Source organism: Variovorax sp. J31P207, assembly GCF_030316965.1.
Classification (GTDB): Bacteria; Pseudomonadota; Gammaproteobacteria; order Burkholderiales; family Burkholderiaceae_C; genus Variovorax; species Variovorax ginsengisoli_B.
The window spans coordinates 837,289-891,451 of record NZ_JASZYN010000002.1 but is presented as its reverse complement, the minus strand read 5'-3'; the positions used below and the strand labels follow the sequence as shown (position 1 = coordinate 891,451).

56 protein-coding genes (2 of these 56 running past the window's edge) are annotated in these 54,163 nt (G+C 64.2%); 31 read left to right on the top strand and 25 right to left on the bottom strand.

Going from position 1 to position 54,163, the window contains the following annotated elements:
* From QTI68_RS09875 to QTI68_RS09835, 9 genes are all read left to right on the top strand, one after another.
* On the top strand, window positions 1-255 hold the end of the coding sequence (locus tag QTI68_RS09875; protein ID WP_286521250.1) for a PDR/VanB family oxidoreductase. The gene continues 702 nt to the left of window position 1, outside the view; 255 of the gene's 957 nt are visible here — the last part of the coding sequence; its start codon lies beyond the left edge, outside the window; its stop codon occupies window positions 253-255.
* Between the two features lie 13 nt (window positions 256-268).
* Complete coding sequence (locus QTI68_RS09870; protein ID WP_286521249.1) at window positions 269-694, top strand: bacteriohemerythrin; 426 nt, start codon at window positions 269-271, stop codon at window positions 692-694.
* 56 nt (window positions 695-750) lie between these two features.
* Window positions 751-1,731, top strand: coding sequence for a Bug family tripartite tricarboxylate transporter substrate binding protein (locus QTI68_RS09865; RefSeq protein WP_286521248.1), 981 nt, complete (start codon window positions 751-753; stop codon window positions 1,729-1,731).
* A gap of 89 nt (window positions 1,732-1,820) precedes the next feature.
* On the top strand, window positions 1,821-2,582 hold the full coding sequence (locus QTI68_RS09860) for an electron transfer flavoprotein subunit beta/FixA family protein (protein WP_286521569.1): 762 nt from the start codon (window positions 1,821-1,823) through the stop codon (window positions 2,580-2,582).
* A gap of 2 nt (window positions 2,583-2,584) precedes the next feature.
* A complete protein-coding gene (locus tag QTI68_RS09855) occupies window positions 2,585-3,514 on the top strand; it encodes an electron transfer flavoprotein subunit alpha/FixB family protein (RefSeq protein ID WP_286521247.1) in 930 nt (309 codons plus the stop codon).
* Between the two features lie 17 nt (window positions 3,515-3,531).
* On the top strand, window positions 3,532-4,794 hold the full coding sequence (locus tag QTI68_RS09850; RefSeq protein ID WP_286521246.1) for a CaiB/BaiF CoA transferase family protein: 1,263 nt from the start codon (window positions 3,532-3,534) through the stop codon (window positions 4,792-4,794).
* Between the two features lie 17 nt (window positions 4,795-4,811).
* On the top strand, window positions 4,812-6,005 hold the full coding sequence (locus tag QTI68_RS09845) for a thiolase family protein (RefSeq protein WP_286521245.1): 1,194 nt from the start codon (window positions 4,812-4,814) through the stop codon (window positions 6,003-6,005).
* Entirely contained in the window at window positions 6,002-6,427 is a 426-nt protein-coding gene (locus QTI68_RS09840) for a Zn-ribbon domain-containing OB-fold protein (RefSeq protein ID WP_286521244.1), read from the top strand. The genes QTI68_RS09845 and QTI68_RS09840 overlap by 4 nt, the downstream gene beginning before the upstream one ends.
* A 111-nt stretch (window positions 6,428-6,538) precedes the next feature.
* Window positions 6,539-7,699: an acyl-CoA dehydrogenase family protein gene (locus QTI68_RS09835; protein ID WP_286521243.1), complete on the top strand. Its 1,161-nt coding sequence runs from the start codon at window positions 6,539-6,541 to the stop codon at window positions 7,697-7,699.
* A 95-nt stretch (window positions 7,700-7,794) separates the two neighbouring features.
* On the opposite strand, the gene QTI68_RS09830 is transcribed toward QTI68_RS09835, so the two are convergent.
* Complete coding sequence (locus QTI68_RS09830; protein ID WP_286521242.1) at window positions 7,795-8,274, bottom strand: MaoC/PaaZ C-terminal domain-containing protein; 480 nt, start codon at window positions 8,272-8,274, stop codon at window positions 7,795-7,797.
* A gap of 2 nt (window positions 8,275-8,276) precedes the next feature.
* Window positions 8,277-8,855: a DUF2889 domain-containing protein gene (locus tag QTI68_RS09825; RefSeq protein ID WP_286521240.1), complete on the bottom strand. Its 579-nt coding sequence runs from the start codon at window positions 8,853-8,855 to the stop codon at window positions 8,277-8,279.
* A 50-nt stretch (window positions 8,856-8,905) separates the two neighbouring features.
* Here QTI68_RS09825 and QTI68_RS09820 point away from each other — a divergent pair, with 50 nt between their 5' ends.
* From QTI68_RS09820 to QTI68_RS09810, 3 genes are read left to right on the top strand one after another with little or no spacing between them, the layout of a single operon-like run.
* Entirely contained in the window at window positions 8,906-10,300 is a 1,395-nt protein-coding gene (locus QTI68_RS09820; protein ID WP_286521239.1) for a hypothetical protein, read from the top strand.
* Window positions 10,301-10,329: 29 nt separating this feature from the next.
* Entirely contained in the window at window positions 10,330-11,439 is a 1,110-nt protein-coding gene (locus QTI68_RS09815; RefSeq protein ID WP_286521238.1) for a CaiB/BaiF CoA transferase family protein, read from the top strand.
* A 52-nt stretch (window positions 11,440-11,491) separates the two neighbouring features.
* Window positions 11,492-12,178, top strand: a complete 687-nt coding sequence (locus tag QTI68_RS09810; RefSeq protein ID WP_286521237.1) for a nitroreductase — start codon at window positions 11,492-11,494, stop codon at window positions 12,176-12,178.
* A 4-nt stretch (window positions 12,179-12,182) separates the two neighbouring features.
* On the opposite strand, the gene QTI68_RS09805 is transcribed toward QTI68_RS09810, so the two are convergent.
* Together QTI68_RS09805 and QTI68_RS09800 are read right to left on the bottom strand one after the other, a co-directional pair.
* Entirely contained in the window at window positions 12,183-12,983 is an 801-nt protein-coding gene (locus tag QTI68_RS09805; protein WP_286521236.1) for a FadR/GntR family transcriptional regulator, read from the bottom strand.
* A 29-nt stretch (window positions 12,984-13,012) separates the two neighbouring features.
* On the bottom strand, window positions 13,013-13,822 hold the full coding sequence (locus QTI68_RS09800) for a FadR/GntR family transcriptional regulator (protein WP_286521235.1): 810 nt from the start codon (window positions 13,820-13,822) through the stop codon (window positions 13,013-13,015).
* A 221-nt stretch (window positions 13,823-14,043) separates the two neighbouring features.
* Between QTI68_RS09800 and QTI68_RS09795 the strand changes: the two genes are divergently transcribed.
* The 5 genes from QTI68_RS09795 (at window position 14,044) to QTI68_RS09775 (ending at window position 19,206) form a co-directional block, all read left to right on the top strand.
* The gene (locus QTI68_RS09795) at window positions 14,044-14,256 is read left to right on the top strand and encodes a hypothetical protein (RefSeq protein ID WP_286521233.1); all 213 of its coding nucleotides are present in this window, start codon (window positions 14,044-14,046) and stop codon (window positions 14,254-14,256) included.
* 350 nt (window positions 14,257-14,606) lie between these two features.
* Entirely contained in the window at window positions 14,607-15,629 is a 1,023-nt protein-coding gene (locus tag QTI68_RS09790) for a PDR/VanB family oxidoreductase (RefSeq protein ID WP_286521232.1), read from the top strand.
* Window positions 15,630-15,669: 40 nt separating this feature from the next.
* Window positions 15,670-16,935 carry a cytochrome P450 gene (locus tag QTI68_RS09785; RefSeq protein ID WP_286521230.1) on the top strand — a complete coding sequence of 422 codons (1,266 nt, stop codon included), beginning with the start codon at window positions 15,670-15,672 and terminating at the stop codon, window positions 16,933-16,935.
* A 39-nt stretch (window positions 16,936-16,974) separates the two neighbouring features.
* Window positions 16,975-18,381 (top strand): aldehyde dehydrogenase family protein, encoded by a 1,407-nt coding sequence (locus tag QTI68_RS09780; protein ID WP_286521229.1) that lies wholly within the window; start codon window positions 16,975-16,977, stop codon window positions 18,379-18,381.
* A gap of 30 nt (window positions 18,382-18,411) precedes the next feature.
* Window positions 18,412-19,206, top strand: coding sequence for an SDR family NAD(P)-dependent oxidoreductase (locus QTI68_RS09775; protein ID WP_286521227.1), 795 nt, complete (start codon window positions 18,412-18,414; stop codon window positions 19,204-19,206).
* Here the strand turns inward: QTI68_RS09775 and QTI68_RS09770 are convergent.
* The 5 genes from QTI68_RS09770 to QTI68_RS09750 are packed head-to-tail and all read right to left on the bottom strand — an operon-like array spanning window position 19,193 to window position 25,445.
* A complete protein-coding gene (locus tag QTI68_RS09770) occupies window positions 19,193-20,245 on the bottom strand; it encodes an AraC family transcriptional regulator (protein ID WP_286521225.1) in 1,053 nt (350 codons plus the stop codon). The two genes, QTI68_RS09775 and QTI68_RS09770, sit on opposite strands and share 14 nt — an antisense overlap.
* Before the next feature lies 1 nt (window position 20,246).
* The gene (locus QTI68_RS09765) at window positions 20,247-21,221 is read right to left on the bottom strand and encodes a Bug family tripartite tricarboxylate transporter substrate binding protein (protein ID WP_286521224.1); all 975 of its coding nucleotides are present in this window, start codon (window positions 21,219-21,221) and stop codon (window positions 20,247-20,249) included.
* 30 nt (window positions 21,222-21,251) lie between these two features.
* The gene (locus QTI68_RS09760; protein WP_286521223.1) at window positions 21,252-23,396 is read right to left on the bottom strand and encodes a 3-hydroxyacyl-CoA dehydrogenase NAD-binding domain-containing protein; all 2,145 of its coding nucleotides are present in this window, start codon (window positions 23,394-23,396) and stop codon (window positions 21,252-21,254) included.
* Window positions 23,397-23,403: 7 nt separating this feature from the next.
* A complete protein-coding gene (locus QTI68_RS09755) occupies window positions 23,404-24,612 on the bottom strand; it encodes an acetyl-CoA C-acetyltransferase (protein WP_286521222.1) in 1,209 nt (402 codons plus the stop codon).
* Window positions 24,609-25,445: an SDR family oxidoreductase gene (locus QTI68_RS09750; RefSeq protein WP_286521220.1), complete on the bottom strand. Its 837-nt coding sequence runs from the start codon at window positions 25,443-25,445 to the stop codon at window positions 24,609-24,611. The genes QTI68_RS09755 and QTI68_RS09750 overlap by 4 nt, the downstream gene beginning before the upstream one ends.
* Window positions 25,446-25,599: 154 nt before the next feature.
* Between QTI68_RS09750 and QTI68_RS09745 the strand changes: the two genes are divergently transcribed.
* Both QTI68_RS09745 and QTI68_RS09740 read left to right on the top strand, forming a co-directional pair.
* On the top strand, window positions 25,600-27,267 hold the full coding sequence (locus QTI68_RS09745; RefSeq protein WP_286521219.1) for a long-chain-fatty-acid--CoA ligase: 1,668 nt from the start codon (window positions 25,600-25,602) through the stop codon (window positions 27,265-27,267).
* 36 nt (window positions 27,268-27,303) lie between these two features.
* The gene (locus QTI68_RS09740) at window positions 27,304-28,461 is read left to right on the top strand and encodes an acyl-CoA dehydrogenase family protein (RefSeq protein ID WP_286521217.1); all 1,158 of its coding nucleotides are present in this window, start codon (window positions 27,304-27,306) and stop codon (window positions 28,459-28,461) included.
* A gap of 57 nt (window positions 28,462-28,518) precedes the next feature.
* Here the strand turns inward: QTI68_RS09740 and QTI68_RS09735 are convergent, their stop codons facing one another.
* The 6 genes from QTI68_RS09735 to QTI68_RS09710 all read right to left on the bottom strand — a co-directional run bounded on the left by QTI68_RS09735 (window position 28,519) and on the right by QTI68_RS09710 (window position 34,610).
* Window positions 28,519-29,487, bottom strand: coding sequence for an NAD(P)H-dependent flavin oxidoreductase (locus QTI68_RS09735; RefSeq protein ID WP_286521215.1), 969 nt, complete (start codon window positions 29,485-29,487; stop codon window positions 28,519-28,521).
* Window positions 29,488-29,497: 10 nt separating this feature from the next.
* Window positions 29,498-30,652, bottom strand: a complete 1,155-nt coding sequence (locus tag QTI68_RS09730; RefSeq protein ID WP_286521213.1) for a Bug family tripartite tricarboxylate transporter substrate binding protein — start codon at window positions 30,650-30,652, stop codon at window positions 29,498-29,500.
* Entirely contained in the window at window positions 30,564-31,442 is an 879-nt protein-coding gene (locus QTI68_RS09725) for a crotonase/enoyl-CoA hydratase family protein (protein WP_286521211.1), read from the bottom strand. The genes QTI68_RS09730 and QTI68_RS09725 overlap by 89 nt, the downstream gene beginning before the upstream one ends.
* 150 nt (window positions 31,443-31,592) lie before the next feature.
* Window positions 31,593-31,931: an NIPSNAP family protein gene (locus tag QTI68_RS09720; RefSeq protein ID WP_286521210.1), complete on the bottom strand. Its 339-nt coding sequence runs from the start codon at window positions 31,929-31,931 to the stop codon at window positions 31,593-31,595.
* Complete coding sequence (locus QTI68_RS09715) at window positions 31,928-33,631, bottom strand: FAD-dependent oxidoreductase (RefSeq protein WP_286521209.1); 1,704 nt, start codon at window positions 33,629-33,631, stop codon at window positions 31,928-31,930. The genes QTI68_RS09720 and QTI68_RS09715 overlap by 4 nt, the downstream gene beginning before the upstream one ends.
* Window positions 33,632-33,641: 10 nt before the next feature.
* Window positions 33,642-34,610, bottom strand: coding sequence for a Bug family tripartite tricarboxylate transporter substrate binding protein (locus QTI68_RS09710; RefSeq protein WP_286521207.1), 969 nt, complete (start codon window positions 34,608-34,610; stop codon window positions 33,642-33,644).
* A 245-nt stretch (window positions 34,611-34,855) separates the two neighbouring features.
* Here QTI68_RS09710 and QTI68_RS09705 point away from each other — a divergent pair, with 245 nt between their 5' ends.
* From QTI68_RS09705 to QTI68_RS09680, 6 genes are all read left to right on the top strand, one after another.
* Window positions 34,856-36,016, top strand: a complete 1,161-nt coding sequence (locus QTI68_RS09705) for an acyl-CoA dehydrogenase family protein (protein WP_286521205.1) — start codon at window positions 34,856-34,858, stop codon at window positions 36,014-36,016.
* A gap of 10 nt (window positions 36,017-36,026) precedes the next feature.
* The gene (locus tag QTI68_RS09700; protein ID WP_286521203.1) at window positions 36,027-37,172 is read left to right on the top strand and encodes an acyl-CoA dehydrogenase family protein; all 1,146 of its coding nucleotides are present in this window, start codon (window positions 36,027-36,029) and stop codon (window positions 37,170-37,172) included.
* Between the two features lie 41 nt (window positions 37,173-37,213).
* Window positions 37,214-38,743, top strand: a complete 1,530-nt coding sequence (locus QTI68_RS09695; protein ID WP_286521202.1) for an acyl-CoA synthetase — start codon at window positions 37,214-37,216, stop codon at window positions 38,741-38,743.
* Entirely contained in the window at window positions 38,743-39,768 is a 1,026-nt protein-coding gene (locus QTI68_RS09690) for a phosphotransferase family protein (protein WP_286521201.1), read from the top strand. The genes QTI68_RS09695 and QTI68_RS09690 overlap by 1 nt, the downstream gene beginning before the upstream one ends.
* A complete protein-coding gene (locus tag QTI68_RS09685; RefSeq protein WP_286521200.1) occupies window positions 39,765-40,139 on the top strand; it encodes a DUF6285 domain-containing protein in 375 nt (124 codons plus the stop codon). Before QTI68_RS09690 ends, QTI68_RS09685 begins: the two co-directional genes overlap by 4 nt.
* 132 nt (window positions 40,140-40,271) lie before the next feature.
* Complete coding sequence (locus QTI68_RS09680) at window positions 40,272-41,240, top strand: Bug family tripartite tricarboxylate transporter substrate binding protein (protein ID WP_286521199.1); 969 nt, start codon at window positions 40,272-40,274, stop codon at window positions 41,238-41,240.
* A 72-nt stretch (window positions 41,241-41,312) separates the two neighbouring features.
* On the opposite strand, the gene QTI68_RS09675 is transcribed toward QTI68_RS09680, so the two are convergent.
* From QTI68_RS09675 to QTI68_RS09660, 4 genes are read right to left on the bottom strand one after another with little or no spacing between them, the layout of a single operon-like run.
* Complete coding sequence (locus QTI68_RS09675) at window positions 41,313-42,128, bottom strand: SDR family oxidoreductase (RefSeq protein ID WP_286521198.1); 816 nt, start codon at window positions 42,126-42,128, stop codon at window positions 41,313-41,315.
* Window positions 42,125-42,922: an enoyl-CoA hydratase/isomerase family protein gene (locus QTI68_RS09670; protein WP_286521197.1), complete on the bottom strand. Its 798-nt coding sequence runs from the start codon at window positions 42,920-42,922 to the stop codon at window positions 42,125-42,127. Before QTI68_RS09670 ends, QTI68_RS09675 begins: the two co-directional genes overlap by 4 nt.
* 8 nt (window positions 42,923-42,930) lie before the next feature.
* Complete coding sequence (locus QTI68_RS09665) at window positions 42,931-43,329, bottom strand: Zn-ribbon domain-containing OB-fold protein (RefSeq protein ID WP_286521196.1); 399 nt, start codon at window positions 43,327-43,329, stop codon at window positions 42,931-42,933.
* A gap of 4 nt (window positions 43,330-43,333) precedes the next feature.
* Window positions 43,334-44,509: a thiolase family protein gene (locus QTI68_RS09660; protein WP_286521195.1), complete on the bottom strand. Its 1,176-nt coding sequence runs from the start codon at window positions 44,507-44,509 to the stop codon at window positions 43,334-43,336.
* Between the two features lie 73 nt (window positions 44,510-44,582).
* Here QTI68_RS09660 and QTI68_RS09655 point away from each other — a divergent pair, with 73 nt between their 5' ends.
* The 6 genes from QTI68_RS09655 to QTI68_RS09630 are packed head-to-tail and all read left to right on the top strand — an operon-like array spanning window position 44,583 to window position 50,166.
* Complete coding sequence (locus tag QTI68_RS09655; RefSeq protein WP_286521194.1) at window positions 44,583-45,356, top strand: SDR family NAD(P)-dependent oxidoreductase; 774 nt, start codon at window positions 44,583-44,585, stop codon at window positions 45,354-45,356.
* A gap of 5 nt (window positions 45,357-45,361) precedes the next feature.
* Window positions 45,362-46,393, top strand: coding sequence for a phosphotransferase family protein (locus tag QTI68_RS09650; protein WP_286521192.1), 1,032 nt, complete (start codon window positions 45,362-45,364; stop codon window positions 46,391-46,393).
* Between the two features lie 32 nt (window positions 46,394-46,425).
* The gene (locus QTI68_RS09645; protein ID WP_286521191.1) at window positions 46,426-47,490 is read left to right on the top strand and encodes a DUF7064 domain-containing protein; all 1,065 of its coding nucleotides are present in this window, start codon (window positions 46,426-46,428) and stop codon (window positions 47,488-47,490) included.
* Window positions 47,487-48,302, top strand: coding sequence for an enoyl-CoA hydratase/isomerase family protein (locus tag QTI68_RS09640; RefSeq protein ID WP_286521189.1), 816 nt, complete (start codon window positions 47,487-47,489; stop codon window positions 48,300-48,302). The genes QTI68_RS09645 and QTI68_RS09640 overlap by 4 nt, the downstream gene beginning before the upstream one ends.
* Window positions 48,299-49,174: a MaoC/PaaZ C-terminal domain-containing protein gene (locus QTI68_RS09635; RefSeq protein WP_286521188.1), complete on the top strand. Its 876-nt coding sequence runs from the start codon at window positions 48,299-48,301 to the stop codon at window positions 49,172-49,174. Before QTI68_RS09640 ends, QTI68_RS09635 begins: the two co-directional genes overlap by 4 nt.
* Entirely contained in the window at window positions 49,171-50,166 is a 996-nt protein-coding gene (locus tag QTI68_RS09630) for an NADPH:quinone oxidoreductase family protein (protein WP_286521187.1), read from the top strand. Before QTI68_RS09635 ends, QTI68_RS09630 begins: the two co-directional genes overlap by 4 nt.
* Here the strand turns inward: QTI68_RS09630 and QTI68_RS09625 are convergent.
* From QTI68_RS09625 to QTI68_RS09600, 6 genes are all read right to left on the bottom strand, one after another.
* A complete protein-coding gene (locus QTI68_RS09625) occupies window positions 50,163-50,405 on the bottom strand; it encodes an alpha/beta fold hydrolase (RefSeq protein WP_286521186.1) in 243 nt (80 codons plus the stop codon). The two genes, QTI68_RS09630 and QTI68_RS09625, sit on opposite strands and share 4 nt — an antisense overlap.
* 182 nt (window positions 50,406-50,587) lie before the next feature.
* The gene (locus QTI68_RS09620) at window positions 50,588-51,040 is read right to left on the bottom strand and encodes a GAF domain-containing protein (RefSeq protein ID WP_286521185.1); all 453 of its coding nucleotides are present in this window, start codon (window positions 51,038-51,040) and stop codon (window positions 50,588-50,590) included.
* A gap of 2 nt (window positions 51,041-51,042) precedes the next feature.
* Window positions 51,043-51,921, bottom strand: a complete 879-nt coding sequence (locus QTI68_RS09615; RefSeq protein WP_286521184.1) for an alpha/beta hydrolase — start codon at window positions 51,919-51,921, stop codon at window positions 51,043-51,045.
* 7 nt (window positions 51,922-51,928) lie between these two features.
* Entirely contained in the window at window positions 51,929-52,906 is a 978-nt protein-coding gene (locus QTI68_RS09610) for a Bug family tripartite tricarboxylate transporter substrate binding protein (RefSeq protein ID WP_286521183.1), read from the bottom strand.
* A gap of 5 nt (window positions 52,907-52,911) precedes the next feature.
* Window positions 52,912-53,364: a cupin domain-containing protein gene (locus QTI68_RS09605; protein ID WP_286521182.1), complete on the bottom strand. Its 453-nt coding sequence runs from the start codon at window positions 53,362-53,364 to the stop codon at window positions 52,912-52,914.
* Window positions 53,354-54,163, bottom strand: partial view of an alkaline phosphatase family protein gene (locus QTI68_RS09600; protein WP_286521181.1) — the 3' end only. 894 nt of this gene lie beyond the right edge of the window; only the last 810 of its 1,704 coding nucleotides appear in the window; its start codon lies beyond the right edge, outside the window; the stop codon is at window positions 53,354-53,356. Before QTI68_RS09600 ends, QTI68_RS09605 begins: the two co-directional genes overlap by 11 nt.

The window sequence follows — 54,163 nt, the reverse complement described above, 5'->3', positions numbered from 1 at the left end:
CTGGAGCTGGCGCGCGACGGCCGCAAGCTCCCTGTGCCCGAGGGAAAGAGCGTGCTGGACGTGCTGCTCGACGCCGGTGTGGAAGTGCCCTATTCATGCGGCCAGGGTGTGTGCGGGAGCTGCCAGACCCGCGTCCTGGCTGGCGAGCCGGATCACCGTGACTGCTTCCTGACCGAAGCCGAGCGCGCCGCCAATGATTCGATGCTGGTTTGCTGCTCGGGCGCGCGTTCACCGAGTCTCGTGCTCGATCTTTGAAGGGGGCATCGACATGCCGGTACATGGAGAGATCGTCCTGGGCTTCGACCCGATGGACGAGGTCCACGCGCACTTCGAGATTCAACTTGCAACGGCCCTCGCGTGTCCGGACGATCGTTTGCTGCAGTGCATTGGCGAATTGACGGAGCACTTGAAGCATCACTTCGCCGCGGAGGATGTGTGGATGCGCGATTCGGACTTCCCGCCGGCGCAATGCCATATCGATGAACACGCTGCGGTTCTACAGTCTGCGCAAGAGGTGCTGCCGTTGGTGGCGCAGGGCCGTCTCTCGGTCGGCCGTGCCTTCGTCCGGGAGCTGGCGAACTGGTTTCCAGCCCACGCCGATCACCTGGACTCGGCGTTGGCGGCCTGGATGTCGAAGCAGCGCTTCGGCGGCAAGCCCGTTGTGATCAAGCGCGCCGCCGCCCATCACCACTGAGCAAGAACGCCAGAGGTCTCGCGCGATCCGTTTTCAATCGACCTGGAGACACACAAATGCCTTTTTCACGCCGCTCTATCCTCACAGCCGGTGCTGCTGTCGGGTACCTGCTCTGGGCCGCCAGCCCGTCTGCTGCCCAAGACAGCTATCCCTCCAAGCCCATTCGAATCGTCGTGCCGTACGCCGCAGGCGGAAGCACGGACCAACTGGCAAGGGCGATCCAGCAGCCCATGCAAGAATTCCTGAAGCAGCCCGTCGTCATCGACAACAAGGTGGGGGCGGGCGGCGCCATCGGCACTGAGAGCGTGGTCAAGTCGGCGCCCGACGGATACACGCTGGTCTTCGGCAACTCGGGCCCAAACTCCATCCTGCCTCTGCTTCGCAAGACGCCCTACGACCCATTGAAGGATCTGCGACCGATCTCCACCGTTGCGATCACGCCGATGATCCTGGCCGTGTCTGCAGGGAGTTCTGCGAAGAACCTGAAGGAGTTCATGGCCTTGGCGAAGAAGTCCGGAACCGACTGGAACTTCGGTTCGGTCGGCAACGGCTCCTTGTCGCACCTGACAGGCGAATACTTCAACGCCCTCTCGGGCCTGAAATTGCAGCACGTTCCCTACAACGGCGGCGCCCCGATGATGACGGCGTTCGCAGGTGGACAACTGCAGGCAGCGTTCGTCACTGGCCTGGACGGTGCAGCCATGGTCGCGGCAGGCCGGGTGAAATACCTGGCGGTCGGCACGCCCAAGCGCACCGATGTCGTTCCCGGGCTACCGGCCATCGCCGAAGAAGTGCCGGGTTTTCGCAGTGTGGCGTGGTTCGGCGTGCTGGCCCCGAGTGGCGTGCCCGATGCGGTGGCGGCCAAGTTGCATGAGGCAGTTGTCTTCGCAACCTCACGACCAGAGGTTCGCAAGATGTTCTCGGACCGCATGATCGAAGCGCGCAGCAGTACGCCACAAGAGCTGGACCGCATGATCCGTGACGAAATGGCCCAGTGGGGCGAAGTCGCCAAACGCTCGAACATTCGGCTGGATTGATCCCGACAGAAACCTTCTTCGCCACGACCGTTGACCTCCAAAGCGCTGTGCCATACAATTTGGTAGAACCATTGATATTGGAGTTGCGGATGAAAGCTTTGGTCGCGGTCAAACGAGTGTTGGACGCCAACGTGAAGGCTCAGGTCAAGGCAGATGGCACGGGCATGGACATCGCCAACGTCAAGATGAGCATGAACCCCTTTGACGAGATCGCCGTCGAAGAAGCGGTGCGCCTGAAGGAAAAGGGCGTGGTCACCGAGATCATCGCCGTGTCGTGCGGCGAGGCGAAGTGCCAGGAAACGCTGCGCACCGCCATGGCCATCGGCGCCGACCGCGGCATCCTGGTGGAGAGCGCCGAGGAGCTTCAGCCCCTGGCGGTGGCCAAGCTTCTCAAGGCTTTGGTAGAGAAGGAGCAGCCCCAGTTCGTCATCCTGGGCAAGCAGGCCATCGACGGCGACAACAACCAGACCGGCCAGATGCTGGCGGCGCTTGCGGACTTGCCCCAGGCCACCTTCGCCTCCAAGGTCGAAATCTCGGGGACAGACGGAAACGAGCGTGCATTGGTGACCCGCGAGGTCGATGGCGGCCTGGAGACGGTGTCCATGGCGCTGCCCGCGATCATCACCACAGACCTGCGCCTGAACGAGCCGCGCTACGTGACGCTGCCCAACATCATGAAGGCCAAGAAGAAGCAGCTGGACACCGTGACCCCCGCCGACCTGGGTGTGGACGTTGCGCCGCGCTTGAAGACCCTGAAGGTGGCCGAGCCCCCGAAGCGCGGCGCCGGCATCAAGGTGCCGGACGTGGCCGCCCTGGTCGAGAAACTGAAGAACGAAGCGAAGGTGATCTGAACATGGCTGCTCTCGTCATTGCCGAACACGACCACGCCAGCCTGAAGGCGTCGACCCTCAACACGGTGACCGCCGCGCTGGCCTGCGGCGAAGTGCATGTACTGGTAGCGGGTGCCGATGCACAAGGGGCGGCAAAAGAGGCCGCTCAGGTGGCAGGCGTCGCCAAGGTCATCCTGGCCGACTCTGCCAGCCTGGCGGACCACCTCGCCGAGAACGTGGCGGCGCAAGTGCTGGCCATCGCCCCCAACTACAGCCACATCCTGTTCCCCGCCACTGCCAACGGCAAGAACGTCGCCCCGCGCGTGGCCGCCAGGCTGGATGTAGCCCAGATCAGCGACATCACCAAGGTGGTGTCAGCTGACACGTTCGAGCGCTCCATTTACGCGGGCAACGCGATCGCCACGGTGCAAAGCAGTGATGCCACCAAGGTGATCACGGTGCGCACCACCGGCTTCGATGCCGCGGCCAAGGAGGGCGGCAGCGCCTCGGTCGAGAACGTCTCCGGTGTGGCCGACACGGGCAAGAGCACCTTCGTGGGCCGCGAAGTCACCAAGAGCGAGCGCCCCGAGCTGACAGCCGCCAAGATCATCGTCTCGGGTGGACGCGCCCTTGGCAGCAGCGAGAAGTTTCAGGAAGTGATGGCTCCCCTGGCCGACAAGTTGGGCGCGGGCCTGGCTGCCAGCCGCGCAGCGGTGGACGCGGGCTACGCACCGAACGACTGGCAGGTGGGCCAGACGGGCAAGATCGTGGCGCCGCAGTTGTACATCGCAGCGGGCATCTCGGGCGCCATCCAGCATCTCGCGGGCATGAAGGATTCGAAGGTGATCGTGGCGATCAACAAGGATCCGGAAGCGCCCATCTTCTCGGTGGCCGACTACGGCCTCGAAGCCGACCTGTTCAGCGCGATCCCCGAGCTCGCTGCCTACCTGTAGTACCCACGCCTCAAATCATGTTCGATCAATCCAGAATCAACGAGCTGCCGCTGCAGCAAGGCCCCGCTGCTCCTGCCACCGCGGTGCTGGAGGGCGTGCGGGTCATCGACTTCACGCACTTTGTCGCGGGGCCTCTTGCCACGATGACCTTGGCGGACTTCGGTGCCGACGTCATCAAGGTGGAAGCGCCCAACAAGGGGGATGACTTCCGCTATTACCCACCATCCGATCCGGAGTTGCCCGCGCAGGGCGCTCCGTATCTCTGGACCAACAGAAACAAGCGCAGCCTGGCGCTGAACATGAAATCCCCTGAGGGCCTCGAGGTCGCCAAGGCCTTGATCGAAAGTGCGGACGTTCTGGTGGAGAACTTCTCCACTGGCGTGATGGAGCGCTTCGGGCTGGACTACGAGACTTGCCGAAAGATCAATCCCCGGCTGATCTATTGCTCGGTTTCCGCATATGGCCGCACCGGTCCCTACGCCGATCGACTCGGTTTCGATCCGATCGCGCAGGCGGAGAGCGGCTTCATCTCCATGAACGGCTATTCGGACCGACAGGGCGTCCGGACCGGCTCCGCCATCATGGACATCAGCACGGCGATGACGGCCACCAACGCCATATTGCTGGCGTTGCTGGCCCGCCAACGAGACGGCAAAGGGCAGTTCGTCGAGGTCGCGTTGTTCGATACGGCCATCCTGATGACCGGCTTCGCGGCCATGCAGCACCTCACGACCGGCCATGAACCGCAGCGAAACGGAAACACGAGCCCGGATACCTGTCCTTCCGGCGTGTTCGAGTGCGAGGACACGCCCTTCTATATCAACTGCGGTAACGACGGAATCTTCGTGCGGCTGTTCGAGCAGGTTCTCGAGCGCCCCGACATTGCCCACGATCCGGTCTTGTCCAAACGCGCGAACCGTTTGCAGAGCCGCGACATGCTCTTCGGCCTGATGCAGGACGCCTTCAGCCGTCATCCCTGGAGCTACTGGCAACCGAAGCTGCGTGCAGCGGGAGTGCCGAGCGGGCAGGTGCGCACATTGGCCGAAGCGCTGGCGTCCGACGAGGCGCGCTCTCGTGATCTGGTGACTCGCATCGAACATCCGGTCAAGGGCTGGATTCCCAACATCGCGACGCCATTGCGCCTGGCCCGGACGCCCGCCCGACCCGCACGTGCAGCTCCCGCAGTGGGGGCCGACACGCAGGAGATTCTTGCCGACGTACTGCACTTCGACGAGGCGCGCATCGATGCGTTGCGGGCGGCCGGGGCATTTGGCGGCTGACGCACAAGGGACAAGAGATGACCCGCAACGTTGCCATCATCGGCACCAGTGCCATCCCGGTGGGGCGGCACCAGACCGCAGACGACGCTGAACTTCAGGTGCTCGAGCACGAGATCATGACGCGGCTCGTGATCGAGGCCGTTCACGACGCCGGCGTGGAAAAGAAGGACATCCAGAGCCTGGTGTTCACCCTCCCGAGGCCCTACACGCGGCAGAAGTATTTCCACACCTTCCTGATGGGTCAGCTCCGCCTGGCCTGTCGCGGCAACGTGATGGAGGTGATGGGCAACGGCATGACCGCGGCGCTGGCCTTTGACCAGGCTTGCAACGACATCCTGCTGGGGCGCGCCAATGTTGCGCTTGCGCTGGGGATCAACATGGAAAGTGCGGTGTCGGCCGCCGAGCACATGATGAGCAGCATGCGCACGACGGGCGACGTGGACTTCCACACCTCCGCCGGCTTCACGCCCATCGCCTGGTATGCGATGGACGCGATGCGGTATATGCACGAGCACGGCGCCACGCGCGAGCATCTTGGATCGGTTGCGGTCAAGAACCGCTTCCACGCATCGCTCAATCCATTGGCCCAGTATCGCAAGCCTGTCACTCTGGACGAGGTCGTACGGCAGCGACCCATCGTCGAACCGCTGGGGCTGTACGACGTTCCGCCGCGGGGCGACGGCGCCGCATGTCTCGTTCTCGCCAGTGAAGACGTGGCGCGCTCGCTCGGTCGACCTTACGTCCTGGTGCGTGGACGGGGCTTCTGCCATGACGGCACTCACCAGATCAGCGATGTGCCCAACGACATGATCGCGTTCGAATCCGCCCGTCAAGCTGCGGCCACCGCGTACGAGCAGGCTGGCGTGACGGCGAAGGATATCGACCTGGCGGAACTCTATGCGCCGTGCACCATCGTCGAGGTGCTGGTCAGCGAGGCGGTGGGCCTGGTCGAGCGCGGGCACGGTGCGGCGGCTGCCTTCGACGGCGAGACGCGACTGGGCGGCCGCATACCCATTTCAACGTCCGGTGGCCTGACGTCACGAGGCCATCCTGCGTACGTGACTTCTCTTTACAACTATGTCGAGTTGGCCGAGCAGCTTCGCGGCCGCGCGGGAGACCGCCAGGTCGCCAATGCGCGCCTTGGCCTTGCGACCGGTGAACTCGGGAACTACAACGCCGCCCTGATCCATGTACTGGAGGCCAAGCGATGACGCTGGAGATACTTCGCCTGGATGCCGACCGCGCCTATCCGCCTCGCGAGTCCGAATTCACCAAGACCTTCTGGTCCGACCTGGGTCAGGGGCGCTGGAGAACGACGCGCTGCAGGGCTTGCGAGCGCCAGACCTTCCCTCCGAAGCCGGTGTGTCCTCACTGCTGGTCGGCAGAGGTCGAGTGGAGCGATCTTGGCGCCCGTGGAACGCTCTATTCCTTCACGCGCATTCATGCAGCGCCGGCGGTCTTCGCCCCGGAGGCACCCTACGCGTGCGGCATCGTCGACCTCGAAGACGGCATCCGACTCGCCTGCCGGCTGGTGGAGCGCGAAGACATGCCCTTGGCCGTGGGCCAGGCGGTCGAGGTGGTGGTCCTCCAGTATCGGGACGGACCTCTCTTTGCCGCGCGGCCTTGCGCTTGAACATGCTCACGTGCGTGCCTCTCGACGCGCATGACGCTTCAGTTTCCTGACGATCTTTCGCATGCGGGCAGGAGACCCCGCAGTCACCCAAACCCAACCAGGAGTACCAAGATGTCGTTGATCAATACCACCGGTCTGACCGAAGACCAGAACATGATGCGCGAAGGGGTGCTGGACCTTCTTTCGCGGCATTTGCCATTGGACAAGATCCGCAAGATGGACGAAGCGCGCGAGTTCCCGCTCGAAGCATATGAAGCCCTTGCCGACGCCGGCTACATCGGGTTGTTCTATCCGGAAGAACTGGGTGGTACTGGCGGCTCCTACCGCGACATCGCGGTGTTCCTGGAGACCATGGGCTACCACTACACCGGCATCGCCCAAGCCATCACGACCTCGGCCGTCTACGCGGGCATGCACATCGCCAAGTTCGGAACGCCGGAAATGAAGAAGGATCTGGTGCCACGCATCATTGCCGGGAAGGCCAAGCTGGCATTGTGCATGTCCGAACCGGGGACCGGATCGGACGTTGCAGGCCTGAAGACCTTTGCGCAGCGTGAAAGCGACGACTATGTGCTCAACGGCAACAAGGTCTGGATCACTTGCGGTCACGTCGCCGACTACTTCGTCGTCATCACGCGTACCGACCGCGACGGTGCGAGTAAGCACCAGGGCATCAGCACCTTGCTGGTGGATGCCAAGGCCCCCGGCGTCACGGTGCGCCCGCTTCAAATGTTGGGCCGCCGCACTACCCATGCCAACGAGGTCTTTTTCGATAACGTCCGCGTTCCGGCCAACAATCTGTTTGGCGGGGAGGGCAAAGCCTGGAAGAACATCATGAACTGCCTGGCGCTGGAGCGCCTCGGCCTGGCCGCGATCTCTGCAGGTCACTGCTTCAAGATCACTGAGTACGCGCGTGACTATGCCAAACAGCGCATCCAGTTCGGCAAGCCGATCTCGGACTTCCAGGTGATTCAGCACAAGCTGGCCGACATGCTCATCCTGTCGGAAACCGCGCGCCAAGTGGTCTACCGCCTGGCGGACGTTCTGGATTCAGGCAGCCCTGCAGTCACCGAAGCCTCGATCGCGAAGATCGTCGCAACCGAAAACAACTTCAAGTGCGCGGACATCGGACTGCAAATCATGGGCGGCGCGGGCTACTCCATGGAGTACGACATGCAGATGTTCTTCCGCGATTCGCGTGTGGGTCCCATCGGTGGCGGAACCAACGAGATCCAACGTAACATTTTGGCCAAGCAGATGGACTTAGTGTGACTCGAGCCGGCCGCCATCACTGGCGGCGTCGCTCGGCCACGAGCAACAACGAAAAGCGGGGCCTCGGCCCCGCTTTTCTCATTGCGGTCGCATAACTACGCTTGGGCGGGGCGGCAACGGTACATGTTGGAGATCACCATCGAATGGACGGTCTCGCCCCGCTGGTTCTTCACCAAGCGCTCGCAAGACACGATGCCCTGCTTGCCGCTGCTGGTGAGCTTCTTCTCGACCGGGGTGATGACCGCATGGATGGTGTCGCCCGACTTGACCGGGAGATGCATTCGCCACTTGTCCAGGCCGGTCATGGCGATGATGGTGCCGTCGTTGATTCCGCTGAGGCATTGCAGGCCACCGACGATGGCCAGAACCAGGGGGCCATGCGCAATGGGCTCGCCGTACGGCTGTGTCTTGCAGAACTCGTGATCGATGTGCGGCGCATTGTGATCGCCCGACAGGCAGGCAAAGTTCACTATGTCGGTCAGCGTGACTGTTCTGCGCGAGGTGACGATCGCTTTGCCGATCTCGAAGTCCTCGAAGTACATGCCACGCGGTTGGCGTTGCTCGAATTCAGACATGTTCATTCCTTGGCCGGTTTGTCGCCAGCAAGTGATAGGGGTTGATGAAATCCAGGATGGTGTTCCCGCACGACAGGTCCATCGAGGCGCCAGGCATGGCATTGGCCGAGATAGTGGGGACGCGTGCCGGCGTGCGGATCAAGCCCGCGGCGCTTGTTCTCCTGGGCATGCCAGGTGGGGATCGTTTGCAAGGCGGCGGTTGCCATGTTGACCACCAGTTCTCGCAGGTGAGTGCAGCTGCGCGTGCCTCCCAGCCGCTCGTTGACTGCGTGCCGCCAGCCCGGCCCCATCCGCGCTCCGATCATCGCCCGCAAGCTGCTTTCGATCTCTGCGCACGTGCGAAAAGGTGTTGCTTGCATGCGAGTGCTGACGCTTTGCACTTCCAGTTGATCGTCCACGGTGAGTGTGACTTCCATGTGGTGCACCGGAGAGCCCGCAGGCAGCACTTCCTTTTCTGGAACCAGCGTGTCGTAGTCACGCAAGTCGCGCAGCGTTCCTTCGATGTCCCATAGACCATCTTCGCGCCTGAATCCCCTGAACTCGACGGAGCGTGTATGCAGCAAGGTTCGGCCAACGGACATGGTCTAAATATCGGCTTGTATCAATGGTTGGGCCATTGTATAGTCTGAACATGGAAATTGGCAACCAAGCGGGGAGCAGCACCCAGCGAATCGCGGTCGGGTTCTCCCAGTTGGCGATCGTGGCGTTCACCTTGCTCGATCTCACCCTGACGGTCCCCCACCTGGTTTGGGGAATTGCCGCCGCGTCAGCCTTGTTCATCGTCCTCGAAGGGCGCGCGGTGCCCGCCGGCATTCGACGCACGGCGTTGATCCTGTTCGGGGTTTCTCTTGTCTTGCTGCCCGTTGCTCACTCACCCGTGGCGGCCATGGAGCGTGGGATTCGGGTTGGCGGACTGATCGCGTCGCTCCTTCTCTCCGTCGCGCTGCTGTCGAAAGCCGCGCAACGGGTGCAGCGGTTTCGAAATGTCATCATGGCGCTGCTGAGCGTCCCTGCTCCACAGCGTTTCGCTACCGTCACGGTCGCCACGCAGTTCTTTGGCGGAATGTTGGGATTTGCGGGCGTCGCGATGATGATGGAGAGCGCGGCGGACCTGCCAATGGGCAGCACGGAAGAGAGGGCGGCATGCTTTGGCGCGATCACGCGCGGGTACGCAGCCGCCAATCTGTGGAGCCCCATGTTCAGCAACGTGAGCATCTTGCTGGCGATCAGTCCCGGCCTCGCGTGGGCGACTGTCTTCCCATTCGCACTGCTGCTCGCGGCGGTCAGCATCGGGCTCGGGATTGCGGTGCACCGCGTCTGCGGTCCACGTCTCGGGGCGACAGACACGGGGCAGGTCATTTGGCGGATGCTGCTTCGCGCGTCATCTCCAGTGCTGGCCGGTATGCTCGGCTTCCTGGTGTGCGTCATGCTGTTGAGCAAGCTGGGGTCGTGGCCAGCTGCGGCCAGCATCATCCTGCTGGCACCGTTGGGTGCATGGGGCCTCAACCTTTTCGGCGGACCCAAACCTCGCAGTCAGAAAGAAGTGTGCGAACTCATGCTCGCAGACGCGCGCAGCCTGCGATCGCTGGTGACGGAGGTGATGCTCTTGTTGGCTTCGGGGTGCGCCGGCACGGTGATTGCCAGTGCGATTCCTCCAGCGTGGACCGACCCCGTGATGGTTGCCATCTCGCCGTATCCGATCCTGGGCTGCTTCTTTCTTGCGGCCGGCGTCCTTCTGATGTCCAGCGCATCCGTGCATCCTTTGCTCTCTGCCATCGTGGTTGCCAGTGCTTTCCACGCTGAAGCACTCGGACTGTCTCCCATCGCTCACTTGTTGGCTGTTCTGTGCGGCCTGGGGCTGGCTGTCATCGTGACTCCGTTCTCGGTCGTCAGCCTCACGGCCAGCCGATTCTCCGGTTTGCCTTTGTTGACCGTGAGCGTCAGAAGCCATGTCGCGTTTGCCGCCGTGAAGTTGCTGCTCGTGGCGCTGCTGCTTGGCGGCTTGTCGGCACACTTTCCTCACTGACCCTCAGACACTCGCCTTTAGGAAACTCCATGTCGTTCAACTCTTCCGTCGGAAGCGGTCCTCTCTCGGGGCTGAAAGTCATCGAATTCGCCGGAATCGGTCCGGGCCCGTTTGCCTGCATGTTGCTGTCGGACCTTGGAGCCGACATCGTCCGCATCGATCGCCCGGACGCGCGCCTGGGCGATCGCCTCGACATCATTGGCCGCGGCCGAAGAACGGTGCTGCTCGACCTGAAGGCGAAGGAAGACGTCCAGCAGGTGCTGGACCTCCTGTCCGAAGCTGACGTGCTCGTCGAGGGCTTTCGCCCGGGCGTGATGGAGCGACTTGGATTGGGGCCGAAAGCGGTGCTCGAGCGCAACCCGCGTCTGGTCTATGGCCGAATGACGGGATGGGGCCAGGAGGGGCCGCTTGCACAGGCCGCAGGCCACGACATCAACTACATCTCGATCGCGGGGGCGCTCTCGGCCATCGGCCCGATGGGGCAAGCGCCAGTGCCGCCGCTGAACCTGGTGGGAGACTACGGTGGGGGAAGCCTCTATCTGGTCGTGGGGGTCCTGGCGGCGGTTCTCGAGGCCAGGCGCAGTGGAAAAGGGCAGGTGGTAGATGCCGCGATCTGCGACGGTGTGGTCTCCCTGATGAGCCTGTTCCAGCTTCAGTCCCTTCGTGGCAGCTTCAGCGAGCAACGCGGAACCAACATGCTCGATGGCGGCGCACCGTACTACACCGTCTACGAAACCGCAGAGGGCGGGCATGTGTCTCTGGGCCCGATCGAGCCGAAGTTCTTTGCTTTGCTTTGTGAGAAGCTGGACATTCCCCTGCGTCTTCGCAATGCGCAGCATGACCGGGAGCGGTGGCCTGAACTGCGCGAGGTGCTGGCCAGCATCTTCCGCACTCGAACGCGTGAGCAGTGGTGCGAGGTGTTGGAGGGTACGGATGTCTGCTTTGCACCGGTGCTTGCGCTGAGTGAGGCAGCTCAGCATCCCCACCTGCGTGCGCGCAACGCTTTCGTGGATATCGAAGGTGTTCAGCACACTGCGCCGGCGCCGCGCTTGTCACGCACACCGGCAACCATCCAGGGGCCTGCACCGGCGAAGGCGGTCATGGCAGCCGAGGTCCTTCAAGCCTGGCGCGACGCCTGAGTCCGCGCCGATTTCACACGAACAACATGGCCGATCGGCGCAAGGAGAAGCGATGAACGCGACGGACACTTCCGCATACGCATCAATCGAAAGCCTGCTCGTGCAGCGCTACAGCTGTCGTGGCTTCCGGCCCGAACCCGTTCCGCGAGACGTCATCGAGAGTATCGTCGCGCTGGCTCAGCGTACGGCGTCCTGGTGCAATGCCCAGCCTTGGCATGTGGCAATCACGAGTGGTGCAGCCACGGATCGCTTTCGCGAGGCCATGCTCGCACCGGGGCGGCCGGACGAGCCGGGACCCGACTATGAGTGGCCGCGCGAATACCGTGGCGTCTACCTGCAGCGGCGTCGCGAGTGCGGTCTCGCCCTTTACGACGCCGTCGGAATAGCGCGGGGCGACCGCGGGGCTTCTGCGAAGCAGGCGCGGGAGAATCTGAGGCTGTTTGGCGCCCCGCACGTGGCAATCATCACATCCGACGAGGCGCTCTCTACATACGGGGCTGTGGATTGCGGCGCCTATGTTGCCAACTTCATCCTGGCGGCAACAAGCCTGGGTGTGGCAACCATCGCGCAGGCGGCGCTGGCTGCGCGGCCGCAACGTGTGAGAGATTGTCTGGGGCTCTCCCCGGATCGGCGAATTGTCTGCGGCATCTCCTTCGGATATTCGGACGCCGCTCATCCGGCCAACGGATTCCGCACGGCTCGTGCCGAGCCAGCCTCTGCGGTGGCCTGGGTGGATTGACGGATCAGTCTTTCGTGGAGGTGGTGGCGCGACGCTTCGGCGCCGCCGCTTCCTGCGCGTCGGCCATAGATAAATAGCCTTTCTGCAATCGCTTGAGGTTTGCCTCCATTTCCGCGACTGCCGCCTCGGCGTCGCGCGCATGCATGTGCTTCATGAAGCGCTTGCGAGATGGCAACACAAAGGCATTTTCGTACTCGCCAATGCTCTGGATGAACTGGGCGAGAACGTTGAGCAAGCCGTCCATCATGATCACCATGATGGCATTGCCCGTCATCCGCGCGAGGAGCCGGTGAAAGTCGAGATGGACTTCGGCACGTCTTGAGAAATCGCCCTGTGACGCCGCGAGTGTTGCTTCGTCGATGTTCTGCTGCAGCGCGTCCAGGTCCTCGTCCGACGCGCGCTTGCAGGCCTCGCGAACAATGATCGATTCAATCCAGATCCGTGCCTCGGTGAGTTGGTCGGGTGTGATGGATCCGACGTGATAGAGATCCATCATTCCATTGATGATGGTGTCGCCGGAGCCTTGACGGATGAAGGCGCCGCCGCTGGCACCTTTCTGAAGGCGCAGAAGGCCTGCGTGTTCGAGCGAACGGAGTGCCTCCCGAAGCGTGTTGCGCGAAACACCGAACTGTTCGGCCAGGGCGCGCTCGGCGGGCAGGCGGCTTCCCACCGTGAGGCGGCCTTCGACAAGTTCGGCACGGATCTGAGCCGCGATTTCTTCGAAGGCGCGGGTGGCCCGTACCGACTGAAAGCGCGGTGTGCTGCCTGCTGCTTCGTCAGGTGCTTTCGGTGTGGTCTTTTGCATGGATCTTTACGAGTAGGCTGGTGATTGCTTCAACCTGGTAGCTTGCGCGGCCGTACAGGATTCTGGCTCACACTCTCCAGGTAGTCACTGACGTGCTGCAAGTGATTGCGCATCGCTGTGCAGGCGGCTTCCGCATCGCGCTGGCGCATCAGGGCAATGACCTTGCGCCGGACTTGCATGATGTCTTTGCGAGGTTGCGGGTCGATGCGAGCCAGCATGTCACGGATGATCTCCGACAGCGCATCAATCATCAAGACGATCACCTCGTTGTGGGTGGCCTTGGCGATGAGGCGATAGAACTCGATCACGGACTTGGAGTTTCGGGAGCCCCCCCCGCTCTTGAACAGCTCGGTGTGATGCTCGACATCGCTTTCGATGGCGTCCAGTTCTTCTTCCGTGGCGCGCGCGCATGCCAACCGAATCGCCATGCTCATCATTTCAACGCGGGCCTCGGTCAGATTGGCGATGGAGACCTGCCCAAGCGTGACCATGTCCTGGACGGATTGCGTGATGCCGTCGACGTTGCTACTGCTGCGAATGTAGAAGCCGCCGTTGATTCCGGTGCGAACTTCGACCACGCCTCCGGATTCGAGACTGCGCAAAGCTTCCCGGACGGCGATGCGACTGATGCTGAACTGTTCGGCCAGCTCGCGTTCACCCGGCAGGCGATCGCCCGGCTTGAGATCGCCTCGAAGCAGTTGCTCGCGAACCTGATCGCAGACTTCTTCGAAGGCGCGGCGCGTGCGCACCGGCGTGAAGGCCGGAACGCCGGCAACTTTTGCTCGCGCCGTGGCGCTGCTGGACTTGCCCGCTGCTGTTGCTGGGGTCTTTTCGTGCATTGGATGAACCTCTGCCAAGTATGGTAGTCGAGAGAAGGGTCGCATTGCCACTTCGGCTCTTTTGACGGACCAAATCTGTTGCTTGCGTGCCAGCGGCCCGTGGAGTCGTCAGCTGAATTTCGCCCAAATTTCAAGTAGAATTTGGTTCAACCAATGTGATTTCTCGGGGGGCTACCAAGGGGGCTTGGCTTTGGCTCCGCCAATAGCGAGGAGACTGACCTATGAAAGTGGAGAAGAGGCGCGACAAACGTATGCTCGGGATGCAATGGCTTCGCCGGGTTTCCAGCAAGCGTTGGGTCCAGGCGTTCGCGTTTCTGGTTGCTACTGCCGGGACCGAGGCGGCCACTTTCCCCGCCTTGCCAAACGCACCGCAAGAGGTGGCCGTGCCGGTTGGGGTGGGACTGCAGCCGACCGAGGCCCAATGCTCGCTGTAGCACGCGAAATCGCTAGCCGTCCGGGGAGCACGTCAAGCGAGTCCAACCGGGACTACCGCCGAGATGGAGCGTTGAACTTCCCTGCCTGAAAAGCGGGAGGTGTTCTGCTGCGAGTTGCTGGACGCTTGCGCGACATCGCGCTGCCCCATCGGCGGCGACATCGCCTGTACGCCTCCATGGTCATGACTCTGGGTGCTTGCGCCGGCTAGCGGTAGGAATCGCCGACTTCAGGCGATCCCGGTCAATGGTTCTGGCATTTGAAGTCATCGTCGTGGGCACCGCCCTTCGATATCGTCTCCTCAACTCAGCGGGAACTGGATTCGCTGAGGGAAGAACAAGGAGACAAGGCCATGGCAAGCCAGGCATTCACGGCCGACGCGCTCGCGCGCGACGATAGGGCAACTCATTTGCCGTTGCAGCTTCGGGTGGCGCAACGCCGTTGTGAAGCAGTTGGCGTCGTCGCATTCGATCTGGTGGACCCGGACGGCGCCCCGTTGCCACCTTTCGAAGCCGGCGCCCACCTGTTGGTCGAGACGGCCCCTGGAATCGTTCGAGCCTATTCGGTGTGCAACTCCCCCACCGAAACGGAGCGCTACACGATTGCAGTCCTGCGCGAGCCCGATTCGCGCGGCGGTTCATCTGCATTGCATGAGCGCGTCAAGCCGGGCAACCTGTTGCGTACCAGTGCACCCCGAAACGAGTTTCCGCTGCAGATCCGAGCCAAGCGCAGCCTGCTGCTTGCTGGTGGCATCGGCATCACCCCCCTGCTGGCAATGGCGGAGCGCCTGTGCGAGACGGACGGCGACTTCGTGCTTCACTACTGCACGCGTGAAGCCGCGCGAACGGCGTTTTCCTCACGGCTCGCAGAGTCTCGATTCGCAGGTCGCGTGCACATTCACCACGACGATGGAAACGCCGCCCAACGCTTCGAAGCGGCGCAAGTGTTGGCGTCACCGTCCGAACACACTCATATCTACGTTTGCGGGCCTGGCGGCTTCATCGAGCACGTGTTGTCCACGGCAAAAGCGCTCGGCTGGGCGCCGGAACAACTGCATCGCGAGTTCTTCGCGCCGCCCGTCAAGGCAGTTGACGCTGCAGAGAAGGACGCCGCCTTTGATCTGATCCTGTCGTCGAGCGGCCAGCGCGTGCACGTGCCTGCAGGATGCAGCGCTGCCTCCGCCCTGCAGGCGGCAGGTGTTCCATTGGTCGTCTCATGCGAGCAGGGGGTTTGCGGCACGTGCGTGACGACTGTGCTCGAAGGGGAGCCGGAACACCGGGACTGCTATCTGACGGACGACGATCGCCGCAGAAATGACTGCTTCACGCCGTGTTGCTCGCGCGCGCGTTCCTCAGAACTCCGCATCGACCTCTAGACGCAACCATCCACCTGGCCACAACAAGGAGACACCCGCCATGAACATCGCCGAACTCGACCAGGCCCTTGCCAGCCATGAGTTGTTCTCGAACATCGAGAACATGCACGCCACCTTTCAATGGGTGCGTCGAAACGATCCGCTGCATTGGACTGACGCACCAGATCATCCACCGTTCTGGGCGGTGACGAAGCATGCCGACGTCATCGAGGTCGGAAAGCACCCTGACGTATTTGTCGCTGAGCCGAAGACCTTCCTGTTGAACGATGAAGAGTCACGCATCCGGGCGGAGGAGACGGCGGCGACTGGCGGAAAGATGGTGCGAACCATGATCCATATGGATGGCACGGATCATAGGAAATACAGGGGGTTGACCCAGGCTTGGTTCATGCCGGCCAGCATCAAGCGGCTAGATGCCGTCATTCGTGAGCGGGCGAGCGATCTGGTGACCCAAATGCTGGAGCGCGACGGACGGTGCGACTTCTACAACGACATCGCCGTGTGGTACCCGCTGAGAATCATCATGGGACTGCTGAACGTTCCGGAAAGCGATCACGCCTACCTCTTGCACCTTACCCAGCAGTTCCTTGCGCCGAAGGACGAAACGCTGCGCCGTGAGGGCAGCGAAGGTCAGGGCAAGGGGGCAGTGGCGAAAGAGTACTTTGCTTACTTCGGAAAGCTGCTTGCCGATCGCCGGTCACGGCCCCAGACCGAAGATCTGGATTCGTCGATCGCGCATGCGCAGGTGGATGGCCAACCGCTGGGACTCATGGAAGCGGTTTCCTACTACGTGATCCTTGCCACGGCGGGGCATGACACCACCAGTTCTTCGATGGGAAGTGGCCTGTACTACCTGCTGCGCAATCCAGCTGAGCAAGAGCGTCTTCGCGCCGGCCCTGAGTTGATGCCGACCGCGGTGGAGGAAATGTTCCGCTTTGCGTCGCCCGTCAAGCACTTTGTGCGGACTGCGACGCAGGACTTCGAACTTCGAGGCAAGACGATCCGTGCCGGGCAGGAGCTAGCCTTGATGTATCACAGCGCGAACTTCGATGAAGAGGTCTTCGAAGATCCTCTCCGCTTCAAGTTGGATCGCAGTCCGAACCGACAGATCGCATTCGGCTACGGCGTTCATGCATGCCTGGGCCAGAACCTCGCCCGTGCCAGCATGCGTGCGTTCTTCTCGGAACTGCTCGCGCGGACCGAGTGGTTGGAGCTCGATGGCGAACCGAACTTCATCTCGACCAACCAGGTAGGTGGATTGAAGACATTGCCGGTGCGGTACGCGTCCGCTCGCATGGCCGCCTGAGCCATGCAGCAAGCGAAAGGCCCCATCGACATGACAGACATGTACACGATGACCATCGCGGGGCGCGCTGCTCCCTCCGCAGGCGCGATTCCGGTGGTGAATCCGGCAACAGAAGAGGTATTTGCACAGGCACCAGATGCCACGCCCGAGCAATTGGATGAAGCCGTGCTAGCGGCACGGGAGGCTCTGCCGGCGTGGTCGGCGACATCCTGGCAAGTGCGACAAGACCTGCTTCGTGCGATCGCCAAGACCTACATGGTGCATCAGGAAGAACTCGCCACCTTGCTCACTCGCGAGCAAGGCAAGCCGCTCGCCAAGGCACGTTCCGAAGTTGCTGTTGCCGCCTACTGGTATGGCGAGTTCGCGGGCATGGCGTTGCCGGAAGAGATTCTCCAGGATACGCCGGAATCCTATGCGGGCATCCGTCGGGTCCCCATCGGCGTGGTGGGCGCGATGGTGCCCTGGAACTACCCCGTGGTGCTCGCCGCCTGGAAGATTGCTCCGGCATTGCTGACGGGCAACACCATGGTGCTCAAGCCCTCACCGTTCACGCCGCTGACCACGCTTCGGATCGGCGAGTTGCTGAGGGATGTCTTGCCTCCAGGCGTTCTCAACATTGTCAGTGGCGGCGATGCGTTGGGTCCCCGGATGTCCGAGCATGCTGGCTTGGACAAGATCTCGTTCACCGGGTCATCGGAAACCGGCCGCCTGGTGATGCGCAGCGCTTCGAGAGATCTCAAGCGGTTGACTCTCGAACTTGGCGGCAACGACGCAGCCATCGTGATGCCCGACGTCGATGTCGATGCGGTGGCCCGCACGCTCTTCTGGGGCGCCTTCGTCAACAGCGGACAGATCTGCATCGCGGCCAAGCGCATCTACATTCATTCGAATATCTACGACCGGATGGTCGCAGCGTTCGTGGAACTGGCTCGAACCGCGCCCATGGGGCCTGGTGACAAGGAAGGCATGGAACTCGGGCCGGTCCAGAACCGCCGTCAGTTCGAGCGCTTGCTCGACCTGCTCGAGGATTGCAAGCAGCGCGACATGAGGCTGTTGTGCGGCGGCGAGCGGCCGGCCGGCCCTGGCTTCTTCATTCCGGTCACGCTCGTGGACAACCCGCCAGAGGATTCGCGCATCGTCAAGGAAGAGCCGTTCGGACCCATCCTGCCGCTGCTGAAGTTCGACAGCATCGACGAGGTGGTGGCCCGCGCCAATGCTTCCGACTACGGGCTGGCGGGGTCCGTATGGTCGCGCGACGAAGGCCAAGCGCTGGCGATCGCCAAGCGACTCCATACCGGGACTGTCTGGATCAATGAGATCCAGGCGGCCTCGCCGCACAGGCCGATGGCTGGTCACAAGCAGTCGGGCGTGGGCGTGGAAAACGGGCGCGACGGCCTGCTGAGCTACACGCAGACGCAAACCATCACCATCAAACGCAGCCGCTAAGGCCGCAACTCCAGACCCCAAGGCGATTTCATGCAACTCAAGGACAAAGTCATCCTCGTCACCGGTGCCGCAAGCGGCATTGGCCGTCAAACCTGCCTGTCGCTTGCCGCGCGCGGTGCACGGATCCATGCGAGCGATATTGACCGCGACGGCGCTGCCGAGACTTGCCGCCGCATCGAAGCCGAAGGAGGAAGGGCTTCATTCCTTCATCATGATGTGACGCAGCCGGAGGCCTGGCGGGACGTGATGCAGGTGATCGAACGCCAAAACGGTCGGCTCGACGGCCTGGTCAACAGCGCTGGCCTGATGGTCGTGCGGCCCTTCCAGCAAACCGACTTCGAGCTGTATCGACGCCAGCAGACCGTCAACGTCGACAGCGTCTGGCTGGGTTGCCAGGCCGCGCAGTCCCTCCTGGCGCGAGCGGCCGAGGAATCGGGAGGTGCCTCCATCGTCAATCTCTCGTCGATCCTCGGGTTGAAAGGCGGCAGCATGCACTCGGCCTACTGCACGTCGAAAGGCGCGGTTCGATTGCTGACGAAAGCCTTGGCCATCGAGATGGGAAAGCTGAAGATTCGGGTGAACTCGGTGCATCCGGGTCTGGTGGAGACGCCCTTGGGCCTTGGCTCGATGACCGACATGATCAAGTACGGTGCACCATTGCCATCGCTCGACGCGGCCGTGAGCATGGTGGCGCAGCGGACTCCACTGGGGCGCGCGGCTCAACCGCTGGACGTCGCCAATGTCATTGCATTCCTGTGCGCCGACGAATCCCAGTACGTGACGGGTTCCGAGCTGACCGTCGATGGCGGCTTCAGCGCCCAGTGACCTTGGCCAGCAGATGCCTGTAGGCCATTGGCGTCTGCCCGGTGCCGCGCTTGAAGGCGCGGTGAAAGGCGCTGGGCTCTGAAAAGCCCAGGCGGTAGCCAATCTCGGTGACCGTCAGGTGCGGATCGCCCAGCAGGCGAATGGCCTCCTCGCAGCGCATCGTGTCGACAATGGCTCGGTAGCTCTGCCCCTCGTCCTGCAAACGACGGTGCAGCAGCTTGGCAGACAGCCCCATCGAATCAGCCAGTTCAGGGAGGGTGGGGAGGCCGCAGATTTCCCACTGTCGCAGGCACCGACGCACGCGCACGACCATCGCCCGTACGCCACTGTTGGGTGGCAGCCGGCGCGCTGGCCAGTAGAGCGCAAAGCTCGAGAAGGTCTTCATGTCGACCACGACACGGGCGCTCAACCAGCTTGCGTCGAACCGGATCTGCCCCGGACCGCCCAACGAGGCCGGTTCGTCGAAGAGAGGCGGCGCGTTGGCGCATCCGGGAAGCACGCCCGGCAAGACCACGGCCCGCAGAGGTATGTGCCTTTGCACCATCCATGACATCAGGCCGATGGCCCCGTAGGTCAGCACGAGATGGGCGGTCGTGCGATGCTCGTGGCCTGGCCGAATATCGACCACCTGCAAGACGGCATCGCCGTCGTCCAGTCTCAATCGAATCGCGAAGTCGTCCATCGCCAGCCGATACAGGCTGCAGCCCAGGCGCAGCGCATCTCCGAGCGTCTGGCATTGAAGCATCTGGCGGACCACCAGGGCCAAGGTCCCAGGGGGCAGGGGGCGGCTGTTGAGCGCGAGCATTTCGTCGCGCAGCATTCTTTGCAGGGCCCGCATCGTGCGCCCGAACTGCAGCAGGTTCACCGGGTGTGACGCGTCGGCCAGCGGCAAAGGAAGCAAGCCGCAGCGCTTCAGCAGGCCGTCCGTGTCATGGCCCCTTGACCGCGCGGGTCGAAGCAAGGCCTCCAGATAGCAAAGGGGCAGCCCGCCTTCCATGCGGTCGGCGGGCTCTTGGGTCTCCGGATCCGACCCCTTCATTTCACGCGTCGAGCTTGATGGCGCTTTCTTTCTTGATGGCGGTCCATTCCTCGTGCGACTTTCTCATCAGCGCGGCAAACTGGGTCGGCGTCAGCGGGGGGGCCACTTCCAGCCCGGTCGCGATCATCTGGTTCTGGAATTCGGTCGTGCTGGCGATGCGGCTGATCGCAGCATTGAGCTTGTCGATGACCGGCTGGGGTGTGCGGGTCGGCGCGAAGATGCCGCAGTAGGTTTCCGTCGTCATCCCAGGAATGCCCAATTCGACGAACGTCGGTAGGTCGGGCAGTGCCTTCCAACGATTCTTCCCGGACACGGCGAGTGGTCGAATGCGCCCATCCTTTCCAAACTGGACGGCGCTGGCGCTCGAAACGACCGCCGCATCGATACGGCCGCTCACCAGGTCGGGGAGCAAAGGCGTTTCGCCCTTGTAAGGCACGTGGTTGAGCTGGATGCCGGCGCCGCGCGCGAAGATTTCGCCGAAATAGTGCGAGCTCGACGCGTGTCCCGTGGTTGCAAAGTTCAGGGGCAGCTTGGATGCTTGCGCCTGCTTGATGAACTGGTCCAGAGTTTGAGCCTTGCCGGGTGGCACGGCCCAGACCGCAGGAATCTCGTAGAGGCGGTAGATCGGCGCAAAGTCCTTGAACGCGTCGTAGGTGACGTTCGGCAGCAGGATGGGATTGGTCACCAATGCGGTCATGTTGAGCAGCAGGGTGTATCCGTCCGGAGCGGCGCGGGCCACGAAGTTGGTGCCGATCAGCGAATTCGCGCCCGGCCGATTGTCGACCACCACGGGCTGCCCCAGCGACGCCTCGAGCGCCCGCGCTAGATTGCGGGCCACGGCATCGGTCTGGCCTCCCGCTGGAAACGGCAACACCAGTGTGATGGGCCTGGAAGGCCAGGGCGCCTCCTGAGCCAGCAAGCTGGGTGCCGCGGAAACCGATAGCAACGCCGTGAGCGCCGCACGCCTGTTGAACATGATTGTCTCCTTCTTCTGCTGATTGTTGGGTCAAGTGAAGCGCTGATTCCGTTCGGCCATGTCCAGCAGCAAAGCCGGGGGCTCGAAGCGTTCGCCGTAGCGCCGAGCAAGTTCGGACGCCCGCATTGCGAAGTCGCGCAGTCCGACCATGTTGACGAACTGCAAGACACCGCCGGTCCAGCGCGGAAAGCCGATTCCAAGGACCGAACCGATGTTGGCGTCGCGTGCGCTGTCGATGACGCCTTCCTGCATGATCCGGATTGCTTCGATCGCCTGCACGTAGAGAATGCGGTCGCGCAAGTCCTGCATCGGAATGGCGACGCCCGTCCTGCCGAATTCGGCGTCCAGGCCCGGCCAAAGCCGCTTGGGTTCGCCTTCCGGGTAGTCATAGAAGCCGCCCCCACTGGCGCGCCCGGGGCGCCCCAGCCCTTCGGCCATGCGTTCGATGACGGCCCAGCCGGGATGCGACGGGAACGATTTGCCTTCGGCCGCCAGGTCCGCTTCGGCCTGGCGTTTGACCGACAGGCTGAGTGCCATGGAGGTCTCGTCCATCACCGACAGCGGGCCGACAGGCATGCCAACGCCCAGCGCCGCGTTCTCGACCTGTGCCGCCGGCACGCCCTCGCCGAGCATGGCTGCCCCCTCTTTGGTGAAGGTCCCGAACACGCGGCTGGTGAAGAAGCCTCGGGAGTCGTTCACGACGATGGGCGTCTTGCCGATCTGCTTGACGTAGTCGAGTGCCCGGGCCAGCGTCTCGGGGGAGGTCTTCTGCCCCTTGATGACCTCGACCAGCGGCATGCGGTCCACCGGAGAGAAGAAATGCAGGCCGATGAATCGCTCTGGATGCGCGCTGGCTTGCGCCAGGCCGCTGATGGGCAGCGTGGATGTGTTGGAAGCGAAGATGCCGCCTTCGCCCAGTCGAGGCTCGGCCTCGGCCGTCACCTGCGCCTTCAGTTCGCGCTTCTCGAACACGGCCTCGATGATCAGTTCGCAGCCCGCGAGGTCGGCAGCGTCCGCTGTGGGGGTGATGGTCTGCAGGATCTGGTCGCGTCGGGCCTCGGTCATCGCGCCCTTGGCGATTCGCTTCGCCAACAGCTTCTCGCTGTGGGCCTTGCCTTTGCTTGCCTGCTCCGCCGAAACATCCTTCAGGACCGTGGCGATGCCGTGCGTTGCGTTGGCGAAGGCGATGCCGGCGCCCATCATGCCGGCGCCGAGAACGCCCACGCGTTGGAAGGTGGCGGGCGGCACGCCTTCGGGCCTTCCCTTGCCCGCCTTGATCTCGTTCATCTGGAAGAAGAAGGTGGTGATCAGGTTCTTCGCCACCGGCCCGGTGGCAAGCCCGACGAAATGGCGGCTTTCGATTCGACTGGCAGTGTCGAAGTCCACCACCGCGCCTTCCACTGCGGCAGACAAGATGGCCAGGGGGGCGGGGTAGCAGCCGCGCGTCTTCTTCACGAGGAGGACGGGCGCCGTACGCAGGAAGGCCAGTGCGGCGGGCGCTTGCGCGGTCGAACCGGGCAGGCGCCAGCCCTTCTGGTCCCAGGGCTGGGCAGGCTCCGGGTGATCGAGGATCCACTGCCGCGCCAGCCGCATCAGTTCCGCCTGGTCCGGCGCGAGTCCGTCCAGGAGCTTCAGTTCGAGAGCGCGTGCAGGCGCGAAAGTGCTGCCGTCGGTCAGCAGGGGAACGGCCGCCTCCAGGCCGAGCATCCGAACCAGGCGCACGACACCGCCGCCGCCGGGCAGCAGGCCCAGGCCGGCCTCCGGCAGACCCAGCGTCACGGATGGGTGGTCGAGTGCGAACCGTGCATGGCATGCAAGGCACAGCTCGAAGCCGCCGCCGAGTGCCGCGCCGTTGATGGTTGCGACGACCGGCTTGCCCAGCCTTTCGATGCGGCGCATCGAGGCCTTCATGGATTCGGCGCGTGCGAAGAGCTCGGCCTTCTGGTCTGCGCTTGCGGCCAGGAGGCTGTTGAGGTCGCCGCCGGCAAAGAAGGTCTTCTTCGCCGATGTCAGGATGACGCCGGCAATCGACTCGCGCTCCGCCTCGAGCCGTGCCGCCATGGCCGCATAGTCGGCACGGAACGCCCCGTTCATGGTGTTGGCGGACTGGCCCGGCATGTCGATCGTCAAGGTGACGATGTCGTCGGTGTCTTTTTGGTAGTGGATGCTGCTCATGCGGTCCTCACACTCGTTCAATGATGGTGGCGATGCCCATGCCGCCGGCGACGCAGAGCGTGATGAGGCCGCGGCGCAGATTGCGTCGTTCGAGCTCGTCGAGCAGGGTGCCGACCAGCATGGCGCCCGTAGCGCCCAACGGGTGGCCCATGGCGATGGCGCCGCCGTTCACGTTGACCTTCTCCGGGTCGACCTGCATCTCCTGGAGGAAGCGAAGAACCACGGAGGAAAACGCCTCGTTGATCTCGATGAGGTCGATGTCCTCGATGCGCAAGCCGGCCTTCTTCAGCGCCAGGCGGCTGGCTGGCGCGGGGCCCGCCAGCATCAATGTCGGTTCGGTCCCGACCACAGCGACGGAGACGACACGGGCGCGCGGCTTCAGCCCCAGATCGCGGCCTTTGTCTTCGGAGCCGATCAAGAGCAGTGACGCACCGTCGACGATGCCCGAGGAGTTGCCGCCGGTGTGCACATGGCGGATGCGATCCAGCTCCGGGTATTTCATCTGGGCGAGCGCATCGAAGCCGCCCAACTCGCCCATGGCCTGGAACGAAGGTTTGAGCTGGCCCAGCTTCTCGACCGAGCTGTCCGGCCGGATCAGCTCATCCTCCGACAGGATGGTGAGGCCGTTGGCATCTCGTACGGGCTCCAGCGATTTGGAGAAGTAGCCATTGGCGCGGGCATGGGCCGCGCGCTGTTGGGAGCGCACGGCGTATTGGTCGACGTCTTCGCGGGTGTGCCCGTCCAAGGTTGCGAGCAGGTCTGCGGCGACGCCGGTCGGGACCGGCTTGAGCTGAAACACCATCTCAGGCTTGGTGTCTCGCGGGCCGGGCGCTCCCCCCATTGCGATACGCGACATCGATTCGACGCCGCCGGCCACGATCAGGTCTTCCCATCCGGAGCGCACCTTCTGGGCGGCAATGTTCATGGCCTCCAGGCCCGAACCACAGTAGCGGTCGAGCTGCACGCCGGGAACCTGCCAGTCCCAACCCGCGCGAAGTGCGGCGGTCTTTGCAATGCATCCGCCTTGCTCGCCGTAGGGCATCACACACCCGATCAACGCATCCTCGATTTGCGAGGTGTCAATGCCGGTGCGGCGTTCCATCGCCTTCATGAGTCCGGCGAGCAGGTCGACGGGATTTACTTCGAAGAGGGCGCCGTCCTGGCGTCCCTTGCCGCGCGGCGTGCGCAGCGCGTCGTAGATGAATGCTTCCTTCATGGACGTACTTCCGTTTGAATGGGTTGAGAGATGGGGACTGGCGCGAGCGCGTCGCCGGACGCATCGCCCAGGCGCATGCCGCCGTCGCAGTCCAGGACCGTTCCGGTGACATAGCGGGACGCATCGCTCGCCAGGAAGAGAGCGGCACCGGTGATGTCATCGAGGCTGCCGAATTCACGCAGCGGCAGGCGGGCCTTGATGGCGCGCTCCCGTTCGGGGGTGGCGGCAAGCTTCTGCATCCCGGCCGTCCCCGCGATCGGGCCCGGTGAAAGCGCGTTGACGCGCACGCCCGCGGGCCCCCATTCCATGGCCAGGCAGCGGACCGTCATGTTGATGCCGGCCTTGGCTGCGTTGGCATGCACCTGGAACAGACCGGGAACCGATCCGCCTGGAGCGGAGATGGAGATCAATGACGCGCCCGGCTTGCGCAGGTGGTCGAAGCCAGCCCTCAGGACGTTGAAGTTGCCGATCAGATCGATGTCGATCACGGTCTTGAAGCCGTTGGCCGAAAGATTGGCGGCGCCAGCGTGAAAGTTCCCAGCCGCGCCCGATACCACGATATCGAGTGGGCCAAAGCGTTCCACCGCACGGCGAACCACCGCTTCGACGGCGTCGTAGTTGCGAACGTCGGCGGCGCACGCGAGCACTTGCAAGCCCTCGGCCTCCAATTGGCGGGCCGCGTCGGAGATCCTCTGCTCGTCGCGGCTGAGGATGGCCAGACGCGCTCCCGCAGCGCCAAGGCGCCGCGCGATGGCCAGATTGATGCCGCCGGATGCCCCGGCAACAAGAGCGACCTTGCCTCGCAGCAAGTCTGGACGGAAATCTGAAATCAAGGCGCCCTACGGATAATGGTTGAACCGTTGGAATATCGCGGAGAGCGTGTCGGCCTGTCAAGAAGAATTGTATTGGTTGAACCAACGTGCGAATGACATTAGTATCGGCCTGGCGCAGACGCCGCACTGCGAATCAAAAGAAGAGACGAATGCCATGACGACTGAGACGATCCCGTCCCCTTTCTGGCCCAAGGGGCTGCCTGCGACCTTGCAGGTTCCGGAAACCACGCTGGTTGCCAATCTTGAAATCGCGGCCAGGCGCTACCCGCGCAAGGTGGCCTATTCCGTGTACGGGCATCGCACGACTTTCGGCGAGCTTTGGCGCGACGCCCAGCGCCTGGCGGCCTGGTTACAGCAGCGATGCGGCGTCAGGCGCGGAGACCGGGTGATCCTGAGTGCGCAAAGCTCCACTCAGTTCGTCACGGCCTACCACGCCATCCAACGCGCCGATGCCATCGTGGTGCCGATCAACCCGATGAACCTGTCCGAAGAGTTCAAGCATGTCGCACAGGATTGCGGGGCGCGCGTGGCGATCGTCGCCCAGGAGCTGTGTCCGCGCTTGGAGCCGCTGATGGGGCAGGAGATCGACCAGGCCATCGTCTTCGCCTACAGCGAAGGACTGGAGAATCTGGAGCCAGATACTCCGGACTGGTTCGCCGCATGCTCAGCGACGGTTGATCATCCGCGTGTGACCCGGTGGACCGAGGCTCTGGCAGCAGGTCTCGAGCCGGCGCCCGCCGCGTCGGGCCCGGATGACCTGTGTCTGATCGCATACACCTCGGGCACAACCGCTCGTCCGAAGGGCTGCACGCACACCCATCGATCGCTCATGACGGGCGCGGTCACCGCGGCAATCTGGCGTGAAGATACGGCCGAGACCCGGTTCTTCGGCGCATCGCCGATGTTCCACATGCTCGGTCTCCAGGCCATGGTCAACACCACCACCTATCTGGCGGCGACAGTGGTTCTGTTGCCGCGATGGGACGCCTGGCGCGCAGCACGATTGATGGCGCAGCAGCGCGTCAACCGTTGGGGCGCCGCTCCGCCGATGCTCCTCGACTTGCTTGCCTTGCCCGATCTGCCTTCGAACGCGCTGCAAAGCCTGAAAGTCATCACCGGCGGTGGCGCGGCGCTGCCCGAGGCGGTGAACGAGCGTCTGTCCAATCAACTCGGAATCCTGTACATGGAGGGCTACGGGATGACAGAAACCGCGGCGATGCTGCTGGCCAATCCGTTCCAGAACAGCAAGCGCCAGTGCCTGGGCATCCCGACGTTCGGAGTCCATGCCATGGTCGTGGACCCGGCCACGTTGGAGCCCTACCCGGCCGGCAAGACGCCTGAAAGTGGCGAGCTCTGGGTCTCCGGCGACCAGGTGTCCCCGGGCTATTGGCATGACGACCAAGCGAACCAGGCCTCCTTCGTGATCCGCGATGGAAAGCGGTGGCTGCGCACCGGCGACCTGGTGGTACGCGACGAGGACGGCTACCACTTCCTGGTCGATCGTCTCAAACGGATGATCAATGTCGGCGGCTACAAGGTGTGGCCTTCGGAGGTGGAATCGTTGATCCATCGCCACCCCGACATTCAGGAAGCATGCGTGATCGCCGTGCCGCATCCAACCCGTGGCGAACAGGTTCGCGCGGTCGTGGTCCTTCGTGACGGAGCGAAGCTCGAATCCCAGGAATTGGTCGAGTGGGCACATGGCCAGATGGCGACCTACAAGTGCCCGAAGGAAGTGGAATTTGTCGACCGCCTGCCGCGCTCCGGCACGGGAAAGATCGACTGGCGCGGCCTGCAGGAGTCGCGCCGCGCTGCCGCCTGATCCCCGTCGCATCACAACACACAAGGAAGACCCAACATGCGCACGTCATCGTGGATGACCCCTGAACTGGAGACGCTGCAAGACAGCGCGCGCCGCTTCTATGAAGCGGAACTTGTCCCTCACGAGGAGCGGTGGTCGCGTCAACAGGTGGTTGACCGGGAAGTCTGGTTCAAGGCTGGCGCCGCGGGCTTGCTGTGCCCCGCCATCTCGGAGGACTACGGTGGCGCGGGCGGGAACTTCAAGCACGAGATGGTGCTCTTCTCGGAGCAGGCCCGAATGCTATGCCCGGGACTCGGGAATGCGTTGCACAGCGGCATCGTGGCGCACTACATCGAAAACTTCGCCAGCGAAGCGCAAAAGCGCGAGTGGCTGCCGAAGATGGCCACCGGCGAGCTTGTCGGGGGGCTTGCGATGACAGAGCCTGGCACCGGCTCCGATCTGCAGAGCATCCGCACGACGGCTCGCAGGGATGGTGACGACTATGTGATCAATGGGGCAAAGACCTACATCACCAATGGCAGCACCGCGAACTTGGTGTGTCTGGTGCTGAAGACCGATCCGTCCCAGGGCGCCCGCGGCATCTCGATCGTGGTGGTCGAGACCGACAAGGTGCAGGGCTTTCGCAGAGGGAGAACGCTGGCGAAAGTCGGTTTGCATTCGCAGGACACTGCGGAGCTCTTCTTCGACGAGATGCGCGTACCCCGAGCCAACCTGTTGGGCCCGGAGGAAGGGCAGGGCTTTCGTCAGCTCATGAAGGAGCTGAGTCGCGAGCGCGTCATCACTGCCGCGGTGGCCCTGGCCTGCATGGAACGCGCGATCGACGAGACGCTGGCATTCGCGGCCGACCGCAAGGTGTTCGGCCAAGCGCTGATTTCGATGCAGAACACCCGGTTCAAACTCGCCGAGTGCGAAACCAAGGCCGTGCTGGCGCGTGCCTTGGTCGATCAGTGCGTGGAGAAGCTGACCGACGGCGTGCTGGACGGCGGCACTGCCGCAATGGCCAAGTGGTGGGTGACGGAGGCATGCGGACAGGTAGTGGACGAGTGCGTCCAGTTGTATGGCGGCGCCGGCTACATGCTCGAGTACCCGATCGCTCGTCTCTACCAGAATGTCCGGATCCACCGCATCCTGGCAGGAACCAACGAGATCATGAAGGAACTGATCGCGCGCGAACTCGAGAAGCGGGTGCGCTGACTGAAACTGTGGGAGGCGGACCAGCTGGTGCTCGCGCGACGGCTGGGTCCACGCCGCTCACAGGATTGCCGACGCGGCGGCCAGACGCTCCCGGCATTGGGCCATCATGCGGTCCAGCAGTTCCTTGCAGCTGGGGATGTCGTCGATCAGGCCCACCACCTGACCGGCCCACACCACGCCATCGTCGATCGCGCCGCTGGAGAGCGTGGCGCGCCCCCGGGCGCCGGCTACCAGAGGGCGCAGCTGTTCGAAACTGCAGCCGCCTGGTCGACGCTCCAGCGATACGACTTCCTCGGAGATGGCATTGGCCAGAACGCGCGCGGTGTTGCGCAGTGTGCGAAACATGAGGCGGGTGTCGGTTTCCTTCGCGGAGATCAGCGCCTGCTTGATGCCCTCATGCACGGGCGCCTCACGCGTGGCGACGAATCGGGTCCCCATGTTCACGCCCTGCGCGCCCAGGGTCAGCGCAGCGGCCATGCCGCGGCCATCGGCGATGCCCCCGGAGGCGATGACCGGGATACTCAAGGCGGCAGTGGCTGCGGGAATCAGCACCAGGCCGGGCACGTCATCCTCGCCCGGATGGCCCGCGCATTCGAAGCCGTCGATGCTCACGATATGCACGCCGCGCCGTTCCGCCGCACGCGCATGTCGAACCGAGGTGCATTTGTGGATCACCACCAGTCCTGCGCCTATGAGCTTTTCGAAAACTTCGGCCGGCACGTTGCCCGCCGTTTCCACAACGCGAACGCCGTGGCGGATGATGGTGTCGAAGATCTCCGCATAGGGAGGCGGTGTCACGGTGCGCAGCATGGTGACGTTGACGGCAAAGGGCTGATCCGTCATGGACCGGCAGCGGTCGATCTCCTGACCCAGGGCTTCCGGCGTGGCTTGCGTCAGGGCGCTGAGTGTTCCAAGGCCGCCGGCATTGGAGACGGCCGAAGCCATCTCCGCCGTGCCGACCCACTGCATCCCGCCCTGAACGATCGGGTATCGAATACCGAGCAACTCGGCAACGGCGTTCTTCATGGCCTGAATCTCACTCCAGCTTGATGTTGTTCTCGCGCACAATCTTTCCCCACCGCTGCAGATCGGAAGCGACGGTCTGGGCGAACTCGGTGTTGGAGCTGCCCATCGGCACGAAGCCCATGTCCCGGATCTTCGCTTGGACTTCGGGCATGGCAACGATGCGTGCGATTTCCTGAACGTACTTGTCGACGATGGGTGCAGGCGTCCCGGCCGGCAGGAACACGCCGCCCCAGCCGGGCAGGTTGATGTCGGGGTAGCCCGCCTCGGCGAAGGTCGGCACATTGGGGAACTCCTTCAGCCGCTGCGGACTTGCAACGCCGATGAGCTTGACCTTTCCTGCGCTGAGCTGGCGCGCATAGAAGCCGACCGAGCCGTAGGCCAGTTGAATCTCGCCGCTGGCAAGGTCTGTGAACGAAGGCGCTTCGCCCTTGTAGGCGACATGCTTGATCTGGATGCCTGCTGCCTTGTTGAGGCCTTCGCCGATGAGATGCCCGCCCGAGCCCGTGCCGTAGCTGCCGAAGCTCAGCTTGTCCGGGTCCGCCTTGGCGAGCTTGACGACGCCAGCCAGGTCGTTGGCCGGCAAGGACGCGTTCGCGGCCAGCGCGATGGGGAACGACGCCACCATGGAGACTGGAGCGAAGTCGCCGGCCTTGTACTGGGGATTCGGGTGCATCACCAGGTTCTGCACGAAACCGCTGATGGTGAACAAGACCGTGTATCCATCCGCGGGAGCACGTGCCACGGCGGTGGTGGCAAGAAGGGTATTGGCGCCCGGCTTCGGGTCGACGATCACCTGCTGGCCCCACGCCTGGCCCATCTTCTCGGCCACGATGCGCGCAAGAAGATCCAGGTTGCCGCCGGGCGAGGTGGGTATGACGAAGCGAATGGGTTTGCTCGGGAACGGCGCTGTCTGTGCCTGTGCGGCCGTGGTGCCGCCTATCATCAGGGCGCAGGAGGTCGCGAGCAGGGCGCGACGGCGCAGCGAGAGGGTTGTCATCTTGTCTCCAGGTTTGCAGTTGATGGTCTGGTGCTGGGTGGTCGCCCGGCTCTTGCTGTGTCGAGCGCGGCTGCGGCGGTCACCAGGTGGGCTTGACGACGCCGTCGCCAAAGGGCTCGTCGCGGCGGCGAACCGCCTCTTTGAAGCCCAGTTCGGCAACGTCGGCATCGAACTCTTTCTTCGCGCGGGTGAGGTGCGCCCGGCTGTCCATCTCCGCGGCGAGGCGCGCCAGCGTACCGGCGCCGGCAAGCTCCAGCGCAATGTTGACTATCCGCTTGTTCGTCGCGAGAAGTTCAGGGTCGATCGTTGCCAGGCGCTGCGCCAGCGAAGCCACTTCTTCTTCGAGCCGCTCGGGAGGGACACTTGCCACGACCAGGCCGATCTTGGCGGCGTCACGGCCTGCAATCAGGTCGCCGCTCAGAAGCAGGCGCTTGGCCCATTGAGGTCCGACGTTGTAGAACCACATGTGATTGGGCGGCGAACCCATCGCGCGTGTCGCCGGGAAGCCGATTCGCGCGTCGTCGGCTGCAATGACCATGTCGCAGTAGAGCGCGAGGTCGGTTCCTCCGGCCAGGCAATGGCCGTGGACCTTGGCGATGACCGGCTTGTGAATCGCGAATGCGGTGCGCATCAACTCCTGGAAGCGCTCGAGCTTCCAGGCATCGTCGTCGAAGGAGCCATTGCCCGTACGGTATGCGCCAACGTCGCCGGCTTCGTCGGCATACCGTGCGTACGCGGAGTGCATGTCATAGCCGGCGCAAAAATCCTTGCCGGCACCTTCGAGGACGATCACGCTGACGCTTTTCAGGTCGTCGGCTTCAAGGAGAGCGGACCGCATCTCCAACAGCATGTCCCACGACAAGGCGTTGCGCCGGGCTGGGTGATTGAGCGCTACGCGGGCCACCCGCTCATTGATCGCCAGCGAGACAAACTCGCTGGATCGCATCCACTTGGGCATCAGGACTCCTGTCGCTAGCGATTGGTCAAAATATCGATGGTTGAACCATTATGCAAATGATGGGGCCGGAAGTCAATCCGGTTGAGTCAGGCCTGGAAAGCAAAACGCCCGGCACTGGACCGGGCGTGTGGCTTGAAGGTGTGGATGGCGTCAGGTGATGTGTGCCGACGGCAAGTCGACTGCGCGAATCAGGCGTGTCTCCTGGGCAGTTATCAGATGCCCCGAGGCCGCGAGATAGGCCGGGAAGGCAGGGTGTGCGTCGCGTGCGCGGCTGCGCTGCTCGTAGTCGGCCAGATCGTCGTATGCCCAGAGATGGACGAACTGGTTTTGCGGACCGACCAGGCTGGTGTAGAAGCCGAGCGGATGTCCCAAGGTCTCCATGAGGACCGGCATCGCGAGTCGGTTGAAGACGTCCAGGAACTCTGGCATCTTGCGCAGCGCGATGGTGTAGATGCGATGGTCGATGATCGACTTCGGCGAAGGCATCATGTGCTTGCAGGCATGTTGACGATGTGTTTTGCCGTGACATAGCCAAACGCCATGTTGGGCCCGTGCGTGATGCCTGCGCCGGGATAGTTGCCCCCCATCACGCTGGCGCGGTCGTTTCCTACCGCATAGAGCCCGGCCACGCTGCTGCCGTCGCGCCGCAGCACTTCACCTTCGACGCTTGTCGTGAGCCCATCGAAGGTGCCGAGATCGCCCATGAACACCTTGATGGCATAGAAGGGGCCTTTGTCGATGGGCGCCACGCAGGGATTGGGCTTTTGATCGGGGTCTGCAAGATAGCGGTTGAACGAGGTGGTGCCGCGGCCGAAGGCAGGATCTTCGCCGTTGACCGCGTCGCGGTTGTATTCGCGCACCGTCTGTTCCAGGCCCGCCGCGTCGATGCCCGCTGCACGTGCGAGATCGCCCACCGTCTTGCCTTCAAAGAGATAGCCATTGCGGATGAAACGTCCAATGGGCATCGGCGCGGGCTTGACAAAGCCGAGGCCGTACTTGGAGAGCGCGCTGCGGTCGCAGACGAGCCACATGGCGGTTTCGCGCAGTTGCTCGCAAGCCTTGATCATCGCTGCCCCGACATCGTGGTAGGAGTTCGACTCGTTGGTGAATCGATGGCCGTTTGACAGCACGCCGATCACGCCGGGCTTGTACCGGTCAAGGAGATGCGGGAAGACGCCGACCTCTCCGTTGCCGTAGGGGACCTTGGTCACTGGCATCCATGCGGCGGGTTGGCTGAAGTGGATGTCCACGAAGCCACCGACCGATTCCGCCATCGACACGCCGTCGCCGGTATTGCCCTCCGGGGTGGGAGAAACATGCTCGTGACCGCGTTGGAGATGAGGATACGCCTGGGTGATCCGCTTGATGTCGTGCGGAAACCCACCACATGCCAATACGACGCCCCTTCGGGCGGTGAGCGTGCGTTCGCCATCGGCCGTTGCAGCGACGACGCCCGTCACGCGTTCGCCTTCCGTCAGGAGTCGACGCACGGGCGAACTTGTCATGATGGGAATGCCAAGATCCAAGGCAGACTTGGCTAGCCGTGCCGCCAACGCGTTGCCGCTGGTCACCTGCACCGCGCGCCGGTAGAGAGCCAACTCCTTGATGTGATTGGCCAGTCGTTTGGCAACGTACAAGAATGAAGTGAGCGACTTGGTGGCGCGGAAGAAATGCTTCAGATCGGCATTGGACGAGTTGAACATCATGCCGATGAACGTGATTGACTTCAGTGGCGGCTTGAGCCGCTCCATGTCCTTGCCGAGACCGCGAATGTCGTACGGTGCCGCCAAGATCGAGCGGCCGACGTCCACACCGCCGGGCGCGGTCGGGTGGTAGTCGGGATAGAGCGTCGGAACGAACTTCATTTCGGTCTCGCGCTCGAAGAAATCCACCATCTCGGGGCCTGCCTGAATGAATGCGCGCACGGCGTCTTCATCGTAGAACTTGCCCGACTCGCTCATCAGGAAGGTCCGTACTGCCTCGAGGTTGTCTTGCGGGTTCTGTTTGCGCCCATGGTGGTTCAGCGGAATCCAGAGTACGCCCCCGGAGAGCGCGGTCGTTCCACCGAAGACGGGCTCCTTCTCCAGGACCACGACGTCGAGTCCGAGCTTGCGGGCGGTGATGGCGCACGACAAGCCGGCAGCGCCGGAGCCGACAACGATGAGGTCAAAGGTCAGATCTTGGGGCATGGCAGCGGAGTTATTCGGCCTCGATCTTGTACTTCGAGATGATGTCCCGCCACTGCGCCGTTTCCTTGTTCATGATGGCGGCAAACTCCGCGGGGGTGGAGGTCTGCGGCAGTGCGCCCGTGGTCAGCAGCCAGGTGCGAATGCCCTCGTCTGTCATGACCTTCTTCACGGCGGCGTTCAGCTTGTTGACCACCTCATCGGGCGTGTTGGCGGGCGCCAGCAATCCGAACCAGACCTCCGAGACGAAGCCTGGAACGGTCTGATTGATCGTCGGCGCGCCGGGGACGACGGGAGACGGCTTTTCCGTGGCAACACCGAGCATCGTGAGGTTGCCTTGCTCGACCTGACCCATCATGGCGCTCGATGGTGTCGTCATGAGCATTTGCACTTCGCCGGTGCGTGCCGCCAGTGTGGTTGCGGCTTCGCCCTTGTACGGAATGTGCTCTACCTTGATTCCGGCCATCTGGCCGAAGCGTGCTGTGGCGAGGTGTCCGTATGACGCGGTGCCGGCCGAGGCGTAGCGGGCGCCGTTGGGGTCCTTGCGTGCAAATTCGATGAACTCGGCGAGGGTCTTGACCGGGACTGCCTTGTTGGTGACGAGCACCATCGGCACGCTTGTCACCGTGGTGACGGGCTTGAAGTCGGTCAACGCGTTGTAGCCGGCCTTCTTGTTCAGCAGGGGGGTGATCACCACGCCGTTGTTGGGATACAGAAGCGTGTATCCATCCGGTTTCGCGCGCGCAACCACGACCGCAGCCAGCGCGCCGGACGCGCCGGGCTTGTTGTCGATGATGACAGGCTGGCCGAGCAGCTTCGAGAGGGGCTCTTGGATCTTGCGCACCTGGCCATCGCTCGTCCCGCCGGCGGGGTAGGGTACGACGATCGTGATCGGTCGCGCAGGAAATGCATCCTGGGCATTGGCCGCGCAAACGCTTAGTGCCAGTGCGCCCAGCAGCGCAAGGGCCTTCGAAACGGACATTTTTTGTCTCCTATCAATGGTTGGGCCAATGAATTGTAGCCAGTGCCACTGAAAGATCAAGAGGGCACTTGAATTCCCGTGCTTGTTCGGACGTTAGGGCGGGCGGTGTCGACCTGAATTTCCCGAGAAGCCAGGTGTTGCTCGACCGACGGAAGAAGCGCTTGCATTCAACAATGGTTGAACCATAGAATGCCTACACCTTCCACAAAGGAGCCACGCGCGGGCATTGACCGCCGGAGTTGAGCATGAATTTAGATCTGACCCAGGGACAGTTGGAGTTTCGAGAAGAGGTGCGTTCTTTCGTGGCCGAGCGGTTGCCGGCCGAGATCCGCGACAGGCTGCGCGCGGGTCATCCGCCCAGCAAGCAGGACACCGTGACCTGGCAGCGCTTCCTCAATGAGCGCGGCTGGGCCGCGCCGCATTGGCCCAAGCGATACGGCGGCGCCGAACTGGGCCAGATGGAGCGGCTGATTTTGATGGACGAGCTGTATCGCGCACCCGCACCGTTGCCGCAGGTCTTCAACATCACGATGCTCGGCCCCGTGCTCATGAAGTTCGGCACGCCCGAGCAATGCGAGTACTTCCTGCCAAAGCTGGCGAACCTCGATCTGTGGTTCTGCCAGGGCTTCTCGGAACCGGGGTCGGGCTCGGACCTGGCTTCGCTGCGCACGGCGGCACGCCGCGAGGGCGATCACTACGTGGTCAACGGTCAAAAGATCTGGACCACGACCGCCCACTGGGCAGACTGGACCTTTGCGCTGGTGCGCACCGACCCTGAGGCGCGCAAGCAAGAGGGCATCTCGTTCCTGCTCATCGACCTCAAGTCGCCCGGCATCACGATTCGCCCCATCACGTCGATCGATGGCGAGCACCACCTCAACGAAGTATTTTTCGATGAAGTCCGCGTGCCCCTGGGCAACCTGGTCGGACAGGAAAACAAGGGCTGGGACTGCGCCAAGTTCCTGCTGGGCAACGAGCGAACCGGCATCGCCAACGTGGGTTTGTGCCGTGAGAGGCTCGAGCATGCGCGTGCAGTGGCCGGGCGCACGCGGCAGGGCGACGGCATTCTCCTCGATGACCCCAAACTCCAAGCGGAGTTCGCGATGCTCGACGCGGAAATCCGCGCGCTGGAAGTGACCAACTGGCGCTTCCTGCTCACGACCTCCGAGCAGCAGGCCCTGCCGGCCTTTGCTTCGGTGCTCAAGCTCAAGGGTGTGGAGCTGCAGCAGGACGTGAACGCATTGCTGGCGCGCGTCGCCGGCCCGCAGGGCCTGGAGCGCCGGGACGGCGGCGAGACGGAACACGGTCCGCTGACACCGCGCTATTTCTATTCGCGCGCCGCAAGCATCTACGGCGGCACCAGCGAAGTTCAAAAGGACATCTTGTCCAAGTTCATCCTGGGCTGAGGAAGAAGACATGGAATTCGAACTGAATGAAGACCAGCGTGCGCTGCGCGACAGTCTCGCGCGCCTGCTGACCGACCGCTATGGTTTCGAGGCCCGCCGTGGCCTGGCCGCGGATGCACCCGGCCACGATCCGCAGACCTGGCGCCACATGGGCGAGCTCGGTCTGCTGGGTCTGCCGGTGCCGGAAGCCCACGGGGGCTTCGGTGCGCGCGCCGAGGATCTGCTTCCGGTCTTGCAGCAACTGGGCGCCGTGCTTTCTCTGGAGCCTTTCCTGCCGTTGGTGCTGGGTGCCACCGCGCTGCGACTGGCTGGAGACGAGAGCCAGTGTGCGGACGTTCTCCCGCGTGTGGCCGGCGGCGAACTGCGACTGGCCTGGGCCCACGACGAGGCCGATGGGCGCCATGCGCCCTGGTGGGTGCAGACCAAGGCGCGCCGCGAAGGCGATGGCTGGGTGCTCGATGGGGCGAAATCCCTGGTCCTCGGCGCACCGCTCGCAGACCTGATCGTCGTGAGTGCACGCCTCGCCGGCAAGGAGAGCGAGCGTGAAGGCTGCGCACTGTTCCTCGTCGATCCGAAATCGCCCGGCGTGCATGTGCGCGGCTTCCGGCTGGTGGATGACAGTGTGGCGGGCGAGCTGACGCTGAGCCAGGCTCCGGCGCAGCCGCTGGGTGAAGCAGGCGACAGCGAACGCGCCCTGGCGGCCATCGACGGAACACTGGCGATGGGCATCGCGGCAATCTGCGCCGACATGAGCGGCGCCATGCAGGCCGCACACAGTCTGGCGGTGGACTATCTCGGCACGCGACAGCAGTTCGGGCGCTTGATCGGCCAGAACCAGGCGCTTCGGCATCGCACGGCGGAGATGCTGGTCAATCTGGAGATGGCCAAGAGCATGGCGATTGCCGCGGCCGTGGCGGTGGATGCCGGCGATGGTGGGCGCAGCCGGGAGGCGAGCATCGACTTGCATCGCGCGAAGCTGTCCGTCGCGCGCAATGCCCGCAACCTCGCGCAGCTGGCGATCCAGCTCCATGGCGGCATCGGCATGACCGAGGAGTACGCCGTGGGCCACTACCTGCGCCGCATTCACGTGCTGGATCAGTGCTTGGGTGATGCCGACGCGCATGCCATGCAACTGGCCGCGAAGCTGGCCGCTTGATTGACGGGCGCGATGGCGCGCCCAGGACTTGGACACAAACGATGACTTCAGCACAGATCTTTCTTGATGAGCAGGGCGTAACGCGTGACGAGCTGCTTGAACGCGCCGCGCGGGCGGCCACGGGTCTTGCAAGCCTGGGGGTGCAGGAAGGGGACACGGTCGCGCTGTTGATGCGCAACGACTTCGCCTTCTTCGAGGTGCTGCAAGCCGCTGCAGCAGTGGGTGCCTACGCCGTGCCGCTGAACTGGCACGGCAAGGCCGAAGAGGCCCGCTACATCCTCGAGGACAGCAAGCCGAAGGTGCTGGTGGCGCATGCCGATCTGCTGGCCCCGTTGCGCGCGCACATTCCCGCGGGTATCCAGGTCATCGTGGCGACGACCCCCGAGCAGGTGCGGCAACGCTACGGACTGGCGCATGCCGTTTGCGAACTGCAGCCGGAAGACCTGGGCTGGTCGGCCTGGACGGACAGATTCGAAGCCTGGAGCCAGCCGCCCAAGCGCAGCCGCGCGACCATGATCTACACCTCGGGAACCACGGGGCACCCGAAGGGCGTCAAGCGCAACCCGGCCTCACCCGAAGAGACGCAGATCTACGCCAATCTGCTCAAGAGCGTGTATGGCATCGAGCAAGGCGTGCGCGCCCTGGTGACCGGGCCGCTCTACCACGCATCTCCCAATGCCTATGGTCGCCAGGCCTTCGGCCTGTCCGAAGTGCTCGTGATGCAGTCCAAGTTCGATGCCGAGGAGACCTTGGCGCTGATCGAGAAGCACCGCATCACCAATGCCGTGATGGTGCCGACCATGTTCGTTCGCATCCTGCGTCTGCCCAAGGAGGTGCGCGACCGCTACGACATCAGCTCGCTCAAGTGGGTGACCCACACGGGCGCGCCTTGCCCGCGCGAGGTGAAGCAGGAGTTGATGGCATGGTGGGGCCCCATCGTCTATGAAACCTATGGCGGCACCGAGGTGGGAACTGCCACCTTGGCCACCCCGCAGGATTGGCTGGAGCATCCCGGTTCGGTTGGCGTGCCGACGCCAGGCACGCGCATTGCCTTCTACGGTGAAGACGGCAAGCCCGCGCCTGACGGCGAGCCGGGCGAGATCTACATGCGCGTTCCGGCCTATGCGGACTTCACTTACCTGAACAACGCGGAAAAGCGCAAGAGCGTGGAGCGGGATGGCCTGATCAGCGTCGGTGATGTCGGCTACCTGAAGAACGGCCGCCTGTACCTGTGCGATCGCCGCTCGGACATGGTCATCTCTGGCGGCACGAACATCTATCCGGCCGAGATCGAGATGGTCCTGACGCAGTGTCCGGGCGTGCAGGACTGCGCGGTCTTCGGCATTCCCGATGACGACTTCGGTGAATCGCTGGCTGCGGCCGTGGAGCTGATTCCCGGCGCTGAAGTCAGTGCACGGGACATCCAGACCTATCTCGAAGCACACCTGGCGAAGTACAAGGTGCCCAGGCGCATCGACTTTCATGCATCCCTGCCACGGGAAGACAGCGGCAAGATCTTCAAGCGCCGCCTGCGCGATCCTTTCTGGCAGGCGACTGGGCGCAAGATCTGATGGGGCCGGAAGCCTCCTCGGAAGCGGTCGCCGAATCGCTCGGCGCAGCGCTGTCCCGGCATGAAGGCCGGCCAGGCCGTGTTCAGGCGCTGCGCCGGCTGACGGGAGGGGCCACCAAGCGAACCTGGTCGTTCGACTGGGTGTGCGGCGAGTCGACCCAGGCGCTGATCTTTCAGCAGACACCGGGCCAGAGCGGACCACGCGGACGGGTTCCGAAGCTTGATGCACACGAGGACGCGTCGCTCATGCGCGTCGCACGGGCGCACGGTGCACCCGCACCGCGGGTGCACCTGCTGCTGACCGAAGGCGACGGCGTCGGCACGGGCTACGTCACGGAAGCCGTCGAGGGAGAGACCCTCGGGAAGAAGCTGGTGGGCGACGCCGCGTTCGCGCCCGCGCGCGGTCGCATGGCGTCGCAGTGCGGGCGGATTCTGGCCACCATCCATGCGACGCCCACCGATCAGCTTTCATTTCTCAAGACCCTGTCACCCGGCGACGAATGGGAGGTCTATTCGGGCCTGCTCGCCGAATGCGGCGTGCGTCATCCTGCACTGAGCTATGCCTTGCGCTGGGTGCGCGAGCGCCTGCCCTCTCGGTGGCGCGCCGGCCTCGTGCATGCAGACTTCCGCACCGGCAACCTGATCGTCGGCCCGGACGGCATTCGCTGCGTGCTCGATTGGGAGATCGCCCGCATCGGTGACCCGATGCAGGACCTCGGTGTGCTGTGCATGCGGTCGTGGCGCTTCGGCGGCTCGGGCGAGGTGGGTGGCTTCGGTGATCGCGAGGACCTGTATGCGGCCTACGAAGAGGCCAGTGGCCACGCGGTCGATCGTGAACGAGTCCGGTTCTGGGAAGCCTTCTCCAACCTGAAATGGGCGATCGCCTGTGCCAGGCGCGGTTCTGGCCGGCGCGACGATGGCAGCCCCGCGAGTCTGGAACTGAGCGCGGTCGGTCGCCGGATGGAAGAACCCCTGTGGGACTTCTTCACCCTCTTGAGCACTTCGCCGAAAGGAGCTCCGCGATGACAGTTTTCGTTCCCGAGATGCCGGATCTGGTTCGGGCCGCAGTCGACCACCTGGAGCAGGACCTGCTGCCGACACTGACGGGCTACCAGCGCTTTCACACGCGCGTATGCGTGACCGTGCTGCGTATCGTGCAGCGGCAGATGGCGCAGGGCGGGGCGCTCGAGGCCGATGAATGGGCACGTCTGCGTGAGCTTCTCGGATCGCAGGATGCACTGCCGGTGCTGAATCGGCGATTGATGGATGCGCTGGACGACGGGAGCCTGTCCCTGGACGCGCCGGGCTTGGTGCCGCATCTGCGTGCCACCCTCGAGGCGGCCCTGCAGATCAACAACCCCCGATGGACGCTGCCCCCTGTGCCGAGCACTGCTTGACTACCTGCCGTTGCGTCGACGTGAGCACACTGATGGACAACCCCTAGCGGCTCCTGTGCTTTGGCTGTTGACATTCGCCAGCAAATTGACGATGGTTGAACCAATATTAAACGATCGGAGACTGGAGCAGATATGAGCATCAACCGGAGGCAAGTCCTGGCCATGGCGGCCACCCTGAGTGGCATGAGCACGCCCGTTCGAGCGCAGTCCGGGGCAGGCTATCCCACCGCGCCGATTCGCTTCGTCATTCCCACGGCAGCTGGTGGCGGCCATGATGTGATGACACGAATGATCGGTCTGAAGCTCACGGAGCGGCTGGGGCAGCCCTGCATCGTGGAGTCACGCCCGGGGGCCAGCGGTGCGTTGGCTGCGGCGGCTGTGGCCAGTGCGCCGGCGGACGGTCATACCTTGCTGCTCGCCTACAGCGCCTTTCTTAGCAACACGGTTCTGCTGGACAAGCCGGCCTACAAGGTGGAGGACTTCGCGCCCGTCAGCATGTTGGCGCTGACCCCCATCGCACTGGGGATCAGCGAGTCGGTCGCGGCTTCCTCGCTCAAGCATTTCGTGGCGTTGGCCAAGACGCGCCCCGGCCAGCTGTTCTACGCCTCCTATGGTCCGGGAAGCGGAGGGCATTTCGTGGGCGAACTGTTCAACATGGCTGCAGGCATCGATGTCGTCCATGTGCCGTACAAGGGCGAGACGCCGGCCCTGATGGATGTGCTGGCCGGCCAGGTCCAGGCGTCTTTCACATCGGTCGGTGGCGCACGCCGCTATCCGGGCCGCATTCGCGCGCTTGCGGTCGCAACCAAAGAGCGTTCACCCAGCTACCCAGACGTGCCCACGTTCGCCGAGTCGGGCTATCCCGAGGTGGACATGCCGGGCTGGGCCGCGCTGATGGCGCCTGCGAAGACGCCTGCACCGATCGTGCAGACGCTGACCCGGGAGATCAACGAAATCGTGATGCTGCCTGACGTCAAGTCCAAGATGGCGGAACTGGGCTTCGATTCTGTCGGATGGGACGTACCTCGTACCCGCACGTTCATGGGGGAGCAACTCGTCGCCACCAGAAAGCTGGTGGCGTCAGGGCGGGTGAAGATCTGAGATTGCCGCAGCGCGACCGGTTCGCCGGGTCGCGCCGCCGACCCGCCATGGGGCGGGTGGACGGGTCGCCCATCAGATGAACGAGTCCGGGATCAGGTCGCTCTCCGGGCAATCGCTGTAGCGCGAAAGGTCGGTGACGCCGGCGTCGCGCAGCACCTGCTCGTCCAGGCAGAAATGGCCGGTGAAGGAGCGATCGCGCGTGAGGATGCAATGCGCCGCGTCCGCAACGATGTCGGGGCGGCGCGTGCGCTTCATGGTCGCATCGCCGCCCAGGATGTTCTGCACTGCGGCCGTGCCGATGAAGGTCCTGGGCCACAGCGCATTGAAGGCCACGCGGCCGCGGAATTCGCCCGCCATGCCGAGCACGCACATGCTCATGCCGAACTTGGCCATGGTGTAGGCGACGTTCGGCTTGAACCAGCGCTCCTCCATGTTCAGCGGCGGCGACAGCATCAGCACATGCGGGTTCTCGGCCTTGAGCAGGTGCGGCAGGCAGGTGCGCGTGACCAGGTAGGTTCCGCGTGCGTTGATGCCATGCAGCAGGTCAAAGCGCTTCATGTCGGTTTCCAGCGTGCCGGTCTTGCTGATCGCGCTCGCGTTGTTCACGCAGATATCGATCCCACCGAAGCGCGCAACGGCCTGCTCGACAGCGGACTGCACCTGATCCTCGTGGCGGATGTCGACCGCCAGCGCCAGGGCCTGGCCGCCGGCGGCCTCCACCGCCGCAGCCGCCGTGTGAATGGTGCCGGGCAGTTTGGGGTGAGGCTCGGCTGACTTGGCGGCGATCACGATGTTCGCGCCATCGCGCGCGGCGCGCTCTGCGATCGCCAGGCCGATGCCCCGGCTGGCACCGGTGATGAAGAGGGTCTTGCCCTTGAGCGTGTTCATGACTTGACCTTTGGAAATCCGCGGTAGGGTGGCGCCTTCTTGGCCAGCATGGCCTCGATCGCCACGCGCGGCTCGGGAGCCGAGAAGGCGGCGGCCTGGCTGCTGGCCTCCAGCGTGAACATCGTCTGTTGGTCGGCATCGAGCGATGCATTCAGTGCGGCCTTGGTCAACGCCAACGCGGTCGGTGCAGCGTTCGTGAGGCTTTCGGCGATCTGGCGCACGCGTGCTTCCAGCGCATCGCTTTCGTGCACCTCCATGACCAGGCCAAGACGCTGGGCCTCATCGGCGCCGACATCGCGGGTGGAGAACATCAGTTCCTTGGCACGTTGCATGCCCACGGCGCGCGGCAGCAAGTACAGAGCCCCGAGATCAGGCACCAGGCCCAGGCGCAGGTAGGCCATCGAGAACCGGGCCGCTGGCGTGGCAACGACCATGTCCGCGCAGAGCGCAAGGGCAAAGCCGGCGCCCATGGCGGGGCCGTCGACGGCTGCGATCACGGGCCGGCCGATGTTCATCATGTCCTGGATGAAGCGCAGGCCGGTCTTGATGCGCTGCTGCCAGTAGTGGGGGCCGGAGTCCAGGTGCTCATGCAGGACCTGCAGGTTGCCGCCGGCGCAGAAGACGCCGGGACTGCCTGTGAGTACGAGCACGCGGATGTCCAGGTCCTGGCGCACCTGCTCCAGCACCACCATCAAGTCGGCGCGCAGGTCGGCGTCGAAAGGGTTGTGCTTCTCGGGCCGTGCCAGGCGGATCCAGCCCACACGATTCACGACTTCGAAGTGCAGAGTCTTCATGGTGCGCTTCAGGCAGGAGCGAACATGGGGACGGGGGTGCCGCCCTCGGCCGTCTTGAAGACGACCTTGACGCGTTGCCCGATCCGGATGTCGTCGAGGTCGCAGTCCACGATGTTGCTCAGCATCGTGATGCCCTCGTCCAGGGCGATGTAGGCGATGGCATAGATGTGGGGGCCGGCCTTGCGGGTCACGCTCACGCTGTAGATGCTTCCCTGGCCGCTGAGCGTCTCCCACTCGGTGTCGCCCTGGCAGTAGGGGCAGATCGGGCGCGGATACCAGTGCAGCTTGCCGCAGGATTGGCAGCGGCGGGTGGTCAGGCGGCCTTCACGCGCGGCCGACCAGAATGCTTCGCTGGATGCATCCACCAAAGGGGGGGACAGGGGGCGTTCAACATAGGGGGTGGTCATTGGCTCATTCCCTTTCCATGATCAGAGTGGCGCTGCCGTGGCGTGAACCGAGCAGGCCGCCGGTGCCTTGGGCCAGTGCGAGGTGGCAGTCGGGCACTTGAACCTTGGGGTGCGCTTCGCCTCGCAGCTGGCGCACGGCTTCGATCACCTTCGTGATGCCACCGCGGTTGGCCGGGTGGTTGTTGCACAGGCCGCCGCCGTCGGTGTTGAAAGGCAGCTTGCCCACGCCGGAGATGAGGTTGCCATCGGCCACGAAGCGGCCGCCTTCGCCCTTCTTGCAGAAGCCCAGGTCCTCCAGTTGCATCAGCACGGTGATCGTGAAGCTGTCGTAGATCGACGCGTACTGGATGTCCGACGGCTTGACGCCAGCCTCGGCGAAAGCGGCGGGGCCGGTGATGGCCGCGCCCGACCAGGTGAGGTCGACCTGGCCGGCCGCTTGGCCCTTGATGGTTTCAGCGGCGCCGAGCACTTTCACGACGGGCCGCTTGAGCTTGCGTGCGATTTCGGGACGCACCACCACCAGTGCCCCTCCACCGTCGCTGACGACGCAGCAGTCGAGCTTGTGCAGTGGATCGGCAATCATCGGCGAGCCCAGCACCTCGGCCACCGTGACGGGCTCGCGCAGCATGGCGTTCGGGTTGTGCTGGGCGTGGGCAGCGGCAGCCACCTTGATCCATGCCAGTTGCTCGGACGTGGTGCCGAACTCATGCATGTGCCGCGCCGCGGCCAGTGCATACATGTTCACGGTGACGGGGCCGTAGGGCATCTCCCAGGGAACGTCGGGCGTCGACGCCGTCACCAGCCGCTGGCCGACGCCCACGCCGCTGCCGCCTTCGGTGCGCGGACGGCCGGCGAGCGTGATGAGTGCGACATTGCACTTGCCAGCTGCGATGGCCTGGGCCGCATGCGCCACGTGGATGAGGTAGGCCGAGCCGCCCGTGTCCGTGTTGTCGATGTACCGCAGGCGCGTCAGCCCGAGGTAGTCGGCCATGCTGTTGGCGCCGAGGCCGGGCGCGTCGCCGGCGCAGAAATAGCCGTCCACGTCGGCCAGGGTGAGCCCGGCGTCTTGAAGCGCGCCGCGCGCGCATTCGGCGTGCAACTGCGCCACGGTCTTGTCCGGGGCTTTGCGGGTGGGGTGTTCGTAGGCGCCTGCAATACAGGCCTGACCTTTGATCGTCATGACTTCTCCAATTGACGGGAAACTGGCGCCTAGAATATCATTGGTTCAACCATCACACAAGGAGCATCACATCATGAACCCCATCGTCACCCTGGAAGGCCGCACCATCGTCGTTACCGGCGCCGGGCAGGGCATTGGCAAGGCAATCGTCGAGACGGTCGTCGCCCTGGGCGGCAATGCCATTGCCATCGACCTCAATGGTGAAACGCTGGGCGCCGTCGCGGCCGAGCTGCCGAAGGAGCGCGTGCTGGCCATCCAGGGCAGCGTGGCGGATGCGGCGCTCGCGGACCGCGCCATCGCCGACGGCGTTGCCAAGTTCGGCGCCGTGCATGGACTGGTCAACAACGCGGGCATCATTCGCCCGGCCATGATCGAAAAGATGACCGACCCGCAGTGGCAGGATGTCATCGACGTGCACCTGACGGGCTCGTTCTACTGGACCCGCGCCGTCGGGCGCCACATGCTGGAGCGGGTCAAGGGCGGCGACAAGAGCGGTGGCTCCATCGTCAACATCTCGTCGGATGCCGGGCGCAAGGGTTCCATCGGCCAGATCAACTACGCTGCGGCCAAGGCTGGCCTGTTGGCCATGTCGATGACGGCGGCACGCGAATGGGGCCGCTACAACATCCGCGCCAACTCCGTGTGCTTCGGGGTGGTCGAGACCCCGATGACCGAAGTCGTGCGGGGAGAGAAGTTCCGTGACGGCATGCTGGCCCAGATTCCGTTGGGCCGCTGGTCGACCACCGATGAAGCCGTGAAGGCGGTCTGCTTCCTGCTGTCCGACGGCGCGAGCTATATCACGGGTCAGCACCTGGGTGTCAACGGCGGCTTCCACATCAGCCTCTGAGTGACATGGAATCGGTGGTCCACGATATTGACGCCGAGCGCCTGGGAGAGATCATCGGCCAGCAGGTCGAGGCTTTCACTGGCGCACTGTCGCTGCAGCGCATCCAGGGGGGGCAGTCCAACCCCACCTACGTCGTTGAAGCGGGAGAGAAGCGCTATGTGCTACGGCGCAAGCCCTCGGGCCCTCTCCTGCCATCAGCTCATGCGATCGAGCGCGAGTTTCGGGTGATGCGGGCGTTGGGCGCCAGTGATGTGCCGGTGCCATGTGTACGGCTGCTGTGCGAAGAGCCAGCAGTGCTGGGCAGCGCCTTCTACCTGATGGACTTCGTGGATGGGCGGATCCTGGACGACCAGACGCTGCCGGGCATGAGCGCGGGGCAGCGGCGCAGTCACTACGCCGAACTCAACCGCGTTCTGGCCCGGCTGCACGCGCAGAAGCCGAAAGACTTGGGACTCGAGGATTACGGCCGGGCTGGTGGGTACGTGCAGCGCCAACTCGATCGCTGGGTGCGTCAGTACCGGGCGAGCGAGACGGACCGGATCGAGACCATGGAGCTACTGATTGCTTGGCTGGTCGAGCGCGTTCCTGCGCAGAAGAGCACTTCCGTCGTTCATGGTGACTATCGGTTGGACAACGTCGTGTGGCACGAGCAGGAGCCGCGCATCGTCGCGGTGCTGGACTGGGAGCTGTCCACGTTGGGTGACCCCTTGGTCGATTTCGCCTACCACTGCATGACCTGGCATCTGGAGTTGGGAACTCACCGGACGCTGGCGGGCGTCGACCTGGACCCGCTGGGCATTCCCGACGAAGCGGCTTACGTGGCCATGTATGCCGAGAACACGGGGCGGGAAGTGGACACAGTCCTGGCCAACTGGCCTTTTTACATGGCATTCAACATGTTTCGCTTGGCCGCGATTCAACAAGGCGTGGCCAGGCGGCAACTCGATGGCAATGCGGCGAACGATCGCGCGCGCGACGTGGCCAACCGGGTTGCGGCGACCGCAGAAGCCGGTTGGAAACAGACGCTGCGTTGCTGAGCTGACCACCGTTCCAAATCAGGAGACATCTCATGTACATGCCCCCGAATTCCCGGCTTCGCCTGGATCCCGGCGACGAATACACCCATGCACCCGAGCCGGTGTCCAACTACAACGAGAGCATGTACTTCAATGTGTTCGACACTCGACAGGGTATCGGTGCATGGATGCGCATCGGCAATCGGCCCAACGAAGGCCACGCGGAAATGAGCTGCTGCGTGTACCTGCCCGATGGACGTGTCGGTTTCATGTTCGCGCGGCCTTCGATCAGCGACAACTGTGAGATGTCCGCCGGTGGAATGCGCTTCGAGGTGCTCGAGCCGTTCCGGCGGCTGCGGGTGAGTTATGTGGGCGAGTTGCTGATCATGGACGACCCACATGCCATGGCCGATCCGAGCTCGGCCTTCAAGCGCTATCCCAAGCGGGCGGCGGCACTTCAACTCGAGTTCGAAGGCGTTTCGCCCATGCACGGTGGGGAAATCGTTGGAGCGGATGGCTCCCCGATCGAACTGGATCCCGAGCACGCCGTCTACAGGGGCCACACGGAGCAGCACATGGCCGTGCACGGCCAGATCACCGTAGACGGCATGCGCTTTGACTTGCAGGACGCAACCGGCTACCGCGACAAGTCCTGGGGCCCGCGTCACTGGCACAGCTTCTATTGGTACAAGTGGCTTCCGGTGGCTTTCAGCCGCGACTTCGGCCTGTTGCTGTCGGTGAAGGGGAGGCCTGAAGGGGGGGAGAACCGGATCAGTGGCAATGTATTGAGAAACGGTGCCTACGAGCCGGTCCTGGACGGGCGCATCGACGCCGACTACGACGAGCATTGGTATCCACGCCAGTTCAGCGCCTGGATCCGCACGAGCGAGCGCGAGTACACGCTGGAGGGACGGATCCTGGCTACGGTGCCGCTGCGCCACAAGCGCAAGGGTTCGACCGACGCGGATAGCTACACCCGAATCACTGAAAGCATGAGCGAGTACACATGCGAAGGCCGGACGGCCTTGGGCATGACCGAGTTCTGCGATGTGATGACGGGCGGCGTGCCCATCTCGGCCGTCGCCGGGGCTGGCGCATCGCAGGCGGAGGGCGCATGAGCGAGCCCATCCTGTGCGAGCGCCGTGACGGCGTGGCGGTCGTTACCTTGAACCGGCCACAGGCCAAGAATGCTCTTGATGTGGCGAGCACGGACGCACTCTCTGCGCTGTTGCGTGGACTGCGCGATGACGAGTCGGTCCAGGCGGTGGTGCTGACCGGCGCAGGCGGCGACTTCTGTTCGGGTGGCGACGTCAAGGGCATGGGCCAAGGCGGCCCGCGAAGCCCCGAGCAACGGCGTGCCGGCATGGCACGCTACCGCGACCTGGCAACCGCGATGGCCGGGCTGGACAAGCCGGTCGTGGCCGCAGTCGATGGCGTGGCCTTCGGTGCGGGGATGAGCCTGGCGCTGTGGGCGGACATGGTGCTCGTCAGCGACCGGGTTCGCATGGCCATGGTTTTTCATCGCGTCGGCCTCGTGCCGGACATCGGCGCCTGGTACACGCTGCCCCGCATCGTTGGGCTGCAGCGTGCCAAGGAACTCGTCTACTCGGCCCGCGAGTTCGGGGCGCAGGAAGCCCTGCAGATGAACCTGGCGATGGAGATGCACACACCCGATCGGCTGCTCGAGCGTGCGCTGGAGATCGCACACAGCTTCGTCGGTGCGTCCGCTCTGGCCATGAGCCTGTCCAAGCAAGCCTTGCAGGCGTCGCTCCAGTCCGACCTGTCGACCATGCTGGACATGGAGGCCACAGGCCAGGCCATGGCCGGTGCCAGCGACTACGCCCGCGAATCGGTACGCCGCTTCGCGTCCCGCGAGCCCGCGCAATTCCGCTGGCCCGCACTTCCTTCCTCCGCTTCATTGAAATCATGATCGACTACGACAAGACCAAGGCTTGGCGCTCCGGCGAAGTTCGTCACACGTACACCACCCGCGACACCATTCTCTACGCCCTCGGCCTGGGCGTGGGCAGCGACCCGATGGACGAGCAGCAACTGCGCCTCGTCTATGAAAAGGATCTGGCGATCCTGCCGACGATGGCGGCTGTGCTGGCCTCACCGGGTTCGTGGATGCGTGATCGCACGGAACTGGGCATCGACTTCTTGAAGTTGGTGCACGGTGAGCAGGGCCTCGTCATTCACCAGCCGCTGCCGGTGGCGGGCTCTCTCGTCGGTGAAAGCCGCGTGACGCACATCGTCGACAAGGGCGAGGGCAAGGGTGCGGTGATGCACGTGGAAAAGACCCTCAAGGACGCGCAAAGCGGCGCGCTGCTGGCCACGACCGAGCAGGTGCTGTTCCTGCGCGGTGACGGCGGCTTCTCGCAAAGACGCGGCGGCGACGCACCAGCCCCCGCTTCCCCCGCCGTGCCCGAGTCGGCCCCGGACGTCGTGCTCGAGATGCCCATCCGCCCCGAGGCGGCGCTGATCTATCGACTCAGCGGCGACCTCAACCCCCTGCACGCCGACCCCGCGGTGGCAGGCAAGGCCGGATTTCCGCGCCCCATCCTGCACGGCTTGGCCACCTGGGGCATGGCGGGTCGCGCCGTCGTCCAGGCGTTCTGCGGGCAGCAACCGTCGCATCTGCGCGCCTTGCGCGCTCGGCTGACCTCACCGGTCTACCCTGGCGAAACCCTGGTCTTCGACGGTTGGCTGCGTGAGCCCGGCGAGGTCGCGTTTCGGGTGCGCGTGAAGGAGCGGGATGTGGTCGTGCTCAATAACGGCCAGGCGAAGTTAGTGGCCGAATGAGCAATCCGCTCATGCGCGCCTGGCAGGTCAAGGCACTGACCGAACCGCCGAGCCTCGCGCTTTGCGACATCGAGCGGCCCACGCCGCTGGACGACGAGTGCCTGCTACGGGTCGAGGCCTGTGGGCTCGCTTTTGGCGACACGCTCCTCGTTCGTGGCCGCTACCAGGTCAAGCCTCAGTTGCCTTTTGTGCCGGGCTCCGAAGTGGTGGGAACCGTCGTTGAAACCTGCGCAGGCGGGCCACCTGTCGGTACGCGGATCGCCAGTTCGTGCCAGCAGGGTGGCCTTGCGGAGTTTGCGCGTGTGCCAGGCAGGTTCGTGGTGCCGTTGTCGAACGGCATGCCAGCCGGCGCGGCGCTTGCGCTGAGAAGCAATTTCCCGACGGCGCTCTACGCCTTGCGCGAGGTGGCCCGATTGCGCGCGGGTGAAACCGTCCTGGTTCATGCAGGTTCCGGTGGTGTTGGCAGTGCGGCAGTGACACTTGCGCGCTGGATGGGGGCCCGGGTACTGGCGACGGCAGGTGGTGCAGAAAAGGTGGCAGCTGTACGTACGCTGGGGGCGCACGAGGTTGTGGACTACCGCGCTGACGACTGGATAGATGCGGTTCGTCGCCTGGCGCCATCCGGCGTGAACGTGGTGTTTGACCCGGTAGGCGGCGACGTGGGCGTGCAGAGCCTGCGCTGTCTGGTCTTCGGGGCCCGCTACCTGATTGTCGGCTTTGCGGGCGGCGAACTCACGGCCTTGCCGGCCAACCGGCTGTTGCTGCACAACGCCACCGCTCACGGTGTGCTGTGGGGCGAAGTTCGCAAACGCGATGCGGATTTGGCGAAGCGGCTGACCCGGGATGTCTACGACGCCCACTCACAGGGTGAACTGTCGCTGTTGTCTGGGCAGGCCTTCCCGTTCGAGCAGGCTCCGCAGGCGCTGGCCGCGCTGCATGAGCGCCGAAGTGTCGGAAAGCTCTGGCTCGAGTTGCGGCGCGCATCGCACTAGAGCGCGCTGCCGCTTCGGGGGAGTGCATCCAGGAAGTCGCGGAGGGAGCGGTTGAAGGCCTGAGGTTGTTTCAGATTGCTCAGATGACCGGCATTGTCGATGCGCACATACTGCGCCGCCGGCGAGCGCGCCCGCATTTGCGCAGCACTGCCGCGCGGGATCGGGAAGGGCAGGCACCTGGCGTTCGACGAAGTCTTTTCCCCGCCTACAGTCTTGCCAGCGACGAGGCGTTCAACCATTTCCCGCACCGGGACCGGGCCTCGGTGGCTGGAGGCATCCCCGTGGTTGGCGGTTCATAAATGGTCTGCGGGGGCTCATGGGGTACGGATTCCAGGGGCAAGGTCACACCCCACCTTGAATCGCTCTCGAATCGGTTCGCTTCAGGGGGCACAAATTGTTGTCGTCCGACAGGTTGAGTGCCTCAAGCCTCGACGAGTGGGCCTTGCAGCAGCTCGGCCGCGCCCTGCAGCAGTTGGAACTCAAGGTCCGAAAGCGAGAGACTCTTCATGTCAAAGTGGCACAGCGTTCCCCAGAACTTCCCCGCACCATCGTGAATGGGTACGCTGTGGTACGAGACCACAAGACCTTGTAGGGGGTGGCCTTGCAGCCGCGTGTCAGCGGTTGAATCGTCGGTGCGAAACGAGCCGTCACGCACCACGTACTGGCAGTAGCTCTGGTCGTATGGGACGAGTGCCAAGAATTCGGGCCGCCGCTTGCGCTGCTTGTCGTGCAGAAGCACGTTGTGAAGAATCGCTCCGGACTGCCGGTAGACGGCGGTGTACCGGTGCGGCACTCCGTCATTGAGGTATTCGAGCACCCCCGGCGGTCCGCGCGTCGTCAACGCTCGGGAGACCTCCTCGATGTTGCGATCCATGCTTAATGGTAGCTCTGCTCGGGTCCGGCACCTTGCTCAACGCCTCGATGGCAGGCGCTCGCAATGAGGGCGTCGACTTCTTCGAACAGTGGACCGACGGGTGACGCGAAATGCCGCAGCAGGCTGAAGTGGTCGGCTCGTGGCGCGAGGTGCAGGGCGCTGCGATTGCCCGCGTCGGTCCAGGCCTCGTGCAGGCGGCGGCTCTGATCGACGAAAGCCGGAGTTTCCTCTTCGCCCACGACGACGAGCATGGGTGCCGCGGGCGCTCGCACGCGGTGCAGCGGCGAACACGCCGCGGCGCTTGCGGCGTCCAGTCGCAGCTTGTCGTTGAGCGAAGTCTCTACCAGGGGGGCCAGGTCGAAGATGCCGCTCAGGGCGACAACGCCGTCAATTGCGTGCCCCTTCGAGTCTGCGTGGTTGTCTGCCAATGCGAGCTCGACCGCGATGTGCGCACCGGCAGAGTGCCCCGCGAGAACCAACGGCAGCGCGTCCGCGGCGCTTTCGGCCGAGAGAAGATGGATGGCGGGGACGCAGGCGTTCGCGGCGACGACGAGCGCCGGCAGCGAGACGGAAGGGCACAGCGGGTAGTTCACCAGCGCCACGTTCAAGCCCATGTCCGCGAACGCCGGCGCGATGAAGCGGAAGGTCGACTTGTCCCGCGATTGCCAGTAACCAGCGTGGAAATAGGCCAGCGTCCCGCGCGCCCTCCCGCGCGCCGGAAAGAAGTCGAAGGTCTGGCGCTTCGACGGGCCGTAGCGCCGGTCGAGTGCGCAGGGCCCGGCGGCCACGGCTGCCAGGCTCTCCGCCTCGTACTCGGCCAGCAGCGACGGAAATCCGGGTCGCGTCTGCCCCTGCACGTACTGAAATTGCGGGTCTTCCACGACGCGGTCAGTCGGCCTTGAGACCGGTTGCCTTGACGAAGCGCGTCCAGCGCTGCAACTCGCCATGCACCAGCGACGCGAACTGCTCCGGCGAATTCGGCGGCGCCGCCTCCATGCCGAGATCCGACAACCTGTCGCGCACGGCCGGCAGGCGCATGATCCGGCCGAGTTCGTCGTTCCACTTGGCGACGATCTCGCGCGGTGTGCCAGCCGGTGCCACGATGCCTTCCCACTCTCTCAGATCGAATCCGGGGACGCCGCTTTCAGCCATCGTCGGGACCGAAGGCAGCGCCAAAAGACGGTTTGGACTCGTAACGGCCAGGGCACGCAGCTTGCCCGCATTGACCAGTGGAACGGCAACCGAGGTGGTGGCGAACATGGCCGATATCTGCCCCCCTAGCAGCGCCTGCACCGCTTCGGCCGGACCCTTGTACGGCACGTGCAGCATGTCGGCCTGCGTGGCCTGCTTGAAGGATTCACCGAGGAGGTGAGCCGGGGAGCCGTTCCCGCCCGAGCCATACGTGAGCCGGCCCGGTTGGGCACGCGCCAGGTCCGCCAACTCCTTGGCGCTGCGCGCCGGCACCGAGGTCGGGACCACCAGCACGTTGTAGATCCAGGCCAGGTTGGCGATGGGCACGAGGTCCGCGGCGGTGTCGTAGGACACCTTGCCGAAGAGCGCCGGCAGCACGGTGTGGGTGAGGAACATCACGCCGACGGTATAGCCGTCGGGCGTGGACTTGGCCACCGCGTCCATGCCGATCATGCCGGTCGCGCCGGGCCGGTTCTCGACCACCACCGGCTGCTTCCATGCCTCCTGCAGGCGCTCCGCGACGACGCGGGCCAGCACGTCGGGAGGACTGCCCGGCGGCAGGGGCACCACGATCCTGATCGGTTTGGAGGGATAGCCCTGGGCCCAGGCGGGAAACGTGGCGGCGGCAAGCGGCACCGCACCGAGCGCGCCCACGATCCGTCTGCGATTGATCATGATGTTCATGCCGCCGATGAAACGGGCGGTGCAAAGAGGACGTCGTACTCGCGGGCCGCGGCGACCACTTCGGCCGGACTCGACATGTTGTGGATGCGCCGATAGAGCTCCTGCAGCCTGCCGGCCGGCGTCGCCCAGAACAGCGCCGTCACGGGCTCGCCCGTGTTGTTGAAGAAGGCATGCGGAATCCCGCGCGGCATGCGCACCAGGTCGCCCGCGCCCGCCGACGTCTTCTTGCCGGCCAGCAGCAGGTCGATGCGGCCGTCCAGCACGAAGATGTACTCGTCCTGGTAGGGATGCACGTGCGGCGGCACGAAGGTCTCCACCGGGAAGGTCGCATGCCAGGAAAAGCTGTCGTCGCTTGCCTGCTTGGGCACGTACACCTGGCCGAGGATGTTCCACGAGACGCCGTCGATGCCGGTCTGCGCGCGCGTGATGTCGGGGGTTTCACTGGTCATGGGTGGCTCCTTCGGGGTGGACGAGGCGGTCAAGCGTGGGCTTCACCAGCGGGTTGGTCGATGCGAAACGCGGCTTGAAGTGCTTGCGCGCCTCGGCGAGGTCTTCCTCGTCCCAGTAGCCGATCAGGATGCCGCCCTCCGAGATGCGCGGCTGGATCTCCATTGACTCGATGGCGCCGTCGGGAATCGTCACGCGCTGTCGCGGCTGACGCGCCCAGCGGAACAGCGCTTCGTGCAGGCGCTGCCGCTCGTGCTCGTACTCGGGCGCAGCGCCGAGGTCGACAAACTCGTGCGGGTCGGAAGCGAGGTCGAAGAGCATGGGGCGGTAGCCCTCGGCTAGCACATACTTCCAACGGCCGTCGAAGATCATGCGCAGCCACGCATCGCGCGACGGTGTGCCCAGCTCGATGCGGGAATCCTGAAAGGCGTAGTCGTACTCGCACACCACATGCTCGCGCCAGTCGCCCGGGCGCTTGCCGAACAGAAGCGGCCGCAGCGAGCAGCCGTCCATCACGTGCGGCACCGCGACGCCGCCGCAGGCATCGAGGAAGGTCGGCGCGATGTCGACCGCTTCGACGAGCGCGTCGCAGCGCGTGCCTCGTGTCGCGTCGGCGCGCGGGTCGGGGTCGTAGACGATCAGTGGGGCGCGGATGACCGGCTCGTGGAACAGGTCCTTCTCGCCCATCCAGTGGTCGCCCAGGTAGTCGCCATGGTCGGAGGTGAAGACGATCATGGTCGTCTCCATCAGGCCGCGCGCTTCCATGAAGCGGAACAGTTCGCCGAGTTGGTCGTCGATCTG

What these genes read in the sequence shown, in the direction of transcription:
- QTI68_RS09675 (WP_286521198.1), bottom strand. Translation starts at nt 42,128, where the DNA reads ATGAACACGCTCAAGGGCAAGACCCTCTTCATCACCGGTGCCAGCCGG.
- QTI68_RS09670 (WP_286521197.1), bottom strand. Translation starts at nt 42,922, where the DNA reads ATGAAGACTCTGCACTTCGAAGTCGTGAATCGTGTGGGCTGGATCCGC.
- QTI68_RS09715 (WP_286521209.1), bottom strand. Translation starts at nt 33,631, where the DNA reads ATGCCCCAAGATCTGACCTTTGACCTCATCGTTGTCGGCTCCGGCGCT.
- QTI68_RS09725 (WP_286521211.1), bottom strand. Translation starts at nt 31,442, where the DNA reads ATGCCCAAGTGGATGCGATCCAGCGAGTTTGTCTCGCTGGCGATCAAT.
- QTI68_RS09845 (WP_286521245.1), top strand. Translation starts at nt 4,812, where the DNA reads ATGACCCGCAACGTTGCCATCATCGGCACCAGTGCCATCCCGGTGGGG.
- QTI68_RS09710 (WP_286521207.1), bottom strand. Translation starts at nt 34,610, where the DNA reads ATGTCCGTTTCGAAGGCCCTTGCGCTGCTGGGCGCACTGGCACTAAGC.
- QTI68_RS09665 (WP_286521196.1), bottom strand. Translation starts at nt 43,329, where the DNA reads ATGACCACCCCCTATGTTGAACGCCCCCTGTCCCCCCCTTTGGTGGAT.
- QTI68_RS09620 (WP_286521185.1), bottom strand. Translation starts at nt 51,040, where the DNA reads ATGGATCGCAACATCGAGGAGGTCTCCCGAGCGTTGACGACGCGCGGA.
- QTI68_RS09645 (WP_286521191.1), top strand. Translation starts at nt 46,426, where the DNA reads ATGTACATGCCCCCGAATTCCCGGCTTCGCCTGGATCCCGGCGACGAA.
- QTI68_RS09720 (WP_286521210.1), bottom strand. Translation starts at nt 31,931, where the DNA reads ATGATGCCTTCGCCGAAGTCGATCATCGACCATCGCATCTACACCATC.
- QTI68_RS09800 (WP_286521235.1), bottom strand. Translation starts at nt 13,822, where the DNA reads ATGCACGAAAAGACCCCAGCAACAGCAGCGGGCAAGTCCAGCAGCGCC.
- QTI68_RS09865 (WP_286521248.1), top strand. Translation starts at nt 751, where the DNA reads ATGCCTTTTTCACGCCGCTCTATCCTCACAGCCGGTGCTGCTGTCGGG.
- QTI68_RS09785 (WP_286521230.1), top strand. Translation starts at nt 15,670, where the DNA reads ATGAACATCGCCGAACTCGACCAGGCCCTTGCCAGCCATGAGTTGTTC.
- QTI68_RS09815 (WP_286521238.1), top strand. Translation starts at nt 10,330, where the DNA reads ATGTCGTTCAACTCTTCCGTCGGAAGCGGTCCTCTCTCGGGGCTGAAA.
- QTI68_RS09795 (WP_286521233.1), top strand. Translation starts at nt 14,044, where the DNA reads ATGAAAGTGGAGAAGAGGCGCGACAAACGTATGCTCGGGATGCAATGG.
- QTI68_RS09870 (WP_286521249.1), top strand. Translation starts at nt 269, where the DNA reads ATGCCGGTACATGGAGAGATCGTCCTGGGCTTCGACCCGATGGACGAG.
- QTI68_RS09810 (WP_286521237.1), top strand. Translation starts at nt 11,492, where the DNA reads ATGAACGCGACGGACACTTCCGCATACGCATCAATCGAAAGCCTGCTC.
- QTI68_RS09780 (WP_286521229.1), top strand. Translation starts at nt 16,975, where the DNA reads ATGTACACGATGACCATCGCGGGGCGCGCTGCTCCCTCCGCAGGCGCG.
- QTI68_RS09830 (WP_286521242.1), bottom strand. Translation starts at nt 8,274, where the DNA reads ATGTCTGAATTCGAGCAACGCCAACCGCGTGGCATGTACTTCGAGGAC.
- QTI68_RS09635 (WP_286521188.1), top strand. Translation starts at nt 48,299, where the DNA reads ATGATCGACTACGACAAGACCAAGGCTTGGCGCTCCGGCGAAGTTCGT.
- QTI68_RS09860 (WP_286521569.1), top strand. Translation starts at nt 1,821, where the DNA reads ATGAAAGCTTTGGTCGCGGTCAAACGAGTGTTGGACGCCAACGTGAAG.
- QTI68_RS09760 (WP_286521223.1), bottom strand. Translation starts at nt 23,396, where the DNA reads ATGAGCAGCATCCACTACCAAAAAGACACCGACGACATCGTCACCTTG.
- QTI68_RS09700 (WP_286521203.1), top strand. Translation starts at nt 36,027, where the DNA reads ATGGAATTCGAACTGAATGAAGACCAGCGTGCGCTGCGCGACAGTCTC.
- QTI68_RS09765 (WP_286521224.1), bottom strand. Translation starts at nt 21,221, where the DNA reads ATGTTCAACAGGCGTGCGGCGCTCACGGCGTTGCTATCGGTTTCCGCG.
- QTI68_RS09755 (WP_286521222.1), bottom strand. Translation starts at nt 24,612, where the DNA reads ATGAAGGAAGCATTCATCTACGACGCGCTGCGCACGCCGCGCGGCAAG.
- QTI68_RS09685 (WP_286521200.1), top strand. Translation starts at nt 39,765, where the DNA reads ATGACAGTTTTCGTTCCCGAGATGCCGGATCTGGTTCGGGCCGCAGTC.
- QTI68_RS09835 (WP_286521243.1), top strand. Translation starts at nt 6,539, where the DNA reads ATGTCGTTGATCAATACCACCGGTCTGACCGAAGACCAGAACATGATG.
- QTI68_RS09650 (WP_286521192.1), top strand. Translation starts at nt 45,362, where the DNA reads ATGGAATCGGTGGTCCACGATATTGACGCCGAGCGCCTGGGAGAGATC.
- QTI68_RS09820 (WP_286521239.1), top strand. Translation starts at nt 8,906, where the DNA reads ATGGAAATTGGCAACCAAGCGGGGAGCAGCACCCAGCGAATCGCGGTC.
- QTI68_RS09630 (WP_286521187.1), top strand. Translation starts at nt 49,171, where the DNA reads ATGAGCAATCCGCTCATGCGCGCCTGGCAGGTCAAGGCACTGACCGAA.
- QTI68_RS09740 (WP_286521217.1), top strand. Translation starts at nt 27,304, where the DNA reads ATGCGCACGTCATCGTGGATGACCCCTGAACTGGAGACGCTGCAAGAC.
- QTI68_RS09695 (WP_286521202.1), top strand. Translation starts at nt 37,214, where the DNA reads ATGACTTCAGCACAGATCTTTCTTGATGAGCAGGGCGTAACGCGTGAC.
- QTI68_RS09605 (WP_286521182.1), bottom strand. Translation starts at nt 53,364, where the DNA reads ATGACCAGTGAAACCCCCGACATCACGCGCGCGCAGACCGGCATCGAC.
- QTI68_RS09735 (WP_286521215.1), bottom strand. Translation starts at nt 29,487, where the DNA reads ATGAAGAACGCCGTTGCCGAGTTGCTCGGTATTCGATACCCGATCGTT.
- QTI68_RS09610 (WP_286521183.1), bottom strand. Translation starts at nt 52,906, where the DNA reads ATGATCAATCGCAGACGGATCGTGGGCGCGCTCGGTGCGGTGCCGCTT.
- QTI68_RS09655 (WP_286521194.1), top strand. Translation starts at nt 44,583, where the DNA reads ATGAACCCCATCGTCACCCTGGAAGGCCGCACCATCGTCGTTACCGGC.
- QTI68_RS09790 (WP_286521232.1), top strand. Translation starts at nt 14,607, where the DNA reads ATGGCAAGCCAGGCATTCACGGCCGACGCGCTCGCGCGCGACGATAGG.
- QTI68_RS09745 (WP_286521219.1), top strand. Translation starts at nt 25,600, where the DNA reads ATGACGACTGAGACGATCCCGTCCCCTTTCTGGCCCAAGGGGCTGCCT.
- QTI68_RS09625 (WP_286521186.1), bottom strand. Translation starts at nt 50,405, where the DNA reads ATGGTTGAACGCCTCGTCGCTGGCAAGACTGTAGGCGGGGAAAAGACT.
- QTI68_RS09840 (WP_286521244.1), top strand. Translation starts at nt 6,002, where the DNA reads ATGACGCTGGAGATACTTCGCCTGGATGCCGACCGCGCCTATCCGCCT.
- QTI68_RS09855 (WP_286521247.1), top strand. Translation starts at nt 2,585, where the DNA reads ATGGCTGCTCTCGTCATTGCCGAACACGACCACGCCAGCCTGAAGGCG.
- QTI68_RS09730 (WP_286521213.1), bottom strand. Translation starts at nt 30,652, where the DNA reads ATGCCGACGTTGCCGAACTGGGCTTCAAAGAGGCGGTTCGCCGCCGCG.
- QTI68_RS09690 (WP_286521201.1), top strand. Translation starts at nt 38,743, where the DNA reads ATGGGGCCGGAAGCCTCCTCGGAAGCGGTCGCCGAATCGCTCGGCGCA.
- QTI68_RS09660 (WP_286521195.1), bottom strand. Translation starts at nt 44,509, where the DNA reads ATGACGATCAAAGGTCAGGCCTGTATTGCAGGCGCCTACGAACACCCC.
- QTI68_RS09770 (WP_286521225.1), bottom strand. Translation starts at nt 20,245, where the DNA reads ATGAAGGGGTCGGATCCGGAGACCCAAGAGCCCGCCGACCGCATGGAA.
- QTI68_RS09640 (WP_286521189.1), top strand. Translation starts at nt 47,487, where the DNA reads ATGAGCGAGCCCATCCTGTGCGAGCGCCGTGACGGCGTGGCGGTCGTT.
- QTI68_RS09805 (WP_286521236.1), bottom strand. Translation starts at nt 12,983, where the DNA reads ATGCAAAAGACCACACCGAAAGCACCTGACGAAGCAGCAGGCAGCACA.
- QTI68_RS09680 (WP_286521199.1), top strand. Translation starts at nt 40,272, where the DNA reads ATGAGCATCAACCGGAGGCAAGTCCTGGCCATGGCGGCCACCCTGAGT.
- QTI68_RS09850 (WP_286521246.1), top strand. Translation starts at nt 3,532, where the DNA reads ATGTTCGATCAATCCAGAATCAACGAGCTGCCGCTGCAGCAAGGCCCC.
- QTI68_RS09705 (WP_286521205.1), top strand. Translation starts at nt 34,856, where the DNA reads ATGAATTTAGATCTGACCCAGGGACAGTTGGAGTTTCGAGAAGAGGTG.
- QTI68_RS09775 (WP_286521227.1), top strand. Translation starts at nt 18,412, where the DNA reads ATGCAACTCAAGGACAAAGTCATCCTCGTCACCGGTGCCGCAAGCGGC.
- QTI68_RS09825 (WP_286521240.1), bottom strand. Translation starts at nt 8,855, where the DNA reads ATGTCCGTTGGCCGAACCTTGCTGCATACACGCTCCGTCGAGTTCAGG.